The sequence below is a fragment of the Neorhizobium sp. USDA 3394 genome, from assembly GCF_056280385.1.
This window is the reverse complement of the sequence record NZ_JBWCDU010000002.1, coordinates 1,021,869-1,077,401: the sequence shown is the minus strand read 5'-3', so window position 1 is coordinate 1,077,401 and position 55,533 is coordinate 1,021,869. Positions and strand designations below refer to the sequence as shown.

At 59.6% G+C, this 55,533-nt stretch carries 52 protein-coding genes and 4 pseudogenes (2 of these 56 running past the window's edge); 18 read left to right on the top strand and 38 right to left on the bottom strand.

The features are described 5' to 3' along the window. Window positions 1–170, top strand: partial view of a hypothetical protein gene (locus ACZ9EJ_RS26685; RefSeq protein WP_046641885.1) — the 3' portion only. The gene continues 376 nt to the left of window position 1, outside the view; 170 of the gene's 546 nt are visible here — the last part of the coding sequence; its start codon lies off the left edge, out of view; it ends in the stop codon at window positions 168–170. A gap of 31 nt (window positions 171–201) precedes the next feature. On the opposite strand, the gene ACZ9EJ_RS26680 is transcribed toward ACZ9EJ_RS26685, so the two are convergent. After that, window positions 202–543 (bottom strand): helix-turn-helix domain-containing protein, encoded by a 342-nt coding sequence (locus ACZ9EJ_RS26680; protein ID WP_046641886.1) that lies wholly within the window; start codon window positions 541–543, stop codon window positions 202–204. Between the two features lie 309 nt (window positions 544–852). Between ACZ9EJ_RS26680 and ACZ9EJ_RS26675 the strand changes: the two genes are divergently transcribed. Next, a complete protein-coding gene (locus ACZ9EJ_RS26675; protein WP_046641887.1) occupies window positions 853–2,199 on the top strand; it encodes a hypothetical protein in 1,347 nt (448 codons plus the stop codon). A gap of 245 nt (window positions 2,200–2,444) precedes the next feature. Here ACZ9EJ_RS26675 and ACZ9EJ_RS26670 read toward each other — a convergent pair whose 3' ends face one another. From ACZ9EJ_RS26670 to ACZ9EJ_RS26660, 3 genes are all read right to left on the bottom strand, one after another. After that, a complete protein-coding gene (locus ACZ9EJ_RS26670; protein ID WP_255736658.1) occupies window positions 2,445–3,950 on the bottom strand; it encodes a Fic family protein in 1,506 nt (501 codons plus the stop codon). A 384-nt stretch (window positions 3,951–4,334) separates the two neighbouring features. Next, a complete protein-coding gene (locus ACZ9EJ_RS26665) occupies window positions 4,335–4,511 on the bottom strand; it encodes a hypothetical protein (protein WP_255736657.1) in 177 nt (58 codons plus the stop codon). A 52-nt stretch (window positions 4,512–4,563) separates the two neighbouring features. Next, a complete protein-coding gene (locus ACZ9EJ_RS26660) occupies window positions 4,564–5,757 on the bottom strand; it encodes an SMP-30/gluconolactonase/LRE family protein (protein ID WP_080955828.1) in 1,194 nt (397 codons plus the stop codon). Between the two features lie 31 nt (window positions 5,758–5,788). On the opposite strand from ACZ9EJ_RS26660, the gene ACZ9EJ_RS26655 reads away from it, so the two are divergent. Further along, window positions 5,789–6,718, top strand: coding sequence for a LysR family transcriptional regulator (locus ACZ9EJ_RS26655; protein ID WP_046641888.1), 930 nt, complete (start codon window positions 5,789–5,791; stop codon window positions 6,716–6,718). Window positions 6,719–7,626: 908 nt separating this feature from the next. Here ACZ9EJ_RS26655 and ACZ9EJ_RS26650 read toward each other — a convergent pair. The 14 genes from ACZ9EJ_RS26650 to ACZ9EJ_RS26585 all read right to left on the bottom strand — a co-directional run bounded on the left by ACZ9EJ_RS26650 (window position 7,627) and on the right by ACZ9EJ_RS26585 (window position 23,487). Further along, a complete protein-coding gene (locus tag ACZ9EJ_RS26650) occupies window positions 7,627–10,428 on the bottom strand; it encodes a type IV secretory system conjugative DNA transfer family protein (RefSeq protein ID WP_046641889.1) in 2,802 nt (933 codons plus the stop codon). Next, window positions 10,397–11,446 (bottom strand): P-type DNA transfer ATPase VirB11, encoded by a 1,050-nt coding sequence (gene virB11, locus ACZ9EJ_RS26645; protein WP_046641890.1) that lies wholly within the window; start codon window positions 11,444–11,446, stop codon window positions 10,397–10,399. The genes ACZ9EJ_RS26650 and virB11 overlap by 32 nt, the downstream gene beginning before the upstream one ends. Next, complete coding sequence (gene virB10 / locus ACZ9EJ_RS26640) at window positions 11,443–12,780, bottom strand: type IV secretion system protein VirB10 (RefSeq protein ID WP_046641891.1); 1,338 nt, start codon at window positions 12,778–12,780, stop codon at window positions 11,443–11,445. The genes virB11 and virB10 overlap by 4 nt, the downstream gene beginning before the upstream one ends. Window positions 12,781–12,796: 16 nt before the next feature. After that, window positions 12,797–13,612: a TrbG/VirB9 family P-type conjugative transfer protein gene (locus tag ACZ9EJ_RS26635; RefSeq protein WP_476100142.1), complete on the bottom strand. Its 816-nt coding sequence runs from the start codon at window positions 13,610–13,612 to the stop codon at window positions 12,797–12,799. 8 nt (window positions 13,613–13,620) lie between these two features. Next, entirely contained in the window at window positions 13,621–14,355 is a 735-nt protein-coding gene (locus ACZ9EJ_RS26630; RefSeq protein WP_046641893.1) for a VirB8 family type IV secretion system protein, read from the bottom strand. A gap of 60 nt (window positions 14,356–14,415) precedes the next feature. After that, a complete protein-coding gene (locus ACZ9EJ_RS26625; protein WP_046626899.1) occupies window positions 14,416–15,489 on the bottom strand; it encodes a TrbL/VirB6 family protein in 1,074 nt (357 codons plus the stop codon). An 8-nt stretch (window positions 15,490–15,497) separates the two neighbouring features. After that, window positions 15,498–15,701 (bottom strand): hypothetical protein, encoded by a 204-nt coding sequence (locus ACZ9EJ_RS26620; RefSeq protein ID WP_046626897.1) that lies wholly within the window; start codon window positions 15,699–15,701, stop codon window positions 15,498–15,500. After that, the gene (locus ACZ9EJ_RS26615) at window positions 15,698–16,489 is read right to left on the bottom strand and encodes a hypothetical protein (protein WP_046641894.1); all 792 of its coding nucleotides are present in this window, start codon (window positions 16,487–16,489) and stop codon (window positions 15,698–15,700) included. Before ACZ9EJ_RS26615 ends, ACZ9EJ_RS26620 begins: the two co-directional genes overlap by 4 nt. Before the next feature lie 23 nt (window positions 16,490–16,512). Further along, on the bottom strand, window positions 16,513–17,685 hold the full coding sequence (locus ACZ9EJ_RS26610) for a lytic transglycosylase domain-containing protein (RefSeq protein ID WP_046641895.1): 1,173 nt from the start codon (window positions 17,683–17,685) through the stop codon (window positions 16,513–16,515). Then, on the bottom strand, window positions 17,663–20,182 hold the full coding sequence (locus tag ACZ9EJ_RS26605) for a VirB4 family type IV secretion/conjugal transfer ATPase (RefSeq protein ID WP_046641896.1): 2,520 nt from the start codon (window positions 20,180–20,182) through the stop codon (window positions 17,663–17,665). The genes ACZ9EJ_RS26610 and ACZ9EJ_RS26605 overlap by 23 nt, the downstream gene beginning before the upstream one ends. 3 nt (window positions 20,183–20,185) lie before the next feature. After that, window positions 20,186–20,509, bottom strand: coding sequence for a VirB3 family type IV secretion system protein (locus ACZ9EJ_RS26600; RefSeq protein ID WP_046627623.1), 324 nt, complete (start codon window positions 20,507–20,509; stop codon window positions 20,186–20,188). Between the two features lie 2 nt (window positions 20,510–20,511). Then, window positions 20,512–20,871 carry a TrbC/VirB2 family protein gene (locus ACZ9EJ_RS26595; RefSeq protein ID WP_046641897.1) on the bottom strand — a complete coding sequence of 120 codons (360 nt, stop codon included), beginning with the start codon at window positions 20,869–20,871 and terminating at the stop codon, window positions 20,512–20,514. Next, window positions 20,868–21,902, bottom strand: coding sequence for a lytic transglycosylase domain-containing protein (locus ACZ9EJ_RS26590; protein ID WP_255736654.1), 1,035 nt, complete (start codon window positions 21,900–21,902; stop codon window positions 20,868–20,870). Before ACZ9EJ_RS26590 ends, ACZ9EJ_RS26595 begins: the two co-directional genes overlap by 4 nt. A 676-nt stretch (window positions 21,903–22,578) precedes the next feature. Continuing rightward, window positions 22,579–23,487 (bottom strand): hypothetical protein, encoded by a 909-nt coding sequence (locus tag ACZ9EJ_RS26585; protein WP_476100137.1) that lies wholly within the window; start codon window positions 23,485–23,487, stop codon window positions 22,579–22,581. 795 nt (window positions 23,488–24,282) lie between these two features. Between ACZ9EJ_RS26585 and ACZ9EJ_RS26580 the strand changes: the two are divergent. Beyond that, a pseudogene (locus ACZ9EJ_RS26580) lies at window positions 24,283–24,530 on the top strand (WGR domain-containing protein); the annotation flags it as partial. Window positions 24,531–24,752: 222 nt separating this feature from the next. Here the strand turns inward: ACZ9EJ_RS26580 and ACZ9EJ_RS26575 are convergent. Next, window positions 24,753–24,917: a hypothetical protein gene (locus ACZ9EJ_RS26575; RefSeq protein ID WP_255736653.1), complete on the bottom strand. Its 165-nt coding sequence runs from the start codon at window positions 24,915–24,917 to the stop codon at window positions 24,753–24,755. 338 nt (window positions 24,918–25,255) lie between these two features. Between ACZ9EJ_RS26575 and ACZ9EJ_RS26570 the strand changes: the two genes are divergently transcribed. Next, the gene (locus ACZ9EJ_RS26570) at window positions 25,256–25,594 is read left to right on the top strand and encodes an HU family DNA-binding protein (protein WP_476100134.1); all 339 of its coding nucleotides are present in this window, start codon (window positions 25,256–25,258) and stop codon (window positions 25,592–25,594) included. 59 nt (window positions 25,595–25,653) lie between these two features. On the opposite strand, the gene ACZ9EJ_RS26565 is transcribed toward ACZ9EJ_RS26570, so the two are convergent. The 11 genes and pseudogenes from ACZ9EJ_RS26565 to ACZ9EJ_RS26515 all read right to left on the bottom strand — a co-directional run bounded on the left by ACZ9EJ_RS26565 (window position 25,654) and on the right by ACZ9EJ_RS26515 (window position 36,521). Then, the gene (locus ACZ9EJ_RS26565) at window positions 25,654–25,986 is read right to left on the bottom strand and encodes a hypothetical protein (protein ID WP_046641900.1); all 333 of its coding nucleotides are present in this window, start codon (window positions 25,984–25,986) and stop codon (window positions 25,654–25,656) included. 55 nt (window positions 25,987–26,041) lie between these two features. Continuing rightward, complete coding sequence (locus ACZ9EJ_RS26560; protein WP_037115718.1) at window positions 26,042–26,365, bottom strand: DUF736 domain-containing protein; 324 nt, start codon at window positions 26,363–26,365, stop codon at window positions 26,042–26,044. Between the two features lie 582 nt (window positions 26,366–26,947). Beyond that, on the bottom strand, window positions 26,948–27,367 hold the full coding sequence (locus ACZ9EJ_RS26555) for a hypothetical protein (RefSeq protein WP_046626879.1): 420 nt from the start codon (window positions 27,365–27,367) through the stop codon (window positions 26,948–26,950). After that, on the bottom strand, window positions 27,357–27,617 hold the full coding sequence (locus ACZ9EJ_RS26550) for a type II toxin-antitoxin system Phd/YefM family antitoxin (protein ID WP_046627619.1): 261 nt from the start codon (window positions 27,615–27,617) through the stop codon (window positions 27,357–27,359). Before ACZ9EJ_RS26550 ends, ACZ9EJ_RS26555 begins: the two co-directional genes overlap by 11 nt. A gap of 81 nt (window positions 27,618–27,698) precedes the next feature. After that, entirely contained in the window at window positions 27,699–28,640 is a 942-nt protein-coding gene (locus ACZ9EJ_RS26545; protein WP_046641901.1) for a DUF2493 domain-containing protein, read from the bottom strand. Between the two features lie 376 nt (window positions 28,641–29,016). Next, window positions 29,017–30,066 carry a DUF7146 domain-containing protein gene (locus tag ACZ9EJ_RS26540; RefSeq protein WP_046641902.1) on the bottom strand — a complete coding sequence of 350 codons (1,050 nt, stop codon included), beginning with the start codon at window positions 30,064–30,066 and terminating at the stop codon, window positions 29,017–29,019. A gap of 12 nt (window positions 30,067–30,078) precedes the next feature. Then, window positions 30,079–31,689: pseudogene (locus ACZ9EJ_RS26535) on the bottom strand (strawberry notch C-terminal domain-containing protein); the annotation flags it as partial. Window positions 31,690–32,043: 354 nt separating this feature from the next. Next, window positions 32,044–32,298, bottom strand: a complete 255-nt coding sequence (locus ACZ9EJ_RS26530; protein WP_046641903.1) for a DUF6117 family protein — start codon at window positions 32,296–32,298, stop codon at window positions 32,044–32,046. 92 nt (window positions 32,299–32,390) lie between these two features. After that, window positions 32,391–33,581 carry a hypothetical protein gene (locus ACZ9EJ_RS26525; RefSeq protein ID WP_046641904.1) on the bottom strand — a complete coding sequence of 397 codons (1,191 nt, stop codon included), beginning with the start codon at window positions 33,579–33,581 and terminating at the stop codon, window positions 32,391–32,393. A gap of 75 nt (window positions 33,582–33,656) precedes the next feature. Next, on the bottom strand, window positions 33,657–34,313 hold the full coding sequence (locus ACZ9EJ_RS26520) for a hypothetical protein (protein ID WP_046626868.1): 657 nt from the start codon (window positions 34,311–34,313) through the stop codon (window positions 33,657–33,659). A 72-nt stretch (window positions 34,314–34,385) separates the two neighbouring features. Then, window positions 34,386–36,521, bottom strand: coding sequence for a ParB/RepB/Spo0J family partition protein (locus ACZ9EJ_RS26515; protein ID WP_046641905.1), 2,136 nt, complete (start codon window positions 36,519–36,521; stop codon window positions 34,386–34,388). Between the two features lie 172 nt (window positions 36,522–36,693). Between ACZ9EJ_RS26515 and ACZ9EJ_RS26510 the strand changes: the two genes are divergently transcribed. Next, window positions 36,694–36,909 carry a hypothetical protein gene (locus tag ACZ9EJ_RS26510; protein WP_046641906.1) on the top strand — a complete coding sequence of 72 codons (216 nt, stop codon included), beginning with the start codon at window positions 36,694–36,696 and terminating at the stop codon, window positions 36,907–36,909. A 238-nt stretch (window positions 36,910–37,147) separates the two neighbouring features. Here ACZ9EJ_RS26510 and ACZ9EJ_RS26505 read toward each other — a convergent pair whose 3' ends face one another. The 4 genes from ACZ9EJ_RS26505 to ACZ9EJ_RS26490 all read right to left on the bottom strand — a co-directional run bounded on the left by ACZ9EJ_RS26505 (window position 37,148) and on the right by ACZ9EJ_RS26490 (window position 42,334). After that, entirely contained in the window at window positions 37,148–37,705 is a 558-nt protein-coding gene (locus ACZ9EJ_RS26505) for a hypothetical protein (protein WP_255736651.1), read from the bottom strand. A 130-nt stretch (window positions 37,706–37,835) separates the two neighbouring features. Further along, window positions 37,836–38,498 (bottom strand): transcriptional regulator, encoded by a 663-nt coding sequence (locus tag ACZ9EJ_RS26500; protein ID WP_046642740.1) that lies wholly within the window; start codon window positions 38,496–38,498, stop codon window positions 37,836–37,838. A 461-nt stretch (window positions 38,499–38,959) separates the two neighbouring features. After that, window positions 38,960–40,024 (bottom strand): sensor histidine kinase, encoded by a 1,065-nt coding sequence (locus ACZ9EJ_RS26495; RefSeq protein ID WP_046641042.1) that lies wholly within the window; start codon window positions 40,022–40,024, stop codon window positions 38,960–38,962. Between the two features lie 2,163 nt (window positions 40,025–42,187). Next, window positions 42,188–42,334, bottom strand: a complete 147-nt coding sequence (locus ACZ9EJ_RS26490; protein WP_251090540.1) for a hypothetical protein — start codon at window positions 42,332–42,334, stop codon at window positions 42,188–42,190. A gap of 137 nt (window positions 42,335–42,471) precedes the next feature. Between ACZ9EJ_RS26490 and ACZ9EJ_RS26485 the strand changes: the two genes are divergently transcribed. From ACZ9EJ_RS26485 to ACZ9EJ_RS26470, 4 genes are all read left to right on the top strand, one after another. After that, complete coding sequence (locus tag ACZ9EJ_RS26485) at window positions 42,472–42,714, top strand: DUF982 domain-containing protein (RefSeq protein ID WP_311523885.1); 243 nt, start codon at window positions 42,472–42,474, stop codon at window positions 42,712–42,714. 296 nt (window positions 42,715–43,010) lie between these two features. Then, a complete protein-coding gene (locus ACZ9EJ_RS26480; RefSeq protein ID WP_046630396.1) occupies window positions 43,011–43,415 on the top strand; it encodes a host attachment family protein in 405 nt (134 codons plus the stop codon). 1,270 nt (window positions 43,416–44,685) lie between these two features. Continuing rightward, window positions 44,686–45,003 carry a hypothetical protein gene (locus tag ACZ9EJ_RS26475; protein ID WP_251090539.1) on the top strand — a complete coding sequence of 106 codons (318 nt, stop codon included), beginning with the start codon at window positions 44,686–44,688 and terminating at the stop codon, window positions 45,001–45,003. A 614-nt stretch (window positions 45,004–45,617) separates the two neighbouring features. Beyond that, window positions 45,618–47,921 carry a sensor domain-containing protein gene (locus ACZ9EJ_RS26470; protein ID WP_046641041.1) on the top strand — a complete coding sequence of 768 codons (2,304 nt, stop codon included), beginning with the start codon at window positions 45,618–45,620 and terminating at the stop codon, window positions 47,919–47,921. Between the two features lie 593 nt (window positions 47,922–48,514). Here ACZ9EJ_RS26470 and ACZ9EJ_RS26465 read toward each other — a convergent pair. Next, a complete protein-coding gene (locus tag ACZ9EJ_RS26465) occupies window positions 48,515–48,838 on the bottom strand; it encodes a hypothetical protein (protein ID WP_255737779.1) in 324 nt (107 codons plus the stop codon). 250 nt (window positions 48,839–49,088) lie between these two features. Here ACZ9EJ_RS26465 and ACZ9EJ_RS26460 point away from each other — a divergent pair, with 250 nt between their 5' ends. Genes ACZ9EJ_RS26460 through ACZ9EJ_RS26445 form a run of 4 tightly spaced genes read left to right on the top strand, consistent with a single transcriptional unit; the run spans window position 49,089 to window position 51,186 of the window. Beyond that, window positions 49,089–49,346, top strand: coding sequence for a type II toxin-antitoxin system VapB family antitoxin (locus ACZ9EJ_RS26460; RefSeq protein ID WP_046630387.1), 258 nt, complete (start codon window positions 49,089–49,091; stop codon window positions 49,344–49,346). Then, window positions 49,343–49,744 (top strand): type II toxin-antitoxin system VapC family toxin, encoded by a 402-nt coding sequence (locus ACZ9EJ_RS26455; RefSeq protein WP_046641039.1) that lies wholly within the window; start codon window positions 49,343–49,345, stop codon window positions 49,742–49,744. The genes ACZ9EJ_RS26460 and ACZ9EJ_RS26455 overlap by 4 nt, the downstream gene beginning before the upstream one ends. 12 nt (window positions 49,745–49,756) lie before the next feature. Next, window positions 49,757–50,044, top strand: coding sequence for a DUF7673 family protein (locus ACZ9EJ_RS26450; protein ID WP_046641038.1), 288 nt, complete (start codon window positions 49,757–49,759; stop codon window positions 50,042–50,044). Continuing rightward, window positions 50,044–51,186 carry a site-specific integrase gene (locus tag ACZ9EJ_RS26445; protein ID WP_046641037.1) on the top strand — a complete coding sequence of 381 codons (1,143 nt, stop codon included), beginning with the start codon at window positions 50,044–50,046 and terminating at the stop codon, window positions 51,184–51,186. Before ACZ9EJ_RS26450 ends, ACZ9EJ_RS26445 begins: the two co-directional genes overlap by 1 nt. A 91-nt stretch (window positions 51,187–51,277) precedes the next feature. Here ACZ9EJ_RS26445 and ACZ9EJ_RS26440 read toward each other — a convergent pair. Continuing rightward, window positions 51,278–52,094, bottom strand: a pseudogene (locus ACZ9EJ_RS26440) (ATP-binding cassette domain-containing protein). Further along, window positions 52,091–52,465 (bottom strand): annotated as a pseudogene (locus ACZ9EJ_RS26435) (cyclic peptide transporter); the annotation flags it as partial. The pseudogenes ACZ9EJ_RS26440 and ACZ9EJ_RS26435, both read right to left, overlap by 4 nt. A gap of 333 nt (window positions 52,466–52,798) precedes the next feature. Here ACZ9EJ_RS26435 and ACZ9EJ_RS26430 point away from each other — a divergent pair. From ACZ9EJ_RS26430 to ACZ9EJ_RS26415, 4 genes are read left to right on the top strand one after another with little or no spacing between them, the layout of a single operon-like run. Continuing rightward, entirely contained in the window at window positions 52,799–53,443 is a 645-nt protein-coding gene (locus ACZ9EJ_RS26430; RefSeq protein WP_046641035.1) for a lysophospholipid acyltransferase family protein, read from the top strand. Further along, entirely contained in the window at window positions 53,440–54,387 is a 948-nt protein-coding gene (locus tag ACZ9EJ_RS26425) for a phosphatidate cytidylyltransferase (protein ID WP_046630381.1), read from the top strand. The genes ACZ9EJ_RS26430 and ACZ9EJ_RS26425 overlap by 4 nt, the downstream gene beginning before the upstream one ends. Further along, entirely contained in the window at window positions 54,387–54,782 is a 396-nt protein-coding gene (locus ACZ9EJ_RS26420; RefSeq protein ID WP_046630379.1) for a hypothetical protein, read from the top strand. Before ACZ9EJ_RS26425 ends, ACZ9EJ_RS26420 begins: the two co-directional genes overlap by 1 nt. Next, a complete protein-coding gene (locus tag ACZ9EJ_RS26415) occupies window positions 54,779–55,420 on the top strand; it encodes a CDP-alcohol phosphatidyltransferase family protein (protein ID WP_046630377.1) in 642 nt (213 codons plus the stop codon). Before ACZ9EJ_RS26420 ends, ACZ9EJ_RS26415 begins: the two co-directional genes overlap by 4 nt. Before the next feature lie 98 nt (window positions 55,421–55,518). On the opposite strand, the gene ACZ9EJ_RS26410 is transcribed toward ACZ9EJ_RS26415, so the two are convergent. Further along, a protein-coding gene (locus ACZ9EJ_RS26410) for an amino acid ABC transporter permease (RefSeq protein ID WP_046630376.1) crosses the window boundary here: on the bottom strand, window positions 55,519–55,533 show its 3' end. It continues 708 nt past the right edge of the window; the window shows 15 of its 723 coding nt (coding positions 709–723); its start codon lies off the right edge, out of view; it ends in the stop codon at window positions 55,519–55,521.

Genomic DNA, 55,533 nt, shown 5'->3' with positions numbered 1-55,533 from the left:
CGAATGTCGCGTCAACAGGTTTGACGATAAACCGGCGCTACGATCGGGAAGCTGAGAGCTGCATTCAGGAGATCGCAACTCCCCGGCCGCGGCGCGCGGATCCCTGGTTCTTCGATATTCCGAATGACACAGGCGTGAAGGAGAGGTTCTGGTTCAATCTGAACCACTAGCGCGCACTGAGACCTGCCGCAGCGGCGAAGATCAGGGCGATGTTTCGTTCGATTTCTTTGGTCTGCGTCGCGCTTTCCAGACCGCTATCCGAGGGAGGTCGGCTTCGGTGACCTTGAGCAAATCCTCGATAACGACTTTCCACTCGCGTTGCATCTTGTCGAGGGTCGACAGTTTGACGTCACGCATCGCCCGGGCCACTTGCGATATGTATGCTTCGTCCACGCCCAGCTGTTCGGCCAGCACCCTGTTCGTTACGCCACGCTCAGCCTTCAATCGCTCAATGCCGATCGCGAGCCGTTCCTGGAATGTCAGTATCTCCAATGAAGAGATGTCGATGGGTTCGACCGGAATGTCGCGTTTCACTCGAGGCATCGAACGTCTTCCTTGGTCGCAGATCCTGTTGATCGACGACGGCTGGATACTCCAACAAAGTGAAGACAGAGCCCGCCACGCCTGTGGAGTCGCACTATCCGAGATAGACTCTTGCTCATCCAATACCCGATATCGACTGGCAACCTACACCACCATGCGTAAGCCGGTTGTTGTTCATCCATGTTGCTGGATAGTTCACACCTTCGTTACGCCTCTTACACCTACACCGCTAAGATCAGCTGGTGCAAGCGGACTAGTGAGGGATTGCCGTCCACATAGCGGCCAGCATAGAGCGGGGCCCTAGATCGCATGCGTATAGTCGTCCGAAACAGTCCGGCCTATGCACTGGCCGAAATCACCGAAAACGAGGCCGCCGCACTCCGCGCCTGGTACGGCAATGCAGCGTCGAGCGAGGACGAAGCCATCGCTCTTTCGGTAATCAGGCGCGTCAAGGTGATGAACGGCTGGATCGAATGCGACTGCCTCGCCGGTAAGTGCCAGCCATTGCTCGCCCCGATCCGGCAGGAGCGCACATTCACACTGCGGCGGCTGACGCCGAAGGATGACGATCCTCTTCGACACGAGGAAAGACCTAACCATGCGCGCGCCTGCCCCTTTCATGTCGACAAGGACGCCATTCCGGCGCTCGTCGATCGAAGCTATCACATCCGGCCAGTCAGAAAATCCGATCGCAGCTACATTGACGCACTGCCGGCCATTCCCGACCGCCTTGCGGATATCGCGGACCCGGATCCCGCCCGATCGCCCGATCGAAACGATCGGCCATCCAGGCTTGGAGGTATCCTGTGGCAGTTGCTCGATAAGGCCGGCACGAACGTTATCCAGCCGCTGCAGGACGATCCCGATCTTGCGCTGCAAGATCAGCTTTCAAGGCTCCGTGCCGCCGCGAAGGGGCTCAGGGTCCTACGGACCTGGACGCTTAGCGCGTTGATGTCGACCTGGGCGGCCGACTACTGGGAACCTGAGAGCCGCTGGCAACGACTGCTCGAAAGCTCGCGCTCGGATTGGCCAGCAACGCTTCGCCGCACCGGCTTTATGCTGCTGTTTGCGACAAGCGTATCCACCCAGACGATCATGCCGGCGTCGTCGTCGCGGGCGATCGACGTGCTTGGAAGAGTGCGGCAACCGTTGCGCGGCCATCCAGCGTGTCGCGGCCCCTTCCTGACGTTGCTGAATGTCGACTTCCACGATGACGACGAAGGGCCGGTGCGGGCAGTCCAGGCCTATGCACAGCCGGTCTATAACGGTGACACCCTGTTTCCGGTGGAATCCGGTTTTGAAAGGGAGGTTTCGCATCTGTTATTCTGGCTTCAGAGGTCACTATTCGAGGCCGCCCCGGAACTCCGCGTCAAGGTCACCAAGCCGCTTTTCGCGTCAGAAACGCCGTTCGGACCATGCCGACCGGACTTCGTAATAGAAGCGACTTACAATGAGCGTAAGCCCGTAACGCTCATCGTCGAGGCTTTCGGCATGGAGACCGAAGAATATAGAGAGGCCAAGGAGAGGACCGTTTCGCGAATGAAGCATCTCGGACCGAACTTCGGCATCTCTGCCGAGGATCTCGCTGAGGGGAAAGCGTCAGTCACTGCCAAACGCCTGCAAGACTGGGTGATCGATCGGATTCGTAATGCGTAAGGCAACCCAAATAGGATCGGAAGCTCTCCCGAGCGATTTTTGCCCGAAGGCGCGCGTCGGCCTCTCTTGTGCAGAGGGTGATGCAAACCGCCGGCACCCTGCTCCTCTTCGAGACCGTCCTGCGCATGCTCGAGGCGTGAGACGGCTCCGCAGCGTCTAGGTGAAGGCAGAGCTCGATCGCTCCTGGTGCAGGAAATATCCTGACAACCGGCTCGCGGCGTCCAGGCGCGCCGGGACAGTCCTGATCAGGTGTGTTGAAGATCGGCGTAGATAGCCTCGATGCGCGTGGCCTCCTCGTCCGTCAGGGCGGCGAATTCCCTTTCACGCGCCCGCTTCGACAGTTTGCCGTCGTTCCGGCGCAGGAAACGGAACAGGAGATCGAACAGCCTGTCCGGCATGTCGATCATCCGAGCGATTTCAGCTCTGAAGCTATCGTAAGTTTTCAGGAAGGCGGTCTCTGCGGGCAGATCGACGTCAATTGTCCGCGCCACGCATTCGAACAGGAACTCCGCGTGCGGCGTTGCATCGAAATAACGGTAGAAATCGCCCGTCTCATTCAGCACGTCGACATTGCCGCGATCGGTTGAGCGCCAACGGATATGGGGTAACAGACGGCGCGAATAGGTCTCCAGCGTGCGCCGGTAATCGTCGATGCGATCGAGAATGACAGCCGAGACGGGAAACACCAGCCCTGGCGGATTGAAACCGCGCTCAGCCAGCACATGATGGATGAGGTAGCGGTGCAGACGTCCGTTTCCGTCCTCGAACGGATGGATATAGACGAAGCCGAAGGCGAGCGCAGCGGCCGCAAGGACCGGATCGAGCCGCCGCGCCGCGCCGCGGTCGAAGGCGGTCAACCCGTCGATCAATGCCGGCAGGTCCTCATGTCTTGCGCTGACATGATCTGGAATGGGCGCGCCGCTCAAGCGATCATGCTCGCCGACAAAGCCGCTATCAGTGCGCAAACCGAGGTGCACGAAACGCGCGTCACCGATGACAACTCGCTGCAATCGCTCCAGTTCGGCGCGGTCGATGGGATGGCGGCCGGCCTCCCCGATCACCTGCCCCCATCGCTGGATGCGATCTTGTGGTGGGTCTTCGCCCTCGATCTGGAAACTCGACCGCGAATCCTTCAGGAGCAGGAAGGCTGCGGTGCGGGCGAGCAGGTCGGCCGGCACCTCGGCAATCAGGCGCCGCGCCTCCTCGCCGAGATTGCGGGCGACGAAAGCGTCCAGCACAGGTGTGCGGAAGATCATCGGGCAGAAATCGGGTGTGCCCGGCAGGTTGTTTTTCACCCGATGGCGCGGGGATGTCGTTCCATCCACCGCCCATTGGAGATCGGGATCGACGATAGGGGCATAAGTGCCCTGGACCGCGTCATCGAGATCTAGCCTGGCATCGAGCAGCCACTCATAGAGAAACCAGAGACGCCGCGCATATGCGCCGGTCGGTGCAGCCCGGACGATCTCGGTAACGGGCTCCGGCCCTGTCACCTGAAACAGAGCTTTGAGTACGGCCAGATCCAGTCCTTCGTAACGCAACGCGAAGGTCAGATGACCCATGAGGCTGGTTTCAGGTTGGTGGCGAGGCGTGTAGAGCTTCCAGCCGTCAGCCTGATAGATCTTGTGGCGCGGACCAATGGCGGCAAGGTTGATCGGCGCAGGGACGGGCAGTTCGAAGGCGTCGATCAGGGCGGCGTAGCCGACAGGGAGCGCTCGCTCCGGTAACCAGCGCCCGTGAAAAACGCTCATTGCGTCTGAGAATGGCTTCTTTTGCCCAAGCGTCATGAATTTCGATACTCGCTCGCGAAAAACGATCGTCAGACGATGAATGTCATGAAAATCAATCTCAGACAATGAAAATCGATACAATCAGGCCACGATGCATGAAATTCAATTCAATGCCGGATCGGGACTAGGGCCAATTGGTGAGTCACAAGGAAGAATGCCGCGGCGCACCGAGTTCCGCGCAAGGTCAGGCCGTTATACAGTCGCAGTCGTCTAGGCGAGTCCAACAGTAATCTCCAGGTCATGAGGACCCACATGAAAAAAGGCCGCATTCACTGCAGCCTTTTTGTTCGACGCAACGGCGACAGTTGCCGCTCGACTGTCATCGATCGTGTTCGGCTGGGTTGTTTATGACATCCATGTGCCGGATATTCCACCGGCAAGAAGATCGTGCGGGCTTCGCTGCTGGCTCTGACCGATCTCGACGTGAAAGACCGGATGGTGTTGACCATCGACGCTCTCGCGATCGAGCATCGAATGGATGAGGTGGGTGCTGACGAGGATCAGGACGATGACGACGATCATCGCATGCCCGCCCCGTCGGTAGCGACCGTGCGAGCAGTGGCGCCAGACAATGTTATCGCGCCCGTCCAAGTATCTTTGTCTCGATGCGGTAGAGTCCCTTGGTCGCGGTAATGTAGAGCCAGGTCCGACCACCCTGTGAGGCCAGTGCAATATTCGTCACCGCGTTTACATCTGGCACAGGAACAAATGCAATCTCCTTTCCATCCGGGCTGTAAATTCTAACGCCCAGCCGACTGGCTGCGGAGACCGCAGCGTAGATGTTGCCAGCCGAATCCACCGCAATGCCGTCAGGGCCGGTCTCTTTCCCGTAGTCGACGAGAACTCTCTGATTGCTGGCGGCACCGCCGGCTGCGAGGTCGTAAGCCAGCAGTCGCATTGCTCCGCTCGCCTGCGGGACCTTATCGATGCGCCAATCACTCAGCAGGGGATCGAGTTCGGCCACGTAAAGGGTCTTCTGATCCGGCGAGAGTGCAATACCGTTTGGTCGAGCTATATCAGCGAGAATAAGATGAACGGAGCCATCGGGGTCGATGCGATATACGCCCGATACGGGCTGCTCGATTGTCTCATAACCGAAATAGCGCGGGTCGGTGAAGTAGATGCGCCCCTTGTCGTCGATGTCCAAATCATTGGGAGCGTTGAAGGGACGGCCTTTGTAAAGGCCGGCAAGAATGGTCGAGCGACCGGTTTTCGCGTCGGTCCGGATAACGCTTCGACCGCCAAAATCGGCACCCTCAGTGACAACCATGTTACCGTCATGGTCGAACTTGATTCCGGCTGCCATACCGCTCGGCGAGCGGTACAGAGAGGTCTGACCTTTGGCAGGATCATAGACCCAGATGTTGCCGGCCTCCATACCTGTGGCAAAAGTCATGGTTAAGTCGCAGAAATAGATCCTGCCATCTGGACCGACTGCTGGGCCCTCTGTCCAGTAACCGCCATCGAAGAGCTTCTCAAGCTTGGCTCCGGAGGCGACAATGGGGCCTGCGACAAGCGCAGCGGTCTTTGTCTCGGCTGCGGGCGACAACGTCGCGGTCGTTCCAATGATGACGGCGGCAGCAGCCATGGCACGCCATTTTGGCTTTAGACCCCAAACGCTTTTTAGGTAGATCACTTGATCACTCCAAGGTTCACGAGGATAGATTGGCCCTCGAAACAGGCCGGAATTATCCGATATCCCTCTTTCTTCAGCCGAAAAACCACGTGCAGCGCCGCACATAACTGCATAGGATGCAGCAATAGACATGGCATAGCGGGACTGAGAAGACAGTTATCATATGGAGTTGGATCAAGGTCGCGCGGACGAATACTCGGCTTTGCTGGCCGTGGCTCGAACAGGCTCGTTCAACGCAGCAGGTATAGCTCTTGCACGTCATCCAACGATCGTTTCGAAGCGCATCGCCGCACTCGAGCGTCGGCTGGGGGTGCGTCTCATCGAGAGGACGACGAGACGGGTGCGCCTGACGGACGTGGGTGCACGCCTCACTGAGCGGCTGGAAAACGCCGCCGCCGCCATGTTCGAAGCCGAGCAGGAGGCTGTGGCCGGTGGATCAGAATTGCGTGGGCGGTTGCGTCTTGCTTTCCCGGCTGCCATGGGGCGGCTATGGCTGGCGCCTGCGCTGCCGGATTTTGCCCACCAGTACCCCGGGCTCGATATCGAGGTCGACTACGCCGAGCGCTTCGTCGACCTCGTTGGTGAGGGCTTCGACGCGGCGCTCCGTCTCGGAACGCTTGGCGATAGCCGGTTGATCGCACGCAAACTCGCGGATCATCACATTGTTCTTGGCGCGTCACCAAGCTATCTGGAGCGGCGCGGAACTCCCCGCCACCCCAAGGACCTCGCAGCTCACAATCTGCTGCGATACACGGGGCCAGTATCATCCCCGGAATGGAAGCTGCGGAAAGGTAGCCTTCGCGAGACAGTCCTACCTGACGGAAACTATCGCTCGAACGACATCGGTGCGTTGCTCGAAGCAGCAAGGCAGGGCATCGGCATCGTCGCATTCGGAGACTGGTCGATGTCACGCGATTTCGAGAAAGGCACATTAGTTCAGGCGCTGCCAGATTGGCGGTTTCTTGCAAACGAGGGAATCTATCTTGTCCGGCCGTCCAAGGAGTTCGCGCCGGCGCGAACTGAAGCATTCATCCGGTGGGTGACGGCTATGTTCGAGAACGGCGTGCCATGGCACCGCTTAGAATCGGAATGATTTTGGCAGTCAATCGTGAAACCATGCCTGCAACCATTTCAAGGAGATAGCACGGCACATTATTTGAGATTTAGCAGTTAATTTGAGATGTCAGTTACTCCGCACGTCTCTCTTAAACTACCCGAGATCGGCGTTGTCCGCCGACGCCACCACGATGACGGTGAAGCTGCGCGAGGGGCTGAAGTGGCACGGGTCGCCGGGCGGCTCGGTTAAGCGGTCACCGTCTCTTGCGGGCTTTTGACACAGTCTGCAGAGTTTCGCGACCGAGTTTCGCGATATTGCCGAGGCCCTGTTAATTGTCGGTCAGACCTCATCGAGAAATCAGCTTTTGCCCAATTACTACGCCGAGAGAACTTCCTGCTGCGGCTGCCGCAGGCCCAATAGGATTTATCAAGAGTCTGCGCGCCCCATACACACAGTCCAGCGGCTATTCCCCCAACAAGAGCGGGATAAAATTCCGTCATGTCCACCTCTTGACGTGTCGTGATTATCCACCTTTGAGCGGTCGAATAGGTTTACCACCCGGCAGGTAAGCCACTATCGGGCATCGTGCTCCCTGCACGCCTCCAGCTCTCGTTTCGCGGTATCAAGCAGGGCTTCCTGAACGGGGCCCAGCATTTCGGGAGGGCAGCTTGCGAAGATGCGCGACACGAGTTCCTCGACAAGCTCCGCTAGCCGCGGCGTCAGCCTGGTCGGAAACAGGTGGTCGAGGTCGCTCGGGTCCGCATCGAGGCGCTGGAACTCGCCGCTTAGCGCGCATTTCCATTTCGCGTTCTTTTACCATCAGCCAGAGGCCAGGATCGGCCCTGGCGGCGGCAACGATCCGGTCGAGACTTTGCTCGCCCGCAAGATGACGACCCGAGAGGTGTCTGATCTTGACCATATTGTTCTCCTGTTCGTCGGGCGCGCTATCCGTCACGCCGCTCGGCTTCGGATTGCTCCTCATCTTCGCGCAGCGGATCGCGCGCTAGGTCAGCGAATTCGCGCAGATAGGCTCTTGAACCGTCCCCCCTCAGGCGGCCCGAGAGGGCGTCTATCAGGAGTTCGACGTCTGTATTTAGTTCCGCTGGCTCCATTACACTCTCCTCTGCCTGCCGGAAGATCGCTTCATTCAAGGCCTGAAGATCCCCTCCGAATGCCTCTCTGACTTCCTGACGTCGAAGCACCGGCGTATCCGATCTCCGGTTGAGGTTTGGATCTGCGGCGACAGATGAATCGCTCCGTTGCTTGCTCCGTTTTACAGCAGGAGCCGCGTAGACACTTCGATTGAGCTTCTCCTCGTCGATATCGAGATCGACATCATCGGCAGGCTTGGCGCGAGGTCCATTCCTGCCGCGGTGCTTATCTTTCCAGGCAGCAGCGCCAGATGCCTGCTTCTGTCCCGGCTGCTGTTCCTCATTTCGAAGATCTTCTTCGGCCACACCTACTACTCGTTTCTCATCGAGACCCAGGCGACGGCGCAGTTCATCGAGCGAGGAAATGTAGACATGGCGAACTCCTTCCTTGACGATGAAGCGTACATCGTGGGCCTGTCGAGGGCGTTCGACAGCAGTAAAATCGATGTCAGCCGCCGCACCTCGCGAGCCTGTCTGATCCGTTCGCTTCGGCGCTTTCGTCGCCAACGGGACGGCCGGTTTGAAGTTGTCACTGTCGGCAATCGTCCATTCGACAGGCTTCAGACAGGGCCTTGTCACCATCTTGAATCTCCGCACCTTCGCAAACATTCTCTCTCCGCCGGAATCCAGTTTCATGATGCGCATCAGCGGCATGCCGGTGACCTGCAGGATCGCCTCTTCGGGCTTCATCATCATCAGCGTGTTGACCGGAAGAAGATCCACGGCAACCGGCATTTTCGACACCGAGCGCTGCCTACGGCCATGACGATGGGAATAGGATGATTGCTCGACCCACTCTGTCGTCTTGCCAGCGGCCAACGAGACAGCGGTCGCATCGTCCTGGTTCTGGAAATTCATGAATATCTTGATCGTTGAAGCGCCCATCAGGATCTTCTGGCCGGCGCGCTGGTACAATCGCTCAAGCTGAGCGCCGTCCTGAAGGATGAAGACGAAGCGCACCCCGTTCTTGCGGATCAGAGGGGCGAGTGTCAGGACCGTGTCGATGCGACCGCCATTGCCGAACTCGTCGAGCATCATCAGAACTTCGTGCTCGCCATTGCGTAATTCGCCCATCTGCACGAGCTTGTCGGCCATCTGCTGGATGAAGATCGAGATCAGCCGCTCGTAGATCTGCATCGCATTCCAGTCGGCCTGGACGTAGATCACGAGCCTACGCTTTCGGATGGCGTCGATCGGGATAGTGGTGATCGAGGTCAGCGCCTCGACCAGCGGGTTCTGCAGGAAATTGAGCTTGGCGACGATCTCTGCCGCGATTCCTTCGCCGAGCTTTTCGTGACGACCGGCGAATTTGGTGAGTTGCATGCGGGTCTGGTCGGAGAGCACCGGCTCGTAATTTTCCAGCAATTGGATGATCGCCTTGCGCTCATCCGACATTGAGTTGAGAATCCGGTAGAGTTCGCTGAGCGATTTGCGCGTGTCTGGGCACTCAAGAACAAAACCCAGCATCGCGGTGAGCAGAATTCTCGCGCTCTCCTCCCAAAAGTCGGAGGAGTTCGACCGAAGCCGCTCCGGCAACAGCATCTGCGTCATTTTCTGCAGATCGGTAATCCTCTGGTTCGGATCAGTGCTGATCAGGTCGAGCGGATTGTAGCCGTCTGTGAACCTCGATCCCGGCGCCAGCAGGAAAATCTCGTATCCCTTGTCCTTCAGATATCCCGATGTCTCCGCGAACAATTCGCCGCTCATGTCGAGCACGACCTGCGACCCTTGAAAACTCATCATCGTCGGAATGACGAAGCCACGCGACTTGCCCTGCCCTGGCGAGCCGATGACCATGACGTGTTGGTCGCCATCATTGCGCAGCAGAAGTCCCTGCTTCAGTCCGAGCACGATGCCATGCTTGTCGCGCAGCCGAAAGTCAGAGGCATCTTTCAGGGTCGCCAGGCGTGCCTTGCCCATGATCATCCGGTGACGCTTTTGGATTGTCGCGCCGATTGGAAATCCTATCAGAGCGCCGGCGGCGGCCAGACCACCAAGCGTGGCGAGCACCGTCTGCCGGGAGGGCTTTTGATACGCGCCGGCTGCGTCGGTGGCCCCGAACGGCGCCTGATACATGGCAGCGAGATGATTGCCGAAATACTTGGCAATCTCGGCATATTCACCAGCCTTGGTTGCGACGAGATAGAAGCCGACGCCGTAGGCAATGACGCCGGCATAGGCGGCTGCGAAGATGAGAGCCGTGTGAGTGATCAGGCTGAACATCGACCGGACATGCAAAAGGTAGAGGATCTTGCGCGACAGCGCCCGTCCTCCTTTCAGCATCCAGAGGGAAAGGAGAAAAAACAGAAACGGCGAGGAAAGGGCAAACGCCAGGAGGGATAATCCGATCGTGTTGCGGGTGTAGATGATCGACAACGTGTAGCGAATTGCATCGACGAAGCGCACCTGTGTGACATAGCCGAAGTAGGAGGCCGAACCAAAAGAGGATATATAAGCGTCGTAGATCAGCGTGAAAAAGGCCAGCCAGAGCATGCCGATGCTGAAAAACACGAGCGGCAACGTGAACAGCGAGGCTCTCTGCAGACCGGTCCATCTTGGCCGGTCAGTCTCGGTGTGCGTGGATACGCTTGCCATCTTCGTCCACCTCATCGGCAAAGTAGATTTCGCTGACACCGCGGCCGCCGGCGGCATCGTTCTTCTTCAACTGGACCACGATCGGGATGATCGAGCGGATGTATCGAATGATATCGTCACGCTCCATGCGCACACTGCTGTTCAGCACGAGCGTCGAAAGACGGTTGAAGGCATGGTGGGGCGAGTTCGCATGGATCGTCGACATTGATCCAGGATGCCCGGTGTTGATGGCATTCAGGAAGTCGAACGCCTCGTCGCCGCGCAGCTCGCCCATGAAGATACGGTCGGGCCGAAGACGGAGTGCCGTGGCCAGCAAATCGGTCATCGAAACCTTCGCTTTACCCTGCCCGCCCTTTGACACCAGCAGCGACACGACATTCTGCTGCAACGGCTCCAGCTCGGCGGTGTCCTCCATCAGGATGAACCGCTCATGGTTCGGAATGGCCGTCAGCATGGTGTTGAGGAATGTCGTCTTGCCGGTCGACGTCCCGCCGGAGATCAGCATGCTGCGGCGGTTGATCGCCGCAAGTTCCAGGAAATCCCGAACCCTGCCAGCCCGCAGCAACCCCGACAGCTCGATATCGACATCATCGATATAGTCGTCGCCCGTAACCTTGGTGAAACGGAACGCGCCGGCCTTTTCATAGTCGTTGAGATCGAAGCAGCGGATGAACTGTTTGCGGATCGAAAAGGCGTGGCCTGTTGCCGAGGTCGGGTGCAGCACGAACTGGACGCGCTCGCCGCCGGTGAGTGTCGCCGACAACAGCGGGCTCTCGGCATTGACGGTTTGCTTGGTAAACGACGCCGCCCGTGAGGCCATGTGCCGAATTGCGTCCTGGTCGAGACCGTCAATCCGTTGCATGAACATGCTGAGCTGGCCGATCTTCTCGAGCCAGATTTCGTTGCTGCGCTGGCAGGAGATCTCGACGACGGTGGGATCGTCAAGGAAGGCCCGGATCGGCTCGAGCGCCTCGGCCAGAAAATGCTGTTCGGCGGAGATTGCGGGGCGCGCGTTCATTTGCCGTATCTCTGCTTGCGCAAGCGGTCGAACCGCTCGCGAACCGGATCGGGATAGAGCTCGGCGAAATCGAGATCGCGGGTGACGAAGACGTTGATGTCGGAGCCTTGCGGGATGTGGATGGTCGGCCGGATGTTTCGGCTATCCTGAAACGCTTCCGTGCCCAGTTGCTGGATGCCAGACGCAATGGTTTCGGCTGCGATTTCGCGGGCGCGATCCTGCGATGTCCCGCCATTGTCCTGCGGGATGCGGGTGATGCTGCCATTGTCGTTGACGATGGTGATGTCGCGGTCTTGCCTCTGGCCCAATTGGGCGATGTATTGCGTGGCGCCGCCGATTAGCGTCATCAATACCGGCGGCCCAAACCGCTCCCAGTTTTTTCGGTCGATGACACCCGTCATGCCCGAACGCCCAAGCCGGTCGGTGCCATAAGAACCAAGCTGCACCGAAACGCCGTCGCCACGGATCATCCGCGTCCAGACGATCAGGATGCGCTCCTGTCCGCGTTCGACGCCGGACTTGTAGTCGCCGATCAGCGACGAACCAGCCGGGATGAGAATGCGACGGCCGTCGAAGGAATAGACGTCCTCGCGCACGATCCCCTTCACCATGCCGGCAAGATCGGAATTGATGGCCGTCTCCAGCGTTCCGCGGATCATCGTGCCCTGCGGGATCCAGGCATCGGTGCGGTGGTTCTCGGAGGCGACCGAGACTTCCACCCCCTGTCCGCCCATCGCCTTCAGGAATGCGCGATCGTTATCAACCGCACCGCCGCCCTCCAAGGCAGGTGCCCGCTGCGCGCCCGACCCCGCTCCTGAGCCAAATGGCCCCGCCGCCGAGGCACCAGCGGATGCGTGCGCCGCTCCGTTCGTCTGGTCCGATTGATCAAAAACCATGGCCGAGGAGCGCACGCGTTCCAGAACCTTGGCCTGTCGCGCGAGCTCGATGCACTTGGGGTTGTCCGGATTCTTGCCTCTCGAACAATCAACCTCCGTCGGAGGCGCAACCGGGGCGGCTGCCGGGACGACCGGGGCCGGTGGCGGGGGCGGAGGCGGCGGAGGAGCCTCGGGGACTTCCACCGTGGGCAGCGGCGGGGGCGCCGGTGTTCGAAAGCCTTCGTTGCGAGGGGTCTGCACCGGGCGAAACTCTTCGCGCGGCGTCGTGTCGATTGCCGGCTCCTGCTCGCCGCCGGCAACAAGAAAATAGAGGACGACACCAACACCGGCGATACCCGCGACAACCGCGATTGGACGCATCAGTCCTATTCCCGCTCGCCTGGCCTCTCCCCCGATGGAGGTGTCGCTATCGATCGAATGGTAGTTGGGATCCGACATGACGTCCCTCCTATCGTTATTGCGATTGGTGATAAGTGGCCCCGCCGCCGATCCGCTTGGGCCCAACCGCACCCTCGATTGGGGCCGGCACGTCAGCGGGCGCAGTCCTCAGGTTGAAGAGGCAGGTCTCGGCCTCGGTGCCAAACCGCAGTGTCCACTGCCGCGAAGCCTTATCGATGACAATGTAATCGGCCTCGCGACGATAGTTGACGAGGCTCTCCCGCCGCTTGCCGTCTACGATGAAGATCGCCGGAACGTCGCCGGTAAACTTCATGAAGGTCTTCAGCCCGTCGTCGAACACCCACAGCGGCTTGGCCGCATCGCTCCCTTTGAAGCCATAGTCGTAATTGACATTGTCGCGGCGAATGTTCTTGATGTTCGGATTGCGCTCGGCCTCCTGCGCCTGCTTCCAAAGCTCTGCCGTGCCTTTCAAGCCGGCATCCTCGGGATAGATGAACCGCAGCTTGAAGGTCTGGTTCTGCATCGCCTTGCTGTCGTTGACGCGCAGATCGAACGAGTAGGTCCGTTTCGAGGTCACGACCGAAAGATTGGTCGCTGCGTCCTTTTCCATCGGTTTCAAGGTCAGGGAGCGCCGGTCGGCCGAGGTGAGAATTTGCCACGAAATGGTGTCGCCGGCCACCACCTGGGTGATCTCCTCGTCCGCGCCGAACAGGATGGTTGTCACCAATCCATAGGTGCCCGTCACCAGGAACACCTGCTCCGCCGAATAGGGAAATGACCGAATCCTCGGGTCGAGTCGTCCCGGTCGCGCGACCAGTTCGGCATGGGCAAACGTTGGCGCCAGCAGCATCAAGAGGGAAATGACCGCCATCCGCCTCATCATTCAGCGATCCCCGACGGCATGGTTTCGGGAACCTTCGCATATTCAGTCACGACAAAACCGAGAGGGTTATAGAGACGAACCCGGTTGCTGGCGGGAAGATTGATCTGCCGGTAGCGCACGGTCGCCGACCAGCGATTGACGACGTCGCCGCCGCGCCGGCGCTCCCGCGTCTCGAAGCGGACAGCCATGGTGGAGGCGTTGAGGGGATTGACCGACAGGATTTCCGGACGGATTTCGCCGGTCGCCCCGAACGTCTTGACCGGCCCTCTCGGATTGGAGGGATTCATCCATGTCTCATAAGCCTTGAAGGCTTCAGAGCCCGGTTCCGACCAAAGGGCGATCATGTCGAAATTGTCCGACAGATAGCGGGGATCGTAAGTCTCTCGCCGGATGACGTAGTTGCCGGCAAAGGCTGCGCGGACTGCCTGGTTCTCCGAGACGGTCGTCCGGTCCTTCTCCAGCGTCGTGACGGTTTCCATGTAGCCGGTGTTCTTATCGACGATCAGAGGCACGACCTCTGTGCGGACAAGGGGAAATAGCTGCGCCACCGAAAAAGAAAGCACACCTGCGACGGCCCAGCCGGCCGCGGCAAATATCATGAGAATGAGACCGATCAGGGTTCGAAGCGAGCGGTTCTTTTTCCCCCAGGAGAGATGCTGATCGTAGATATCCTGCGGACCGGCAACCTGGTCATTTCGCGCGGCTTGCGACTGCTTTCTCAACAATGTCAAAGTTCAAACCTCAAAGTCGTGGACGTCAAAATCCCGAAAACATTTGCGCCATCGCGTTGATCACTCAGCGTTACGGCGGCGATTTGTGAGCATTCGGCTGAGCGCTCCAGCGCCCGCCACCGTGCCGCGCGCAGCGAGAGCACTCGCTGCCAGCGCGCCTTTCGGCCCGACGAGCATGCCAAGCACCACAGCAGCAGCTTGCCCGGCGCTCGAATTGCTGGATGCAAGCCTTGAACGGCCGGCGCCATAGATCGCGGTGACGCCACCGCCTCCTTGAGCACCCGACGTCATCGTGCCGTAGGCGAAGGTGCGGGCGAAGTCCGGAACCTGGAAAATGAAATAGGAGATCAGTGCGAGATAGAGCACCATGGCCAGCACAATCGCCAGCGCGTTCTCCTTCGTCGCCATGTCGCCATTGATCGTGTCCATCATCCCGATCAGGAACCCGAACGACAGGCCCGCCATGATGTAGGTGAAGAGCAGCATGAACATGCCATAGGCGATGCCCCTAACCCAGGCGTCGAAGACAAAGCGTGAGATGCCGAAGAAATAGGAAAGAATGGCGATCGGCCCGATCGCCAGCATGACGGCGGTGATCATCTTGGCAAACAGCGTCACGCCGGTGAGAATGAGCAGCATCGGAAGCAGGCCGAAGACCAGGACAATGAAGACCACCACGGCGCCAGTGACGTTCGGCAGCCAGCCGGATTCATAGGAATTGAAGAGCTGCATGGTGAAGTCGTAGACCTTACGCGCCATCGAGGCGACTTGGCTGGCGAGATCGGACCCGGCGGATTGCCCGCCCATCGCCGAGGAAATGGCCGCACCGAGATCCTGCGGCGACGACAGCACGAATTGCCCGATGTTGTCGTAGAAGGTGGCCCAGGACATGATCAGCGCATAGGCGAGCGCCAGCTTGGATGCGGTGATCGCCATGTCCTGCAGGGACACACTCGAGAGGCCCAGCGCAGCCCAGAGAAAATAGAGGATGAGAAACAGCGCAAGGAAACTCGAGATCAGATTGCCGTTTTCGGCAAAGAGCCCCCAGGCTCTTTCCATGGACGCTTCGTTGATCTTGTCGAAATACCTGAGCGCATCGCCATAGAAATTGATCGCGTAGCTGACCGGATCCATTTCGCCCCCTAGGATCGATTGGCAGGCCGCATCGGACCGCAGTCGTCACTGATGGCTTGAGCCAGCGCCCGTTCCGGCGCCGTCGGCTTCTGCTGCTTCTCGAAGGCAAGGGCAGGCACGGGATTTTCGTCCGCCGAGCATTTCGCAAGCTGTTCGAACTTGCCGCCGCAGCCGCATAGGGTTGCAATGACGAATATCAGCGCGAGCTTCACTGGTTCTGCTCCTCGAATGCCCGTAACCTGTCGCGGACGGAAACGCTTTGCCAGCCAGCGTCTCCATCGCGCATCACACTGTCGGGAAGCGTTGCGAACGTCTTGAGGTTCTGGGACGAGGTCGCGAGCGCTGCCTTGTATTGCTGGTTCAGAAGCATGACCTGATTGTTGAGCGAGCCGACGGCCTCGTTGGCGGTCTGGTTGCCCTGCAGCACCATCTGGGTGTTCTGTTCGAGCGCACCCTTCAGGTCCTGTGCCGTGCCGATCTGCTGCGTTGCCTGCATGAAGGAGTTCTGCCGGTCCTTCGTGGCGCTGTTCATTGCATCGGTCAGCGCCGTCAGTGTCGTTAGCGCGTTGATGCCTTGCGAATAGGCCTGGTTTGCGCCGGACAGTTCGCCGCCCTTGACGGTATCGACCACCATCTTCACCAGATTGAGCCCATTGATCAGCTTGGCCGCCGTGTTCTGGAACTCACCGCCGATACCACCGAACACAGCCTGGTTGCCCGACAGGATGCTGTTGAAGCTTGGAGCCTGCCCCATGCTGAACCCGTTGCCGGTCGCAAGCCTGGCGAACTGGCTGGCGTCCTGCGTGCGATCACCGGTGACCGCCTGCAGGGTCTTCGTCGTGTTGTCCTTGACGACCGATGTGTCTTCCTGGATTTGCTTCGAAAGCCGTTCGATCTCCTGACTTATCGAGATATTGGCCGAGTCCTTGACCGGCACCTGCGCAAAGGCGTGCGATATGGTAGTGGTGCTGAGTGCTGTCGCGATAAAGAGTTTTCTCATCTGCCTGTCCTCTCCTTGCCTGCTCAATTCGCGACCGGTCTGGCGTCGACGACCGTCACCAGCCCAAGCGCCGGATCCGCCATCGCCGAAAAGGTCGCCACAGTGCCATTGGCGCGTGCCTGCTCCTGGAGATCCTCGAGCCAGCGCTGAATTTGTTTCGTGGTGGCGGTGGACGGCACCGCAAAGCAGCGGGTGCTGCCGGTATCAATGATCGTCGACGGGCATTGGACCTGGGCCATGACAAGCGAACCGTCATGGTCTTTCGCATTGCCGCCGCCCGAGCCTCGCAGGTTCGCCGAGGAAGACCGCAGGCCGGCCTGAAGACGCTGCAGATATTGCTGGTTCGCCTCGGTCGATTTTTGGACGAACTCATTCCACACCTTGCCGCGCTCGATCTGAGCCTCGGTATTGCGATCGACGGCCTTCTTCAGCTGTTCGCCGCATCCCTCGCTGTCGCTCACGGTTTCGAACTCGGCTTCAGTTCCGGGCGACGGGGTGCGGTCGCCATTCTGCGCCTTGTTACGGTTATAGTAGGCGGAGACCTTTTTGACATAGTCTAGGGTCTCCGGGATGTTAGGAATCTGCCCGTTTTGGAGTGATTGGCGATAAGGGCCGGCATTGTACCCGGCGGCGATCAGGTCATAGCGATTGCCGAACATCCCTTGCAGCTGCTTGATGTATTTGATGCCGCCGCGGATGTTGTCCCGACTGTCGTATGGATTGACGCCAAGCCCTGCTGCCGTTCCCGGCATAAGTTGCATGACGCCGGTGGCGCCGACGGCCGATCGTGCGGATTGCCGAAAGCGCGATTCCTGCTCGGCGATGGCGAGCGCAAAATTCGGATCGACACCCTGGCGGATCGCCTCGTCTTCGACCATCCGCGCGACTTGCTGCTGGCTCGGCGTCCGTTTCGTTGGTCCTGCCGGAGCGGTGTCGCCGGCCATTCCTTCTGCCGAGCAATCGGCGGGTGCACCGGAGCCTTCGCCGGGCGCTACGCTGTCCGTCGTTCCGCCCGAGGCACCTTTCAATGCCTGCATATCGGCCTGGTAGGTCTTGTACCAGTTCTCGGTCGCCTGCTGGATGTTCCGGCGGGCATTGTCGATCACCGGCACCTGCGCACGGGCGGCCGAGGCCACCACGGTCGCCAGCACCAGAACACTGACTGTGGTCAGTTCAGGAAGCCCTGCGTTCTTCATCGGACGCGTCCTCTTCCAAGTTGCAGAATTTCGACAGCCAGTGCTTCGGATCGTCTCCATATTCATCGAGCAGCATCTCGACCTCGCGCACCGTTTCTTCCCGGCCGGACAGCACCTTGATGAGTTCAGGCATGTGGGACATGTCGACCCGCGCGATCACGCTGCTCTTGGCCTGCTTGATCAGCATGTAGCGCGAACTGGGGTCGCCGTTCTTGACCCATTCGAACTCGGCTTTGGAGAGACCGAAATGCTCCATGTAAGAGGTCTCATCAGCCTTCGGATTGGCGAAGAAGATGTTGGTCGACGTCTGCTCGATGATCGTCCGGCTGACACTCGATCGCACCACGTCATCGGCCGACTGCGTGCCAAAAATCACCAGACCATTCCGTTTCCGGATGGTCTTGAAGTAGTCCTTCATCGTACGCTTGAACTCGTCGTCGTCGAGCAGCTTCCAGGCTTCGTCCATCAGGTTGATGATCGGCGCCTTGCCGTCATAGATCGCATCAAGCCGATGGAACATGTAGAGAAGGGCCGCGGTCCGGACCGTAGGATCGTCGAGGATGGATGTCATGTCGAAGCCGATCATCGGCCTGGAGATGTCGAGATTGTCGTCGGCATTGTCGAAGAGCCAAGCATAGGGGCCGCGATCGACCCATTTGTCGAGCCTGGCGATCAGGCTGCCCTCGGTCCTCTCGCTGCCGGCAAGCAGGGCGCGGAGCGACGACAGACGGCGATAGGAGCGATCCTTGGTCTTGAGGACGGACTTGATCGCATTGCGGATGATCGCCTCTTCCTGCGGCGTCAGGCTTTCGCCTTCCTTCGTAGGCTTCAGCATGAAGCTCAAGAGCCCATACAGGAAGATACGATTATCCTCGGCATCGTCGAGAAGCAGCGGATTCCATCCTGACGGTTGGCCAGGTTCGAGCGTCATGTAGGTGCCGCCCGCAGCGCGCACCATGATGTCGAGGCCACGATCCTTGTCGAAGACGATCGTCTTCAGGCGCGGGCTGACCCGATATGCCTGCAGGATAAGGAAGGCCATGATCACTGTCTTGCCCGAGCCCGTCGGCCCGAACACTGTCGTGTGCCCGACATCGCCCTGATGGAAATTGAAGAAGAACGGCGTGCCTGATGTCGTCTCGAAGATGGTGATCGCCGGCCCCCAATGATTGCCGTCCGGCCTACCATAGGGATAGGCATGGAAGCTGCTAAGGCCCGCGCAGTTGAGCGTCGAAATCAAAGCCCGACGCGCGATATAGGCCTGATTGCCGGGCAGCTGCGCCCAGTAGGCGGGCTCCGCGTTCAGATCCTCCCGGACATAGGAGGCACCGAGCGCGCCCAGTTCATTGCCGACCAAGGCGACCGCGTCATCGAGCTGAGCTTTCGACTTGGCGACTGGCATGACGGTCAGATGGTGCTCGGCGAAAGCGACGCGCTTGCGGGCGAGTTCGTCGCGGGCAATGTCGAGATTGGCCTGGACGCTGGAGCCGCCTTCGTCGGCTTTAGACATCTGCCGGTCGAGCCGTTCGATCCGGCTGCGGGCTGCCATGTCGTCGATGAATGACATCGATTGGGTCAGCACCATTTCGAACGGCTGCTTGAGGATATAATCGAGCATGCCAGCGCCGGTCTCCGGCGGATATTCCCTCAGCGACACTATCGCTGCATAACGATCCTCGTCCTGGGTATCGCCCTGGAGATGGATGATCCGATTGCCGATCGACGTTCGGCGCGCCGGCAGCATCTCGTCGATCGGAACTCTCCCGAGACGGATCGGTCTGACCCTGCCTCCGTTCAGGAGCGTGTAGAAGAACTCGCATTGTTCGGAGAACCAAACCTTCGGTGTCCCATCCTCGCCCACCATATCCGTGGAGACGTCGCGATAGGACGTTTTTCCGCTACCAAGATCGGCCGCCACACGCTGCACGTCGCGCAGGACCTTCGGGCCATAGGGGGCAAGCGACTTTTCCAACGCCTTTGTCGCCTCGACCAGCTTGTCGCGCATCGCCCGGAACTGCTCCTTGCGCACGACGTTGCCGCCCACGCCCATGACGCGGGAGAGAACCGATCCCTTTTTGAAAAGCGGACGCACCACCAGCGAGACATAGGTGTCGTTGACGAACATCTCGTTTCTGGAAATCCTCGACTGATAGACGTCATCGAGGCGCCGCATAAAGGGATCGGCGAAGCTCGAGGGCAGCGATGGCGCCACCTTGCGACGGACGACATGGGTGTAGAGCGCGAAATTGCCGATGGACGAAATCGCCCGAAACGCCGAGTTGCGTTGGCGCTGCAACATGTTGATCGTCTCGATATCGGCTGTCTCAAACGAGAATCCCGTCAATTTGATGGTCGAGATCAGGCAGTCGTTCTTCAGCCGGATGATGCCGTTTTCGATCGGCACGTAGAACGGGACATGGGTCGAGATGCTGCGGTCGGCAAAAATCTCCCATCCCTTCGCCAAGCTTCCTTTCAGTGATCTTGCCATCGTGCTCATGGATCAAGCTCCGTAGGTTCTGATGCCGCCGCCCAGCCTGCGCCCGAGCGGGTTGATGCCGCACATGCTGAGCCTGCCGACTATGTCGAAGAACCAGAGGTCGAGCCTGACTGTCAGCACATAGAGAATGGTGTGCAGGATGACGAAGGAGACCGGGAACCAGAGGATCGATCCGAGGATCATGAACACCATTAGCGAGACGAAGCATTCCGCCAGGAAATAGGTGTAGGGTATGCCCATGACCGTCGGCGGACGTGTCAGGGCGAGAATGACAGGATAGGATTCGATATAGTCGTCACCGTCAGGCTTGCTGCTAAAGCTCGTCATGATCACGATCCGCTTCCGGCGAGGAAGTCGACGAGCTCGGCGGCGGCAAACATGCCGGCCAGGCTGCCGCCGACGCGGAGAAGCGCACCCCACGACCAGTAGCCGAAGGCCGCAGCCAGGAACATGCCGATGAAAGCGATGGCTCCAACAGACCGTCCGAACGGGCCTGTAAAGAACTGTACGAGCCGATCGGCGGCGTTCTGCAAAGCATTGAGGTTTTGCGCCGCGGCGGGCTCGTATTGGCTGACGACCAGGATCATGGCCGCAACGAACACCGTTACGGTATGACCGACCCACCTGCGCTTGATCATGGAACGGCAGGCGACGCTCCCGTAAAGCACTGCCACTGCGAGCATGTTCATTGATGCACCTCTTCCTTGACGATTTTCAGCGGACCGCCGAACTGGTTCGCCTCCTCCACCTTGTGAAGTCGCGTTTCCGGTGCGCGTGGATCCGCAACTGAGAAAATAAGCATTGGGGATCGTGCCCGGTCGGCGGTCCTAATCCGGCGAGGCGGACCCGGCTCGGCTCGAGAGAGCTTGCCAGCCTGCGGAGTCGGGGCAGGCGCCGCTGCGCCGGTGTAGTAGCCGACGACCCGCGTCACATAGTCCGCCGTTTCGCGGATCAGCGGCAGAGACTGATGGATGTCGACACGAGGCTCGCCGGCATTGTAGGCCGAGGCGATAAGCACTGGGTTACGATACTTGTCGATGAGAACACGCAGGAACCGGGTGGCGGCGCGGATATTCTGTGGCGGATCCGTGAGATCATGTGCGCCGAAAGCCTCGCCGATTTTCGGCATCACCTGCATCAAACCGATCGCGCCGGCCGAACTGACCAATCGGGGATCGAACCCGGCGTTTTCGGCCCGCATGATCGACAGCACCCAGTTGGGATCAACCCCCTCCTCGACTGCGATTGTCAGTGCAAGCTCGGCATAGGCGTCGGGGATTCCGGAAAGCAGGTCGGGCCGCGGTTGCATCGACGCCAGGTCGGTATCGGCGTGCGGGCGAGTTGTGCCTGGGTCAAAAGAGAAGGCGCTGATTGGTGAGAGCACGGCGCGTTCGCGCCGTGCTCTCACGCTACCTGCCGCTTCTCCTGATAGCTCTGGATCGCGGTCACCGAAATCAACGCCGGCTTGATCAACGCGAAGCGGGTTCGCCGCGAGCGTGTCGGTGTCGGAGTTTCCCGCAAAGCGCTGGTTGAAGCTGGCCAGATCGATTGATGGCGGTAGGAGGTGGTTTTCTACAACGGCGGCATACGATGCGGCAATCGGTGTCGGGAGCGCCCCAGCCTCACTTGAACGGATAACGAGCGCTTGGTCGGGGTTTTCGATATTCCGTTGCGGTCCATTATCCGAGGAACTGGAAACTAATCCGGGAAGAAAAAACACGGATGTCACGGCAGGCCAGAAGGCGCTGCGTCCCCAACGGACTAGCGGTTCCCTCACGGAAGAATGCGAGCTGTGATCCATTGCCGAACCGGTCCAGACTTGTACTTCGGTACAAGTTTTGAACTGCATTATCGGACGGAAATCAACACAAAAATTGCACTGCAGTACAATTTTTGAGAAGGACAGTATCCCTTACAAGTCAGATACTCAAAGAATTCAATCGTGTAGGCGCGCCCATCGATCGGGCTTCCAACGATGCAAGATCTGCTCTCGATCGCCCAAAATACGCGCCAAGCGCACGGCGGTGCCGCCTTTGACCAAAACCGATCCGGCATCGGCTCCGGACTGGCTACGATAGGTTCTGCATGTGAAATTCGGCAATTCGCGCTGAACCCTCGATGCCGGCCAGCAGTCAAGCACCCGATAGCGGTAACCATGGAGGCCCCTCGCCAGATTGCGTGAGACCTGCTGCACGGGACCGAGACGGTGGCGCCCGAAATCGGTGCCATATTCCAACTGGCACTCGACGATGTCGCCTGGATAGTTTCTGCAGGCCGTGAGAGTGAGATATGCAAACGGCTGTGGCGGTCGCGGGGCCTGTGTCAGTTGTCCACAGGCAACCAAGGGGATTGCAACGACCATCGGCCAAAACAAAGCTGATGAGGTTCGCATGGCTTCATCTCTTGGTTTCCTGCCGATAGCCGGCACGTTCAAGGGCTTCGAGAAAGAGATCGCGGGCAAGCCCGCAAAAGGGCGACGAGGCTTGGGCCATGTGCAGTTCGGTCAGCACCAGCCCGAGACTGGAGATGGTTGCGACGACTTCTGCCAGGTCGTCATTGAGACCGTCGCGAAACATCTCGCGACCCTGATGTCCCTTGACGACGATGGCGTAGTCGTTGCGTGCGATGCTATGCCACAATTCGAGGGTACCGGTTTCACAGCCGTGGCTCTCAGTGTCGCAGATGAGCATTAAGGCGTAGTCCGGATGCGGCAGGTCGCACTCTTCGATCGACGTGCCGCCGTGAAATTCCGTCAGCGCTGCGCCCGACGAGAACAGAAGCAAGCGCTCATTGACCAGCAGCCGCCGCCGTCCCAGATGCACGAACCCGTTCATGACGGCCGGCCGTAGGAGGCTTGGCCTAAGACTTTCCGCACAGTGCTCGCAGAGCGACACCAACTGATCACTCCTCAAAGCAAATGCTCTGTGAAAACGGCCGACAAGGAAGCGTTCTATATTCTGGGTGCGGCCACCGATCGACTCGACGAACGCAAAGGCGCCAAGCAGCGCCCACGCGTTCTTCAGGTCATCACTTTCAGCCGACAACCCGGCGTCGCTCACCAGGCTTGACGATCCGACGACGATTCCGGCAGACCGGGTTTGCGCGCCGCAATCCGGGCAGTCGACGCAGACCGGAACCTTGTACCATTCCTTCGTCAGTAAGGACCGATGGCTTGTCAGAAGAAAATCCGTCTTGCTGATGGAAAGTGTCGCGAATGCAAGCTCTGATCCGACGCTCGCCACCTTGCAGCAGACAAGAAATGGCACCGGCAAGGTTTGGTTTCCAGAGTTCAAACTTGCACTCAAGTACAATTTTGTAGCAGTCCGAAACCAATTGCTCAAGATTTAAAATTTGGGCTTGGTAAAAATGGCTACTCGCCCACACGGTCGGCTCGCACGAGTTTGGCCTCGTCAATTCACACCATCGGCGATGCTCATATCCACTGAATCGCTCCTTCGCGAACTCGCTGATGCACGCACGCACTGGTTCGCAAATTTGGTGATTGGCTCAAGCGCTCTTTCACCGATACGCTGGTCCGCTCAATCGGTGAAGCGCCTATTCGCCTATTCGGGCGAACGCGGATTCACCGCGTTGCACATCGACGCAATCGCTAGTTCGAACATTCACCTAATCCCCGATTGCCCTAAACGCTGATCATCGCAATCCCGCATTCAACGAGCTGCCAGCTTCAACCGATAACGTGCCGCCCGCCTAAAGACCCCGATCCTTCCGGCCCGACGCCCGTACGTCCACGTCGATGCGTGCCGGTCAGATCGCAGTTTTTCGGCAAGCTTTGCTCGCCTTGCGACCATCGCCCCGCGGGCGAGACGGCTATTGGTATACCAATAGCCTATCCTGCCATCTCTTACCAAACCGGCCTGGCCACCGAACCCGACGTGCCAATGCTTTCGCGAGTCGCCAGACAGAGCAACAGCGATCACAGGCCATGGCCTGTGATCCGCGCCCGAGGAACAGCACGATGGCCAGGCCGGTTTGGTAAGAGATGCTGAAGCGAGCCGTCGTCGTGAGCTGCCGGGATGTCCGTGACTGGAGGGAGCGGGCATCGATGGCATGCGAACGATGAGACGATTCTCCGTTTGATGATTGCGCAACGCTACCAGCTTTATGTCGAACGCATTGATGCCCAAAAAACAGGGCCCGGTCCTATGCCATGTCGATCGAGCCCAACCTGTTCGGCGAGGTCTGTCTCATCCGCCGATGGGGTCGGATCGGCGCCACCGGCCAAAGGCGGGAGCATCATTTCGCGCGGCAGGAAGAGGCGGTCAGGCTGTTCCTACAGCTTCTGCGAAAGAGACGGTCGCGCGGATACAGGCCGAAACCGCATGTCCGCCAGATAGACCTGCTGATCCTTAGCAAAGGAGCGCCGCGAAGGCCGACGCCATCCTCATGTCGATTGCATGGGATCGAAAATGGAGTGGTATCCAATGGCGGCGGCCTTTCCAAAGGAAACACCGCAGGTTCTGACACCAGCCAATGGCCAAGCGAAGCTTCGGGCGTGAAGCGTCGGTCGACCCGGCGCGTCAGGCCAGGCGACATGGTGAAAGCCGCCTCAGAAGGGCGGCTCGGCGTCGATTACACCCTCCTGTTCGGCCATGATCACCGCCAACTCGGCACAGGCGAGTTCCAGCTCGACCTCGATCTCGCGGCGTTCGGCGGGGTACACGGCATTTCGCAATTCGGCCCGCAGCTCTTCAATGTGTTGTTCCAGAAGCATCGTCGTCTCCTCGACGTTTGTGAAAGACGACGCGCGCGGTCATGGGGACGTGGCGGGGTCAGGGATCGCGGAACGCGACCGCCAGCGGCGGCGAGTGGGGGTGCCGATTTTGCCGGAGTGCAGGGAACCGGAGCGGAGGCAAAATTGGGGGCACCGCTCGTCCTTGAGGCCGTCATGCCCCCATGACATCATCGGACCGACTGAGCAGACATTACCTCTCCGTACCGCACCCGAACCCGAAGACGGGCTCGATGCCTGTCTTCGGGTTTATCGACACGCAACCACCTGATTAACTGTGGAAATCCGGGGCTTTTCGCGGCAATTGCCGCAGTTTGTCGATGACAGCGTGCGGCGGTGGTGGCAGGGATTCCGTATCGATCACGGTCCGGAGACAGGAAATGACCACCACCAACGAAATTGCCGACAAGATTGCAGGCGAGCACGGCCTCACCAAGGTACAGGGGAAAGCCATCGTCGAGGCGGTGATCGCCTCCATCACGGCGGCAGCCGTCGCGGGCAACGAGACGTCGCTTCCGGGTTTTGGCAAGTTCAAGGTCAAGGCAACGCCGGAGCGCGAGGCTCGCAACCCGTCGACTGGCGCAACGATCAAGGTTGGCGCCGCCAAGAAGCTGGCCTTTACGCCGGCGAAGGCACTGAAAGACGCACTGAACAAGTAATTTTGTCAGCATAAAAATAGCCCGGCGCCGTGCCGGGCTATTTTCTTTTTGGGCCTGCGTCAGCGGGCGGATGTCCGCTCAAGAACATCCTGGATGATCGAGTCGCTGACCGCGTGATGGGCTTCGCGGGCATGGTCGTCCAGCAGCTTGTGAAGAATGCCGGATGCCAAAGGGATGAAGTCGAAACCGAGCGCGATTGCTGCGGTCCGCAGTTGCGAAAGTGTTTCGAGTTCCCTGAAGTTCGTACCAAGCCAGAGTTCAAGATTGTCGCCATCGGCGTCCGGAAATGCCTGGAGGAAGAACGTCTGGAGCGGACGGTCGTAGCCGATAATGGCATCCGGGTCTGAGTGGCGGGATGCAGTCCTGATGACGGTAATTGTGTAGCGGCTCATGGCGGCCTCCTTTGGAATGAGGCGCCGGCCCCGATTGCGGGGCCGGCGGTGCGGTTCAGGCCGGGCTGTTCCAGAGGATGACCTTCTTGCCGGGCTCGCCGCCGGGTGCGGGGGCGACGTTGCCGAAGATCACGCCGATCTCAGGCGCTTCGAGCTTCGTGGAGATGTATTCCTCGCCGGTCTGGCGGGAAATGCGGTTCCAGCCGGCGCCGATCTCGAAGCCGGTCTTGCGATGGATGATGCGGTAGTCGGGGGCTTCTTCGCTCGCCTTGCTGGCGTTCGGGATGAGGGCGATCGGGGCGTTGACCCGGATGGTGGCGAAGACGCCTTCGAGAGTGCCGTCGGTCTTTTCGGTGAGGGTTGCGATCGTGGTAGCCATGGGATTGTCTCCTTCGTTGCATCGGGACCATTCCCGATGGCGCCCGAAGAAGGGACTGCGCCGCAGGCGTCACCGAAGCTTAAGCGGAGGGGAACCCCCTTGCGGGGTTGACGCTGATGGCGGCCGGTCCCTTAGAAAGGCGACATTAAGAACGGGAATGGTCCTTGATTGAGACGTCAGCAGGAGACCTCGCCCCGGCTGCCCTTTGCGGACCCGCCGAGTGCCGCGCTTGCGACATGCGTCGGTGGTGTTCGGGTCAACGGGCGGTGGCCGTCAACCAGTCGCGACGCGATAGATCAGCACCGATCCCAGCCTCATCATCAAAGATGACCAAGCCGGCGCGCTCGAATTGTCGGATTCCCTGACGCGACTGCAGCTCTGCAGCCCAGGACCGCGTAACAGGGGTGATTACAAGGGATGTCGCCGCCGACTGCAGCGGTGGCGGGGCATCCAGATCAATCGAGAAGAGCCCGCGAACAGCCAGCCAACCACGCAATCGTCGCGGAGTGGATTGGATAGCGCCACGGATCCGCCACTGCGACGACGCGGCGTGGATCAAAGCGGAAGAAGCAGCGCCAAGCCTCAATCAAGCCGGTTGACCCGGCCAGTTCGGCCGCGCGCCTCGGCAAACAGTCTGGCGATCTTCACCGTAAAGGATTTGCTGAAGCGGCCGAGGATGTCCTGATCGGGCTCGATGTACCAGGAGCCCTCGACGATATCGTAATTGTACTCGTCGGCCATGATCCAGCACCGCTTCAGATCACTTAGGCCCGCACGCTTGCGCTCGATTTCGGGGATCTCCAGAGCGATCCGGCCCGCCTGCGGCGGCTGCGTAATGATGGCGAGAAGGGCCAGATGCGTGCTTCCATCGGTGGCACTTCGGATGGCGATGACGACGCAGACAGGGCGCTGCTTTCGGCCCTCGGTTTCGCCGCGCTGCTGCTGCCAGCCCCACAGGTAGGGATAGGAGATGACCTCGCCAGGGCGGAATTCACGGCTCATCGTCGTAGCCTTCACCGCGCGCCAGTCGATCGAGCGCCTCGTCGAACAGTTCTGCATGCTCGGCGGGCATCTCCGAGATATGATAGGCACGGCGGGGGTTGCCGCCGCTGCGCATGCGCTCATAGTGCTCGTAGCTCATCAGCACGAAACGCGGCTTCTTGTGCCGGGTGAGCATCACCGGCTCGCGGCTCGCCGCGTCGGTGATATCGCCGATTTGTTTGTTCAAGTCGCCTGTCGTGAACTGCTTCATGGCTATAATCTCCAGTACGGTTTCCATATAAGCCATTTTTCCCATGTTTTCCATATTTTCCATCTTTCGAGGAAACGGCGCTCACGCGTCGTCTCCTGAAGCTTGCCAGACCGGGATGCCGAGACGACGCGCCTTGTCGGCAAGATTGCCGGTGATGCCGTTTCCGGGAAAGACGATCAATCCAGCGGGCATGACAGAGAGCATGTCGTCGTTGCGCCGGAACGGGGCCGCTTTGGCGTGTTTGGTCCAGTTGGGTTTGAAGGTGATCTGCGTCACCTTGCGGGCTTCAGCCCAGCAGGCAGCGATCCGTTCGGCGCCTTTTGGCGAGCCGCCATGGAGCAGCACCATGTCGGGATGCTTGGCATGAGCCTGATCGAGCTTGGCCCAGATCCGCTCATGATCGTTGTAGTCCATACCGCCGGAGAAGGCGATCTTGGTGCCGGCCGAGATCAGCACCTCGGTTTCGGCGCGGCGTCGAGCGGAGAGGAAGTCCCGGCTATCGATCATCGCCGCCGTCATGTTGGCGTGATTGACCTTGGAGCCGGTGCGTGGCCGCCAGGACGAACCGGTCTGCGCCTCAAAGAGGTCGGCCGCGCAGTCGCGCATGAACTCGAAGGCGTTGCGGCGCTCCAGGAGTGTGATGCCTTCCGCGATGAGCCGTTCGAGTTCGACACTTTTCACCTCGGAGCCGTCCTGCTCGCGCTGACCGGTGCGCTGCGCTTCCTCGTTGCGGTCGAGCTCGCGCTGGATGCGCTCGCCGGCGCGATGGAAGAGATTGGGGATCGACCAGAAGAGGTCTTCGAGATCGGGCTCCAGGCGGGTGTCACCGAGCATTTCGGCGAAGGCACCGAAGATCGCGGTGATCGATGACTGGACCTGCGGTTCTTCCGGCAATGGCCGGGGATCGGGCTCGTCCTGGAAGGGACGATAGCCGAAGATCTGCATCTCATAGATGAAGCGGTCGGTCGGGGAGGACGCGTGGTGGGGCTCGACGCCGTCGTCGGGGTGAAGGATCAGGTCCATGGTAGTTCTCCGTTCGTGGGCCGCGCCTCTCGCGGCCTGACGGCGAACCCGGTCACGCGGGCCGAGGCCGGAACCGCAAGCGGAGCGCAGCGGCCCAGCGAAGCGCCGGGCGGGGACAAGAGGGTTTGTTGATCCGCGAGGAATGACGGGCCATCGCATCGGCCCGGAAACTGGGAACCGGTTTCCGAAAGAGCCGATGTGCGAAAATGGCCCGGCAGGGGAAGAACCCCGAGTGACCCGCTGAAGGCCCGGAGGCCCGCGTGGTAAGGGTCGCCTCTTGGCAGGCCCGCGGGCGGGCGCCCTCCGAAAGGCGTCCTCGGATCCCGCTTCACCAAAGCCGCCGCCGGCCCGGCCTGCCTGCCCCTTTCGGCCGGTCTCATCCGGGCAGATAAGCCATCGCGTCTTCCGGAACCATTTGAGCTCGCAGGCTGGCGGTCAGCCGGTCCGGACCCAGCCAGCGCAGATCCTCGTTGAAATCGCCGAGCTCGGGCGACAGCACCAGCGGCAGGATCCCGCACTCTTGCGCTCGCCGGCTCAATCCCTCGATCCCGTGCCGGCCGGCGGCATCCGCGTCGGCTGCAATATAGATGCGCAGGCATCCGACCGGGAAGTGGAAGGCAGCGAGATGATTGGCCGTGAGCGCCGCCACCATCGGCATGCCAGGCATCATATCCGACAGCGACAGCATGGTTTCGAGGCCTTCGCCCACCGCCAGGACCGGCACAGGCGCACTCACCGGAAAGCGGAAGCGAACGCCATAGCCGAGCAGCCCGCCTAGCGCGCGGCGGGGATCCTCTACCTTGGCCTTGCCGACGCCATCCGGGTCGAGCCCCGACGACAAATAGGTGCGGTGGACGCCGGTGATTGCTCCGGCGGCGTCGGTCACGGCTGCGATCAGAGCCGGATAACTGGTCGTCTGGCCGGTGACGAGATCGCGGTAGTAGCAGGACAGATGAAAGCGCAGCGCTGCATGCGTCGATGCCCGCAGAATGCCGCGCTCGCGCAGATAGATGTCGGCCAGCGTGCCCACCAACGGCCGCGTCATCCGAAACAGCCTTCGTGCTCGTTCGGCCGCCGGCCGCTCGATCAGTGGGGCATCACCGCCGCGGCTACTGCAGCCCGACACCGGTTCGGGTTGGGGCAGGCTGAGAAAATGACGCGCTTCCTCGGCAGCGTCGCGGAAGTCCACGAGGCCGCAGGTCTCGCGGACGAGATCGAGCAGGTCACCGAACTGGCCGGTCGCTGCATCCGTCCACCGACCGGCCCGCCGGCCGATCAGATGCACATAGAGTGACTGGCCCTTGTTGTTGGCGACGTCGCCGACGAGCCAATAGTTGCCGGCACGGCGGCCGGCGGAGAGATAGTGACGGCAGACCGCTTCCGCGTTTTCCGCGAGACGGCCCGCAAGATCCGCGGCGGAGAGCATGGCGGATCTCCTTCACGAGCGGCGGGCGATATCACTGAGGCGAGGACGTTGCATCAGCTTCGACAGAACCGCCGCACCCTCGTCTGTGACAGGCACGAAGAAACGCAGCTTCCAATTGATCATCTCCGAGAACAGTCCGATCGACCGCAGCCAGTCGCGCATCCCGTCGGTGAAGCCGATGAGCTCGACGCGGTAGTCGTTCATCACCCGCACGCGGCGCAGCGTCATGCCACCGGCAAGCCCGACGATGGAGGATCCGTCGACCAGCGATGCCCAGGCCTGGTCCGGCGCGATCACGACAGTCTGGTCGATCCCGAAGTTGCGGCAAAGGCCGGCGAGCCGATCCGGAGCAATGACACGGCCGACGATCCACTCGCCGTCATCCGTCTGCAGACGCCGCACCTGGCAAAAGTCCTGGGGCAGCAATTTCCAGATCGGCAGCAACAACCCGCTGACGACATGCATTGTCGACGTCGAGAATTCCAGCACTGCCGCGACTTCGGCCTCCCAGGCGTCTGCGAAAGTCCGTTCGTCGGTTTCCTCCCAGTTGGTTTCTTGGAGTTGCCGGACTTCGATGCGGAGCTCATCCATTGGCCGGATCAGCGACACGTGCGGCTGAACGGAGCCGTCGTCCAGCATCATCGATCGAGTCGGGACCATCGCAGCGTGCCTGCCCGACCTACCATTGATCATCAGCCTGGCGCGCGGGTCCTGCCTGACGAGCGCGAACACATCATGGAGCAACATTGGCGCATTGCGATCCCGGCGTTCGATCGTCAGCAAATGCGACTGCGCGCCGGTGACCGGGTGCGTATAAATCAGCCGGCGCTCAGTGACCGTCATGCTGTCGGCGGTGATCGTCTCCAGGCCCTTGTCATAGATGCCGGTGGCAACCGCTCCCCCGATGCGGGCGGCCAGCAACTGCTCGAAGGCCTCGAACAGCACATTCTGCATGGCAATTGTCAGCGCCAGCATGCGATTGAGAAAGGTCTGAATCGGGGGCAACTCATCCTTCAGTCCGCCCTCCTCCGAGGTGAGCGACAGGCCGGTGATACTTTCGAACTTGTCGAGCGAGCAGCCATCGATCCTGCCGGCATGCAACAGGCCATAGAACTGACGCAGCGCGTCGCGGGCATATTGGGATTCGAGATTGTCCTCGCTGCGAAACATGCCCTGCCCGCCGGTCTGGCGCTGGCCGCGCGTGATGGCGCCAAGCGTGTCGAGACGCCGGGCGATGGTCGAGAGGAAACCCCTCTCCGCCTTGACATTGGTGGCGATCATCCGAAACCGGGGCGGCTGTTTCTGGTTGGTGCGATGGCTGCGCCCGAGCCCCTGGATCGCCACGTCGGCACGCCAGCCCACTTCCAGAAGGTTGTGAAGACGCAGGCGCTGATTTTTTGCGGCAAGATCCGCGTGGTAGGATCTGCCGGTCCCACCGGCATCGCTGAAGACGAGAATGCCTCTTTCGTCGTCCATGAAGACGCGGGCGTCGTCGAGATTGGCGCTGCCCGGCCGGTTCTGCACGGCATAGCGGGCAATAGAGCTGCTGTCCTCGCAGCGGACGATGCGGCGAGAGCGACCGGTGATCTCGACAACTTTGCTCGCTCCGAAGTGGTTCATCAGCACCACGGTCGGCTGAATGGAACGGTCGATGTGATCGTCGATATGCGCGTCGCTGCCGTCGAAAGCATCGGTCATGATCTGCCGCAAGTCAGTGGTGGAAACGGCTTTGCCCTGTTCCAGAAACGACATGATCCGACCGCCAGCATCCATAAGCGCTTCGGCGCCAGCTTTGATATCAGGACGTGGAGAGGTGGAAACAGTTTGAGGATGCGCGATGACATTCATCGAAGGATGCTCCAAGAGTGAGGAAAGAACAACGGAGCCCAGCGTCCTGCCGAAGTTCGCAGCAGTGATATTGGGGCAGCCACGGAAGGTTCGGGGATCGCCAGCTTGAACTGCCGGCGATCGTCAGCGTCAGGTCGTCGGGCTTACGATGACGCCAATCGGATCGTCAGGATCGGGTGGCAGGCAGGCGTCGTCGGGAATGCCTTCGCTAAGATGGCCAAATGGCGTGAGGACGAATTCGCTGTCACTGCGGCCGACGGCGCAGATTACGTAGCGCGGCTCGCGTGTAGCGGCATCGAGGCATTCCATGAGAGCAAGATTGCCCTCGGACGCGGCGCGCAGCAGCGTGTCGAAGTTCGTGCGGGCGTAATCGGGTATAGCCATTGCAGTGTTCCATGAACGAAAATGCCCGGTACGGCGGCCGGGCTGATGGTGATGTTGGGTGCTGAGGTTCTATTGATCTCCTCGAAGCCGGATCAGGAGGCGCGCTCCAGCAGCTTCTTTGCCTTGCCTTCGAGTTCGAGACGCGTGTCCTGATTGGTCTTGTCGCGGGCAAGCGCTGTGATGCCCTGCACGAAATCGAAGATCGATTCCGGCGGCCGGCCTTCCTCGGAAAGAACCGTGTCGATGATCTTGCCGGTCTCGGATTTCGAGAAGCCGCGCCGACGAAGGAACGTCCCGCGATCCTCGTCATCGTGCGCAACAATGCGCTCGCGGGCCGCCTTAATGCCGGCAACGAAGGATGCGGGAGAGGAATTGGCGAAACTCGTCAACGCGGGTGCGGCTTCATGGGCGAAGCGGTCGGCGGCGAACTTCGAGTGCCGGATGGTGATCTCCTCAAAATTTTCGCTGCCCCAGATGTTCCTGTTGGCGCACACGGCACGCAGGTAGAACGAGGCGATGCCGAGCGTCTTCGATCCGACTTCGGAGTTCCAGGCATAAAAGCCCCTGAAATACAAATCAGGCTCACCATTCGGAAGTCGGCCGGCTTCAATGGGATGGGTGTCGTCAACGAGAAACACGAACACGTCGCGGTCCGAAGCATAGAGGGTGGTCGTGTCCTTGGTGATGTCGACGAAGGGATTGTGCGTCATCGTCACCCAGTCGAGCACCCCCGGGACTTTCCATATGGTGTCACCCGTGCCATTGCCGGCGATCTTCATCACCGCCGAGACCAGCTCGTGATCCCAGATGCGGCCATATTCCGGCCCGGTGACGGCCCTGAGTTCGAGCCGGCCGTCATCCATCTCGAGCGTCTTGACGAGTTCGGCACGGTGATTGAGCAGACCGTGCTGCAGATTGATGGCGGCCAGCGGCGCCGGCAGCTGACGCATATAGGTCGAAGGTGCGCCGACCAGGCTGCAGAGCTGGCCATAGCTCCAATGGGTCGGTGCGATCGGCTGACGCTGACCGGGTACGAGAAGCTCGAGCCGCTCGGCATTGTCGCGCGTTGCCTCGACGCGGATCGCAGCACTTTCGATCGTTCGCGCATGGGCGCGGTCGGCCCGGGAACGAACGGTATCGTAGAGCTCGGTCAGCGACAGGAACCGCTCGTCGTCGGGACGCGAGAACCATTCGGACGAGACACGGCCGATACGTTCGCCGCGGGAGATGTCGACCTTGAAGCCCGAGGACACGGACCGGGCGTCGGGTGTTAGAGTGTTCATTGGAGTCTCCTGAAAAATAAGCGCCCGGCGCAGTGGCCGGGCTGGGTTGGGGGAAGTGAAATGGCTGATGGTCAGTCAGGCTGACTGGAGGCGCTGATGCGCTGCCCGGATCGCTGCAAGCGCGGCCTGGAACTCGGCGTTGCCGACGACGTCCGAGACATCCATCGTCGTCGCGACGGTGAGGCACGCCGCATGGATGTCATCATCAGTCACCGCGGCCGGCGAGAGCCCGCCGAAACTGTCGTCGACCTCCAGTACGGCTGCGATCGCATTGCGAACCTGATCTTCCTGTAGTCGTGCCAGGATGTGGTTCGCCTTTGGCGGATCCACAGGCTCATCGGGATCCGGAGCGTTGCCGAGGATGGCCTCACCACGGGCAATCTCCCAGGCTGAGCGGGCAAGCCAGTCGGGCGACGGAGGCCGTGCTGCGTGTGCGTCGTCGAAGAATATCTTCAACAGGCCGAGCAGGATCTCGAAATGATGTGCACGCCGCTGAACAGCTTCATCGAATTGCGAGGGAACCGGGATTGACGGTCCGGTATAGGCGCTATGGACGCCTTCCCAGACGCCGGTGATATTAACCTCGCCGGAGGAATCGAAGTCTTTCTCGGCGATGTCCCAATTGTCGTCTTCGACCGCTGCTCGGCAGGCGGCCTCAAGCGACTCTGCGGCATAAGTGCGACGCCGGAAAACCGGCCGGTGATAGGTGGTTTCAATCGTAAAGTCGGGCATTGAAATGCTCCTGAAAATGGAAGCGGCCCGGTCTCCTTTCGGAGCCAGGCCGCAGATTGATCCGAGAAATGGTTACTCGGCCGCGTCGACGTGCTGCTGTTCGGCGAGCTCCGTCGGCGCGGACACATTGTCAGCATCGTCGGCCAGGAGCGCCGGAAGATTGGGATTGCCGCTACCGCTGGCATCTCCGTTGGGAATCCCGGCGTTTTCGCACGTCGAGTCGTCGACGGAAGAGACATCTGCCGCGAGACGGAGAGGCTCCGGAAGCCAACCACTACCGGCCATTATCCGCTCGGCCTCGCGGGCCATATCGGACTTCTTGAGATGGCCGATCAGCTCCGCTGATTGGTCACCCTTCGCCTCACGGACCGCCTGGAGAATGTGCGACTTGGTGACACGGCCGAGATAGGAATCCACCGTCGGCGCCCAGCCCGCCGCGACCATGTCGAAACCGATCGACCGGGCGACCTGGTCCGCATGAGCAATCGCACGTGCGCGCTTGTTCCACGGCTCGGTGACCGCATTGAGCGACAACGAGGCGCAATGGGCAAACAGGGCTTGTCGGCCGACCTCATCGAGCGCGATCAGGAAGGTCCAGAGGTCGTCCGGCGATTTCGGCAGATCCTGGCCCCAGGCTTCGTGCCGCCGATCGATTTCCTTGGCCCAGACGGTGTCTCCGAGTCCTGGTGTCTGGGCGAACCTGGCGCTCTGGAGCGTTAGCTCCAGGCATGAGTCGGAGCCGTAGAGGTAGAAGGTCTTCAGGACGAAGGCGTGCAGCACCGCGATAAAGGCGATGACCGGATCGTTGCCAAGCGCATTGCGCAGCGCCACGGTTCGCGTCGCCGTCAGATCCAGGACAAGTCGATCGGATAATGGCCTGACGACGTCGTCGTCATCCTCGGCGGTCTCGCCGGAGATCGCCTGACCATTCACGGAAATCCCGCGGGCGGACGAAGAGGCTGGCATCGGGCCGTCGTCGTTGCCCTCCGGCTCCGCTCCGGCGGCATCGATCGTTCCGACCGGAGGCTCATCCTCGGCTCTGACGAAGCCGCGTTCGATCTTCAGTCCGCCATTGGCAGCAAGCGAGATGAAGGCCCCCCCACGGGCAACCTCTTGGGGATCGAAGACGTAGGGCCGATCATTCAGCTCATCGAGTTCGGCCCCGAGTTCCTCCAGGACGCGCTCGGTCTCCTCGGAATAGTCCTCGGCTTCGGCATAGTCCGCATCGAGTTTTTCGTATTCGGCCCTCAATATGTCACGACGATCGAGTTCCGCCTGGGTCATCTCGGCCTGCTCGCCGTAGAAATGGCGCAGCCCGGACGTATGGCCATATGGGAAATCGAAGGCGGCCTCGACCCACTTCCAGCCTTCCTCGGCCTTGAGTGTCTCGGCATCGCGCTTCAGCTTCTCGATCACCAATTGCTCAAGCAGCGCCGGATCCTGGAGCCATCCGCCGTTGTCCTCGTCGAACAGGTCGCGCACGACCACGCCGTCGGCAGCTTCATAAGCCTCGAGGCCGACATAGGCCGCGCGGCGGTCGGTCGCCCGGATTGTCGTCTCGGTCAGAAGCCTGCGGATATAGTAAGGCTCCTGGGCATGAGACCGCAAAACGGTATCCCAGACCTGCTCCTGACGAACGTGATCGTTGGTGATCGAGAACGCCATCACCTGCTGCAGGGTCATCTCGTCGGCCGCGTAAAGATCGAGCAGCCGCGGCGAGACGGACGCCAGTCGCAATCTCTGGCGCACCGTCGCGACCGAGACGAAAAAGCGGGCGGCGATGTCTTCTTCGCTCTGCCCCTGTTCGCGCAAGTTCTGGAATGCCCTGAACTGGTCGAGAGGATGAAGGTCGACACGCTGCACGTTCTCAGCGAGCGAATCTTCGATCTCCGGCGTTTCGCCGCTGCTGACGATGCAGGGCACGCCGGCGGTTTTCAAAAGCCGTTTCTGGGAAACGAGCAATTCGAGCGCACGGTAGCGCCGGCCGCCGGCAGGAATGCGGTAGATGCCTGTCTCGTTGCCATCGCCATCGAGTTCGGGCCGGACATTGAGACTGGTCAGAAGTCCCCGGCGTGCGATATCCTCCGCGAGATCCTCGATTGAAATGCCCGCCTTGATCTTGCGGACATTCTGCTGGCTCAAGACGAGCTTGTTGAAGGGAATGTCACGTCCACTGCTGAGCGTGATTTTCTGGATGGCCTGTGCCATGTCAGTTTCTCCGTGACGGACCGGCCGGAGCCTCTCTCCAACCCTCTCAATCCGTCACAGCTCCCCTTCCCTCCTCTTCCATTCTGCAACCGCTCCGCATGGGAATCCGCCCTTGATCCGCGCCGATCCCTCCCCACATTGCGGCCGTCACTTGTGAAGGGGTCATTCGAGCATGCATCAGTTTCTGGAGACGACCTTTGGGCCGGACGAACTGGAAATCCCGGACATTGTGCTGGAGGAATGGCGGGCGCGGCGCGGTTTGCCTAAGGACAATCCGGATGTCGAGCTTGCGGCAGCGGTGATGCTCAACCTGTTTCGCGAAGGAAACCGAACGATCGAAACGCTGAAGGCAGCCGCGGCCGAGCACAGGGCGTTGTCTGAGCTGTGACGGCGATCAGGCTGGTGAGCTAAACAGACCCGACGTGTCGGGGGAATCCAACCCCAGCATTTGTTTTCTCAGTTGCCTTCAGCCGACAGATTTCGGCACGGTTCATCCTTCGATGCCGAGCCACAGCCGTGGCCATTCCGGCGAGGATCAATGTCAGCAGGTGAGCGCTTCCGTCATCGCAAACACATTGCCCACTCAAGACAGATTGGCCCGATTGGTGCGATGGATAATGATACGCTCAGCGTTCGAACCGCTCCAGCATCCTCTTCAGCTGTGCATTTTGCAGCCGAAGCTTGCGCGCCAATTGCTCCCGGAGCAACCTGATCTCTTCGTCAAGGCTGATCGCATCGTCAGAAACGGCGTGAACGCCTGGAGAGGGTGGCAGAACGGCTTCAATCGTTTCCGTTGCCTTACCCCGCCTGCTGCGTTTTCGCGTTGCGCCTTCGCCAGCCTGCGAGGTTGTTCGTGTTTCGCGTGCGACCGCCGCCGCGTCATCGGATAAGGCCGGATCAGCCGCCTCCGCAGACCCGGCGTTTTCGCTATCCGCCTTGCCATGGAGAGTTCTTGCCGTTTGGGAATGATCCGGGTCCGCTGACATCGCCTCCGATTGTTCGTCGGCGACGGGCTTTTCGTCGACCGGAGGCGCCGCGGTGTTCAATCCGTTATCGGCAGCCGTTTCAGTCGGCTTGGCGATGGCCAACAGCTCCGGCTTCACATCATCGGTCGAGCCGTGTTCCTGTGTCTGTTGACGTCGCGGCGACACCAGCCGAGCCAGAAGTTTCCATGGAGACGCCATTTTTTCGACCTCGTATTCTACCCCGCATGCAGGCAGCGGGCAAAGGCGTTGGCGGCAGGACTAGCCGCCGCCAATATGTTCGTTTCAATAATCATGAGAATGCGGCCAGCGCTTGACCGGCTGCTAACGATCAACCGAGGTTGAGCCGCTTTCGCAGATCGACATTTTCAGCACGGAGCTTCTCGGCCAGCAGCTTGCGCAGTTTTTGGTTTTCCTCTTCCAGCTGTAGAAGATCCGCAAACTCATCGACTGCCGCCGTCGAAGGAATAGCCGCTGCCTGCACGGCCTTCGGAGCCCGCTTGACAGGCGCACGCTTGGCGCTTGTCGCACCTTCGTCGGACTTTGCCTTGCGTCCTCTCTTCGGCTTTCCAACTGCGGCATTCGAAGCCGCTGCCGGTTGCGCCGAAACCGCTGCCGAGACGGTTTCAGGTACCGCCTTCCTGGCGCGAGGTTTGCGCTCCTTCTTGGGTACAGCGGGCGCCGCTACGGCCGGCGTATCAACATCAGTCATCGTATTGTTTTCGTCGGCCATTCTGGTCTCCTGTAAAGCCGGTACATTTGTCTGCTGCTCCATCGGCAGTGTCAACAACGCCGAGGCCTGTTCTTCGCCGGTGAAAACCCTCTCGCTGCTGATGACCTCAGACGTTCCGGTCAACAACGGCGTTGCCTCGTCCTGCAGATCCTGCGCAACGGACCTGAGATCCATGTCCCCCCAGATCGAATTCGGATTGGAGTTCACTTTTCGCCGACCAGATCTGTATTCGACGGCAAAGCTGCGCTGGACTTTTTTCACTTTGAGAGGCCTTGGGTGTCTGCGGTGATGTTTCGGCGATGTTTCAGCATCGCAACAAGTCCTGCAGATAACCGCTATCGCCCCGGCGGTCCAGGCTTTTCGACATATTCGGAGCCTTGTAGGTCCTACGAAATCTCACATCTGCTGCTGACTACACCATCGCGCCTAGCATTAAATCACCCGTGCTGCCTCATTTATGAAATCCCGGAATCGAAGCGGCCGATGCCATCGCCATCAGTACGACCAGGCTTTCCAAGTAAGGTGGTTATGTTGACGGCATCACGCCAGGTCCTTCGACTGGCGTTCAAGTTTCCGGCAATCGCATTCAGAATCATGAAACGGCGCTCCAACAAATCGGAGCGCCGTTTCACCATCCAAATCTCAAATCCGCGTTAACAGAAAACTTCGCGACACGCCCCGATGGCGGCTGGATCATTCGGGAGAACATCACATCCACCTCGTCAGACCGCATCGTGTTGCAATGACAATGGCGGGTCATCGCCGTCGCTTTGATGCCGGTGGGACAGCGAGACACGCGTGCCCGGAGCGCAGTTGGTGACCTCTATATCCGCGTCTAGTTGCGCGGCGAGCGCTTGTACGATGTTGGTTCCCAAGCCCGCCTTGGGCTTCGGGTGATCATCAGCCATGCCGATGCCATCATCACTTACGGAGAGTGACCAACCAGACCCGGCCGCCTTGTAACTGACAACGATATTGCCGTGACCCTGACTGGTGAACGCGTGTTTCAGCGCATTTATTACCAGCTCGGTGACCACCAGACCAATGCTGATCGAGATATCGGCTTTCACGATTGTCTCATCCACGGCGACCTCCAACGATACGAGATTCCGATCTTGTATCATCGAAGCACCAATGCTTCGGCACAGGTCCGTCAGATAGGGGCGTAGGGAAACCTCATCCGATGCGGACGCGGCCAATTGTTTCTGGAGTGTCGCGATCGACATCACCCGATTATGGGCATCATAGAGATGCGTTCGCGATTCCTCCGATTGAACTTTTCTGGCGCTTTGCATCAAGACGCTTGCGATGATCTGCAGGCTGTTTGCGACGCGGTGCTGAAGCTCCAGCAATAGGATAGCTTTGTCGCGCAGGAGGTCGTCTTTCAGCTTCTCGTTAAGTCGCGCTTCCGTGATATCGGCCACCGAGACAAGGACGCGCACATGAGAGCCATCAGGGTTTGCAACCTTATGGGCGTTCACCAGAAGGTCGCGCGTGGGTCGACCCGATCGCTTCAGTTTCAGCTCATAGTCGGTTATTTCAGCAAAGCCATTCGCTGTCGCCCGCAATAGTGAATCAAGCTGCGGAATATCCCATTCGCCGGAACCTAGGCCCGCCATGGGGTTGCCGTTGACGGCTGCCGGATCGATCTGGAACGCGCCACAGAACGACTTGCTGCCCGCAAGGATCACAAGGTTTCCGTCGAGCATCAACAGGGGGGTGGCAGACGCCATGATCATGGCGAGAGCAAAGTCGAATGGCTCGGGAGGCGGAATCGTTACGGTCATATCAGCCCTTCATGGGCCTGGAGGCTCTCGGAGCGAAAGCGTTACCCGCAGATAATTCTGCAAGTCGAACGGATCTAATCGTGATCCACAGCTCCTCGTTGATTTCTTATAGCATGAGCTTACTGAAAGATGTGGACTATTTATCGTATGTCTGTCCCAGTAAAGGCGCCCGACCAACCAGGCTGTAGATCGCAAGGCTAAGGCCGCTGAGTTCGGCAGTTTGCGCACGCGAGGCCAAGCCCGCGTTTGAACGGATGACCAAATCGGCCTTCGGAACGCATGCTCGATCACGGCAACTGGCGCACCCGGTCCTCAATGAGGATGGCAACGGCCAGCGCTGCAAAGTCGTCAGCACGGAGCAGGCTTGCGCAATTCTCATGTCCTCCTGGCCTGTGAGGGCTTGCGAAATCTTCCTCGTGTGATGAGCGGCAGATAGCGGAATTCCGCGCTGCCTGGGTGCGACGACACAGGAAGTCGGCCCCGACATTGGAGGATCGAGCCCATTCCGGGGGATAGAACTCAGCATGTGCGCCGCAGCAAAGACCTCTGTCGCGAAACCACGACCGGAAGACCGGCTTCGATGGACGACGAAGGGATCGGGGTCGCGCCCTCACGATCTGCGATCACGCCGGTACCTCCAATTGAGCTAGAGTTATGAATTTCACCGGCATTCACAAGCACAGGTAGATAGGAACATGTGTCGCATCCCTGCGTTACACCCATAATGCAAACGCGGAGAATAAAATGACTGATCGTGGACCTACAGTGATTAACACCGGCCGAAGCAGCAGCGCGGGTTGGGCTGTAGCTGTTATTATCGCGGTGGTGGCCGTCGGAGGGCTCTTATTGTTTTCCGGCATCATTGACATCGATGGTGGCGGCACCGACGTGAACATCAATGTCCCGGCGGGCACATCAGCGCCAGCCACAGGCGCAGCGCCGCCAGCCGCTGCGCCGGCGTCAGGTACCCCGGCACCACGCACGGCCGCCCCGAGCAAGTAAGCGGCGTCGCTTTAAGCACGTTGTCAGGCCGTCGGCTCACAGCTGGCGGCTTTTTACGCGACGATGGCGCCATCGGTGCATCTTGGCCGGGTCTTCCGCAATGCTTTTTTCGACGCCATGGAGGATGCGGGTGACGTTCCAGGCGACAAGCCTTTGAGGTTGCTTGATCTTTCGCTTGGCACTACTCTCAGGCGCTCTCCTATGCGCGGCTTTGGGGCGGAAGCTGTTATTTCTATGGGGTCGCCAGATCCCTCGGGAATACAGGCAGTTCTACGGCAAGCCCCAAGGGCTTGCACGTCCAGTATCCCGACCCGGGAATGGTATGTGGTTCTGCCTGCAGACTGCGGCCAATGTTGTGCCGGAGAGGCCAAATTCGAGAGCGCTGCAAACCCGTTCGTAAAGCTCAAGACGTGCCAGTCGGCCGGTTTCGACCGTATCGCGGCGTTCCCTTCTTCGGGGCGTTGACACCAAGCTCCCATACCGGCAACGACCACGCCGGCGAGCAGAGCCGAGATCATCTTGATCACGTCCGCGCGGCGTGTTCGCCGTCTCTCCCACTGATAAACCATCACACCCCCCGCACCTTTCAATGCTTCGGTCGGAGTTTTGGTCGTTCGTTCTTGTTCCAGTCCCGTTGACCATCTGACCCGTGACTCCATGTTCCGGTGCGAACGGAGGCGCTTGGATGCGACAATGCAAAACATGTCAGGATACGGGCTGGGTCTGCGAGGCTCATCCAACCCGAGTTTGGAGTGGAACGCGTTGTTGCGGCTGCGGTGCCGCCGGCATGCCCTGTCCCCGTTGCTCACCCGAGCACGGATGGGATCGGCCCCCGGACTATTCTAGGATCTTGCAATCCGCCAGCCACCTCCCCGGGAAAAAGATGAACTGACTGCCGGGCATTCAGGAAAAAGGCCGCGGGACTAAATGCAGGGAACGACGATATGACCAATGGCGCAACACCGAGTTTACTGCGACGCTGGCCGCCCAGCGCCGTGAGCGGGCAACCAATCTCCGGCCGCCGGCAGTCCGACCCAGGGAGCGACGCGATCGGGCTTTAATCAGGAATCTTCGATGGACGCCACGTCGTCGACAAGCTCCTTGCCACACGTTCATCCGGTGGGCACGTTCCCATTGACCTACTACGTATGATCCGAGAGTTCACTTCGGCGGTTCAGTGACGCTACTCTTGGTATCGACTTTGCCCGCGTCGTCCGTCATCCACCAGTGGGTGGCGTAAACTGCGGAGAAGATTACGAACGAAAAGACGGCGGTCACGGCAAGGGCGTATCGGTCTGTGGGTTTCATCAGCCGAACATAGTGCGGCCGGCCCAAAGGCCCAATGGCAACCGCAGGCGCGGCTGAACCCTATTCGCTCATGCTGTGGTTCGTTGAAAAGTTGGGAACGTTCTCGTGCCGTCAGAATTGAGTCTGAAGCTCAATCCATGGAGGGCTGGAACATGCTGGTAAATCGCTGGGGAAAGCCGCTCGTTTTAGAGCGTGACGGCCTGCGGGTCACAATTACTAGTGCCGAAGAAGGCGTGAACTGGCTTGCTCATGAGCCAGGCCAAGCGAATCAAGCCTGGAAGCACGCTTGGCAGACATGTAGGGCGGTGCATGAGGGACGATTGCCCGCGGAAGAAGCCAGATCGGCAGTATTACTGGCGGCGGCCAACAGCCGACATTAGGCGCGGGTCACCTGGGCGCCCGCGGCATTTCTTTGAATTGACTTGATCAGGAATTGCGAGCTCCCACCTTTGGCGGATGCATTGGTTCTGCAGCACGGCGTCGACGAGCTGCGCCGAAATGGGCTTCGCAATGAAACGCGCGGGGTGAGCATGGCGGCAGGAAAGGTCCGGCAACACCCGGTCGTTTCTTACGCCGCGGAACAAATCTCCTACCCATCCGGTTACCGTAGCCCCTGAATCGAGCGTCGGTCCCACCCTGATGGTGGAACACGCATTGGACAGGATGGAGATGTAATATGGAGCTTCCCCATAACACGATTATAGCTGTTGCCGATGGCGAGAAACTTAGCCTGTTTCAGAACGAGGGCGATGCTGCGAATGTAAAGCTGAAGGCAATGCCTTCCGCAGAGATCGATAGCTCGAAAATCTCGTCAGGCGGCCGCCATTCCAGCAGTTCGGCGAACCCGGACGACAGCCAGCAGAACGAAGACGGCTTCAGCAGCGGCGTGGCCGACTTGTTGAACAAGCAAGTCCTCGGAGGGACCATCAGGAGCCTCGTTGTTGTGGCCGCGCCGCGCACGTTAGGAGAAATGCGCAAGAACTACCACAAATCGCTGTCGGACATTCTGATCGGCGAGTTGGACAAAGATCTGACAGGCCATACGCTACAGGATATCGAAAAGGCGCTTGCGGCAGCTTAAACTCTACCTCAGATGCGTATCGTGGTTAACCACACGATAGGTCACCGTATCTATGAGGAACGTAGAGTTTCGACAGGCCCTGTCCGACATGACGGGGCCTTCTCCTACTACGCAGCCGGATGGCCCTATAGGAGCACCACGGAATTCGAGAGCGCTCCTAGTCGTCTGCTGCAAATCGTCGAGGGAAAAGGTTTGCCACGCACAGGAGATCCTGCGAATTCCAATGGAAGTCCGCTCTCGCCATAACCGGTGCTGAATATGAACGGCACCACCAGGTCGCGCAGGGTTTCGGCAATGGTGGCCCTGGGCTGCAACGCCAAAATAATGTCCAGCACCGCCACGTCGATCTTTGCAGTTGCGGCAATCCCACGGTCAGCCGCGGCACGGACGCTACGATTTCGCAGCCAGGCTGACCCATTTCCTCGAACATCAGGGCCACGCCGAACTGGGAATAATGTTCCAAGCGGCGAGCTAGCCTGGCAACGTGTAAATTGGGCTGCGCCGACAGGCTTTGATTCCCTCCGTGCAACGCCCTGATCTTTGGTCCGGTTGACGTGGATCAATCTGTGCCGAAACAGTCCATGCGACTTTCGATAGAGAATCGGAGTGCAAGATGGAACGTTTGGTATTTGAGCGAAACATCGGCGGAACAAGGTACCGAATCTGTATTCGATCGAGGCCGTTCGGGGCCGCGGTGATTACCTATCAGGTCTCGCGCGCACTCAACGGTCGCGATATGTGGCAGGGCGTGCCAGCGTCATGGGACGGTGTCAGATCGGTCATGGATGAAGCATTTGCTAGGGATTTGGCACCATTCCGTACGGAATCACCTACCACCGGAATTGCCGCGTAGGGCTCTCATCCGGAACCAATCGAGGCGCCGGGCATTCCTATGATGTCGCGAGGGCGATTTCCCGTCCCCTCAGGAATTGTTCGTTACCCCCCGAACAGGCTCTCGCGCCACTTCCCTCACCGCCAGCCCGCCAAGTCAAATCAGGTTGCATCAGAAAGACCGGCATCTATATCAACGGCGGCCGCATCGATGAACCTGTCCTATCGGCCTGCGTGCCGCCCGGCGCAACGATCACGCGAGCTTGCGTCGGACTTTTCTGGGATCGCAATGACCCGGCCGATCTCATTGAGACAGGCGATGATCTCGTCCTCAAGATGGTCCCGCTCTCCGCGTGCATCCGAGGCCAGTTCGATGCAGCGGTAACTTCCTCGTCTGCATGAATTCCGCGAGCATGGTATTTGATATGGAGACCCGACATTGAGTTCGATGGTAGACTTTGGCGCCGAATTGGTACGGGCAGCGAACCGGATTGACCAACTGGATTCGAAGGACACGCGCCGTTTACTGAATCAAGCAATGAGAAATATCCGCTCCATGAGAGAGCAGATTGGCATAACCGAAAGCCAGACGGCGGCGGAGGTCGTGATTGAGCTTCAAACGATTGCAGTGGCATTTGGCTGGGGAAAGCGGACAGATGCGGATATAGCATCGGCATTGCTCAAGGCCGCCGATATGATTCGGGATCTTGATACAGTGCTGGATACGGGCACGGTAAGCGGGAGTCCAGGGCTTTAAAGTAATCGCGTTGCCCGAACAATGTCTCTAAACTTGCGCGACAGCCAGTCGCCGAACAAAGTGAGCTGATCGGCCGCTCGGTTCTTGGCAACATGATCGAGCAATGACTTCGACTTGTTTACTGGGGCGTTGATCAAGCCGATCTTTGAAGCCGATCCAGCGTTGGCCAGTCGAAAGCCTTCCGGGCAACGTTCGTCACCAAAATCCCGCGGCCCGGCTCGGATGCATACGACAGGTGAGCATGTGACCTCATAGCACGGGGCATACGAATTCAGACGGCACGCGGACGTTTGATAATCTGATCCGCAGAATAACTAAAAGAAACCCAGTGATATCGCGGGTAGAGAGGCATTGTTGCTTTGCTGAGCTTGCCATCCCCCTTTTCGGAAAGCGACGTTCTCATAGGCGGACACGCCCTTCTATGTGGCTATGGAACTGGCATCACTCGAGATTATCACGGGATGCCACAGGCGCTCTAAGTTTCGCCATCAAAAGATGTATTTGATACCTCTAAATCAAGTTCAGATAGTGTCTTTTTATTGGAAGACTCCCTAGAGAATTTCCGCAGTCGTCGTGGTCCATGCAATCCCAAGTAGTCATACAAAGGGAATTTTATGCCAAGAACAACATTTCCGCATCTGGCCATTCCTATTGGCGGGCGGCCAGGCGACCAACCGCTTGCGATCGTGGAGCGGTTGCAGGCGGAACTTCAAACTCGTCTGGCGGCGCAAGAGGAGTGGGGCGCCGAGCGTGCGCTGTTGCGTGCCATGATTGACCAAGTTCCGGATTATCTGTTCGTCAAGGATCTTGAATGCCGCTTTCTCATCGTCAACTCCGCGGTGGCCCACATCCATGGTTTCGGCGACCCTGATATGCTTATCGGCAAATCCGATTTTGACCTTCATCCGCTTGATCGCGCTTCAGGGTTCTTCGACATTGAGCAGGCGATAATAGATACCGGATGCCCGATGATCGACATGGAGGAGATCGTCCTGGATGCTGAGACCGGCAAAAGAAGATGGCTCTCGACTTCCAAGGTCGCCATGCGCGATGATCAAAACCAGATCATTGGGCTCGTAGGTATATCACGTGATGTAAGCGTGCGAAAACGCGCCGATCTTTTGCGCGACGAACAGGCTCTCGTCCTCGAGATGATTGCGATGAATTCACCGCTGGATGAAGTCCTCGACCGGATCGTAAGGCTGATCGAAGCGCAGCTCGAAGGCGTCCTCGGCTCAATTCTGCTGCTTGATGAAAGTGGAAACCATCTCAGGCATGGCGCGGCTCCAAACCTGCCCCAGGCCTATTGTCGAGCGATCGACGGGGTCGCCGTGGGGCCGAAGGCCGGTTCATGTGGCACCGCCGTCCACCGGCGCACGAATGTCGTCGTCAGCGACATCATGGGCGATCCGCTATGGGCCGATTATCGTGAACTGGCCGCCGAGCACGGGCTACGTTCCTGTTGGTCAACTCCTATCCTCTCGCATCAAGGTGCCGTGCTCGGTACATTTGCTATGTATTCCCACGCGGTGCGTGAACCAGGAACTATTGAGACAGGCCTCACCGATATGGCAACTCGTATTGCTGCCATCGCCATTGAACGCAAGCTGGCCGAAGATCAGATCAGTTTTCTGGCACATCATGATATCTTGACGGGACTTCCCAATCGCAGCCTTCTGAAAGATCGCCTTATCCAGGCAATGCTGCAGACCGAACGCCACAATCCTTGCGTCTCCGTCGTCTTCATCGACCTCGATAACTTCAAATCGGTCAACGACAGCCAGGGCCACTCCGCCGGCGACGATCTATTGAAGATCGTAGCAGGTCGAATGGTGGAGTGCGTCAGGCCGGTCGATGCGGTGGTGCGGCTCGGTGGCGATGAGTTCGTGATCCTCCTCGTCGACCAACCAGAAGGATCCGACGCGATTTCGGTCACACTCGATAGGGTCAGGACGGCGATTTCGGAGCCGATAACGATCGGCGGCCGGGTTTTTCACGTCACCTGCAGTATGGGCGTAGCGACCTTTCCGCATGACGGTGCCGATGCAGAGACTCTGCTGATGAACGCAGATGCCGCCATGTACAAGGTCAAGGAAGCCGGAGGCGACGGATTCCAGTTCTTCACCGTTCAGATGAATATTACGGTGCACGAGCGGCTGGCATTGCAGGATGCCATGCGCGACGGCCTCGCCCGCGCGGAATTTTATCTGCTTTACCAGCCACAGGTTGACTTGAAATCGGGCGAGATCTTTGCGGTGGAAGCACTCGTTCGTTGGAGGCATCCGAAACTTGGGGTGGTTTCTCCTGACAGGTTCATCCCGTTGGCCGAGGAAACCGGGCTTATCGTTCCCCTGGGTGATTGGATTCTGAAGGAAGCCTGTTGCCAGAACAAGGCATGGCAGGACGCCGGCCTTTTGCCTGTCAGCGTCTGCGTCAATGTCTCGGCCCGCCAGTTCCAGGACAAGAACTTGATCAAGAATGTCACCAGCGCCTTAGCGGAAAGCGGACTTTCCGCCGAATATCTCGAACTGGAACTTACCGAGAGCCTGGTTATGCGGGACGTCGAGCAAGCGATCGCGACAATGAAGGAACTGCAGACCCTCGGCGTCCATTTCGCTATTGACGATTTTGGAACGGGTTATTCAAGCCTTTCTGCTTTAAAAAGCTTGCCTGTATCGAGGCTCAAGATCGATCAGTCCTTCGTTCGCAACCTTGCGCAAGATGAGGACGACAGGACCATCACTGCAGCGGTGATCTCGCTTGGACAAAGGCTGAAGATGAAGGTGATTGCGGAAGGGGTGGAGACGGACGAGCAACTGACCTTCTTGCGCGAAAGCCATTGCGACGAGATACAGGGCTACCACTTCAGCCGGCCGGTTGAGGCCGCGGCCATCGCCGCGCTGCTTTCGACAGACTGAAGGAATCGAACCTATGCGATCCTCGCATGAGAAAGAAGCCGAGCGAGGCAGATGCATCCTGGTCAGCTAAAAGATATGCTCAAACCGCTGGTCCCGTGAAAGTACGGGAACTTTGCAGGACGGCCGTCACTGATACGCATGACCAGGAGTTCGACGATGCCGACGCTCGATCAGGAGCGACCATCGACGGTGGGCTTATGTCGCTGTCCGACCGATCCATGTTACCACCGTCGCGAAATTTCTCGGAAGCCTCCCTGTCTGCCTGCGGCACCTGCGCCGCCCCCCCTCGGTCTCTTGATGTTGTTCCTCGGCGCCTCCAATCATCTTCATGAGACCCGTCGATCCTGCCTCCGTCTTCTCGGATCTTATACACGCGCTCGCGCAGTGTCCGCTCTCTGTTTTCCATGTTCGCGTCTCCTATTGGGCAATGGATAACGAAGATCCGCGCAACGGGTTCGGGCTTCGGTTTCGCCCGCGGCAGAAACCGGTTGACGAAGGCCCGATGAAGCCTGACCCGATTGCATGCGGAGCCAGTCTTCGCCCGGTTTAGAGGAGCCCATCAATGTCTAAGGGTGAATGACCCGGAAATCCGGCTATTTTCCCCACTCGGAGGAAAACACCACGAAGGCGCGCTTGGGAACATCGTTCTCGGCCTGCAACTTCTCCACCTTCTTTCGAAGCGTGCGGAGCTCAGCCTCGAGCTGGGCTGAGGTCAGTTCGGCACTCTTGACCTCAGCCTGAACGACGGCGTCCTTGATGGCGGGCGCGCGGCCATTGTGGCCGTCGGCATGATGTTTCTTCACCCAAAGGCGCAGAGACTGTTCGCCAATGCCGAACTCATTGGCAACCTCGCGATAAATCGTCCGGTCGAGCGGATTTTTCAGAAGCCGCAAATCTACGGCTTCTATGGCTTTCAAACGAAAGTCTTCAGGATATCGTCTCGCGGAAAACAAACGAAGTCCTTCTAAGCCAGAACAATCGGAGCAGGCTGGATGTGCATGGCATACACGGCAATCGCATCCGGAGGCTTGCGTACTAACGATTGCCGGTTCGCTTGATAACCATCGATAAATATAGTTTATCGATGGTTAGCCATCTCACGGAAAATTCTTGCCATCTCCATCGTTAATCGCTATGTTTTCCGCACGATTTCGACGAGGTAGCATAATGTCCGAACCGCAGCTCTCCGTGCGCAGTACCAAGGCCAGAGACCTGGCCCACGCGCTGGCGCGCCGTACAGGCCAGCCGATCAACAAGCTTGTCGAAATCGCTCTCGAACGTTACGACCAGGAACTGCGGCAAAAACCGGCACAGACGCCAGCGGACACGCTTTGGGAGTTGATGGCCGAGGGCCGAAAGGCTGTGCCGCCCGGCACGACCTCCGCCCACGATGATCTCTACGACGAAAACGGCTTGCCGAAATGATTGCCGTCGATACATCGGTCATTGTCGCCACGTCGCTGGGCGAGCCTGAAGCTGAACAGTTTCATGCGCTCCTTACCCGTGAGGAGATCGTTATTGGGTGGCCGACCCTGCTTGAAGCGCGCATGGTGCTGGCCGGCAAGAACTTTCCCAACGCCGCGACCATCATTTCACAGCTGGTTGCATTGCCAAACGTCAGCGCGGTGGCTTTTGGCGAGCGGCACTATTATGCCGCTGAGAAAGCTTTCGATTTGTTCGGCAAGGGCCGTCATTCAGCCGGCCTCAATATGGGCGACTGTTATGCATACGCCGTTGCCGCGATCGCCAAGGCGCCCCTTTTGTTCAAGGGCCACGATTTCGGACAGACGGACCTGAAACTTCATCCGTCGTCGTCGCAATAGGGAGGGAAAATCGTGGAGGACCGCGTTAGATTTGCCCTCGAAAAGCTGCTCGGTATCGCCGATCAGGATACCGGCCAGGGCCGGCGAGTGGGGAACTTCCTGCTGGCGTGGTGGAACGCCGAGGCGCATGGCGGCTTCGATCTCACCAGTCTGGCCAATGTCGATCGCGAGGTTTCCGACGATATGGCGACCGTCTGCACCTGGCTCGCCCGCGAAGAGGATGTCGTCTACCCCTACGACTATCGCGGCGAAATCGAGCAGACCATCACAAGCTGGCGGCCTCAGGCGCAGACATCGTGATGGCGAACACCCGGAAACAGCTCGCTCTATCCGGTGTCGAACGGCGATCCGTCGAGCTCGACACGATCGCATCGGTGCTGCCGATCGATCGGCGCCACGAGCTGGCCGAGCTGCTCACCGACGAAGACGTCGAGACGCTGCGCCATCTTGTCAACCAGGGCATGGGCTCCAACACGCTGCGAGCACTGACCTCCGATCTCACCTATCTTGAAGCCTGGGGGATCGCAGTGACAGGAAAGTCGCTATCCTGGCCGGCACCTGAAGCGCTGCTCCTGAAATTCGTCGCGCATCATCTGTGGGACCCGCAACACCGCGAGACCGATCCGGATCACGGCATGCCGGCCGACGTCGACGAAAAGCTTCGGCGCCAAAAATTTCTGAAATCCGTTGGCCCACACGCGCCCGCAACGGTGCGCCGACGGCTGGCGAACTGGTCGACGCTAACCAAATGGCGCGGCCTTGACGGCGCCTTCGCCTCCCCTGCCCTCAAATCGGCCATTCGGGTCGTCCCTCGGATGCGCCGCCGCAAGAGCACCAAGGCCATTACCGGCGACGTGCTGGCAAAACTGCTGGCGACCTGTGCCACCGACAGTCTGCGTGATCTCCGGGACCGGGCGATCCTGATGGTCGCCTTTGCCTCTGGCGGCCGCCGGCGCAGCGAGATCGCCGGGCTGCGCCGCGAACAGCTCACCGTGGAGCCACCGATCGAGATGCCGGACGGCCCTCCCCTCGCCTCTCTCGCCATCCATCTCGGTCGCACCAAAACCAGCAGTGGCGAACAGGACGGCGTGGTCTATCTGACCGGCCGGCCGGTCGAGGCACTGAATGCCTGGATGACGGCAGCCAAGATCGACAGCGGCAGCGTGTTTCGGGCGATCGGGCGTTGGGGCAATGTTTCGCCACAGGCGATTGATCCGCAGTCGGTCAACGCAATTATCAAGCAGCGGGCGGCGATGGCTGGGTTGGATAGGGGGGAGTTTTCGGCGCACGGGTTGCGATCGGGATATCTCACCGAGGCGGCCAACCTTGGCATCCCTCTACCTGAGGCGATGGAGCAGTCGCGTCATCGCTCTGTGCAGCAGGCCTCCAGCTACTATAGCTATGCGACAAGACGGAGCGGGAGAGCTGCTCGCGTGCTTTGATAGGTTAGATAGCCATTCTTGGCCTCTCATGTAAAAATTGGTTGCATCGAAAGCTAACGCGGGGAAAACAACTCTCATAGGAAATGTCTTCTCAAGCTGGCATCGCGACCAGCAATCCGTTTCTCGGGTGGGAGGCTATTGCCATGTTGAGACCGTAAATTTCTTTCAGTGCCTCCGGTGTCATGATTGCTTGTGGGGCTCCTCGAACGATCATTCTCCCGGTGTGAAGCGCGATTATCTCATCACAGAAGCGGGCTGCCATGTTGACGTCATGCAGAACGAGAAGCACACCCAGACCCCTGGAATGACTTAGACGCTGCACCAGCGATAGAACCTCGATCTGGTGTGCTACGTCGAGCGCCGAGATCGGCTCGTCCAGCAACAAGCACTCGGCATCCTGCGCCACGAGCATCGCCAGCCACACCCGTTGGCGCTCACCACCGGAGAGGGTGTCGACGAGGCGGTCCGCCATGCCCGCGACATCCGTCAGGGACATTGCCTCATCGACCTTGTCGCGATCGGTCTTGCCGAAACGGCCGAGCGCTCCATGCCATGGATAGCGCCCAAGCGCTACCAGTTCCTTGACCAGCATCCCGCTTGCCGCCGGCGTTTGTGTTGCAGGTAGGCAAGCTTCCTCGCGAATGGCCGGTCGCCCCATTCGGCGAGCGTCTTCCCTCAAAGCGTACGACTCCGCCAGAGGCCGGCTGCTGTCGTGCCAGGATCTTCAAAAGCGTGGATTTGCCCGAGCCATTGTGACCGATCAGCCCGATCGTTCGCCGGGGCGGAATGGTCATTGTCAACGGCTGCAACAGCACCCTGCCCGGAACTGAGAACGAGACATCCTGCAGTTCGAACAGCGCAGCTTGCTGAGCCTGGGCCTCTTTCTCTGCAAACGCGGCGCTGCTCATACGCTCTCATCCTTCAGGTATTGGTCATGGTGGTCAGACCTTGCACTCCGGTTAGGGGCGGAGCCAGTTTCAACAATACGGCCGTCCCGCATGGTGACAATCCGATCGGCGACATGGAAATATCGATCGTCATGGCTGATGACGATGAGGGTCTTGCCCTGTCGTTTCATCTCAGGCAACAGCTCTTCGTAAATGACGCGGCGGAATTCCGGATCCTGATCTGCGGCCCATTCATCCGTCACGACAACAGGGCGATCTTCCAGCCAGGCCTGTACCAGAGCAAGGCGTTTGCGCTGCCCGGTGGAGAGGTCCGCTGTTGTGAACGTATCGCCGTCAATTTTCACCTTATGGCCAATGCCGAGTCTTTCCAGATGCCCCACCTTGGATTATTGCATCTAGACATTGGGTCGCTTAGCCCGACCATCATCTTCCGAATTCAAATGGCTTCGCGAAATGCGTTCCCGTGCGTTAACGCAGCTGCGTCAATTATACCCCCTGCTTACTCATAAAGTTCGTGCGAGAAGGATTACCGACAAGCAATCCGGTTGGATTTCCGGTGTCCGGATGACCGAGTTTGTTCAACGGGAAAGAGTGCGACGGCATCGGAGCTATTTTTCGTTGGAATGTTCCAAAGTCCCTTTCTTCCGACCGTCACAATGCTAAAGTTTTGATCGGCGTTATCGCTCACGTCGACCGGGGGACGAATGAAGGCTTTTATAACAAAGGCCGCGGCGGCGGCGATCGTCGTATTTGCCCGTGCGGTCACGGCGGTTCGCGCCATCTGGCCCGAGGCGGGCCTGCCGTCCCGCCCTTGCGTTTATTTCGCCAACCATTCCAGCCATGGTGACTTCGTTCTGGTCTGGACGGTGTTGCCGCCAAGGCTGCGTCGTCAGGCTCGCCCGGTTGCCGGTGCCGAATACTGGCTCAAATCGCCGCTCAATCGCTTCATCGGCAGCGACGTCTTCAATGCGGTTCTGATCGCCAGGGAGAAAGACCAGAGGACTGAGGATCCCGTCACGCAAATGGCTGCGGCAATCGACGCCGGTTCATCCCTGATCCTCTTTCCAGAAGGTACGCGCAACCAGTCCGACGCCCCTCTCCTTCCGTTCAAGAGCGGCATCTTTCATCTGGCGGCGGCGCGCCCCGACATAGAATTGGTTCCCGTCTGGATCAACAATCTCAACCGGGTCATGCCAAAGGGAGAGATCGTCCCGATACCGCTGATCTGCACGGTCACCTTCGGAAGCGCCCTGCGCTTGGCACCGGATGAGGCCAAGGACGCTTTCCTTGAACGCATGCAGACGGCTCTTCTCGCTCTGTCCCCCAAGCCTGCAGGGAGTGGTGAATGAGTGCCGCGAGTTCCGATCTGTTGACGCTGGTGGCCGGCATCTTCGGCGTGCTCATTCTCGCCTCGGCCATTGGTTACGTGCTCCAGCAGCGCCTCTCGCCAGACGGTTCGAACGCGGCGATCGAAAACCTCAACGCCCGGATCAAGGCCTGGTGGATCATGGTCATTCTGATCGGCATTGCCTTCGTGGCGGGCCGTATCGGGGTTCTCGTTCTATTCGGTTTTTGCTCCTTTGCCGCGCTCAGGGAATTTGTGACCCTCATCAATACCCGCAGGGCCGACCACTGGGCACTGGCGGCCGCCTTCTTCGTCGTGGTGCCGGTTCAGTATTATCTGCTCTGGGCTGAACAATACGGCATCTTCTCGATCTTCATTCCGGTCTATGCGTTCCTGCTGATGCCGATCATATCGGTGCTCAGGGGCGATACGGAGCGTTTTCTGATCCGCATTGCGGAAGTGCAGTGGGCGTTGATGATCTGTGTGTTCTGCGCCTCGCACGTCCCGGCCCTGCTGACCTTGAACATCCCGGGCTATGACGGCCGCAACGTGCTGCTGATCGCCTTCCTGGTGATCGTCGTCCAACTGAGCGACGTGCTGCAATATGTCTGGGGCAAGCTGTTGGGGCGCACCAAGATCGCACCGAAACTGTCGCCGTCCAAAACGGTCGAAGGCTTTGTCGGCGGCGTCGTCAGCGCCACAATGATCGGTGCCGCCCTCTGGTGGATAACGCCATTCACGCCTGTTCAGGCGGGACTTCTTGCCTTCATCATCACGCTGATGGGCTTCTTCGGCGGCCTGGTGATGTCGGCGATCAAAAGAGATCGCGGCATCAAGGACTGGGGCAATCTCATCGAGGGTCATGGCGGTCTGATCGACCGGCTGGATTCCGTCGTGTTCTCGGCACCGATCTTCTTCCACATCGTGCGCTACTGGTGGTCGCTGTGATGCCGAATGGGCTGAAGCGGCTTGCACGCAGCGGGACGGTGCATGTGCTGTTCGCGTTCTTTGCCATGGGCGGCTGGGCCGTCCTTGCCAATCGCGCCCATCCGATGCCAAGACCGCTATATTCCGGCCTGGTACAGGGCGTGATGTCGGCCTGCCTGACACTTTTCCTGAAGTCGGTGATCGACGGGCTTTCGAAGCGATTTGACGGCCTGGCGCGGTTATGGGCGCCGCCGCTCATTGCCTGCCTCGGCTCGGCCGCTGTTCTTATCGCCATCCATGCCGCGAGCGGCACACCGGAAATCCTCAAAACCGTCGCGGTTCCGCTTCTGGTATCGACCAGCTATGCCGCGATCTACAACTATTCGATCTCCGCAGGACGAGGTGCCGGGACATGACCGAGACAGGCGACAGACGGCCGCTGGCGAGCCGCAACACCCGCTGGGCAGGTTCGATCGCGCGATGGATGGCGTCGAAAACCATCACCCCCAACCAGATATCCCAGGCCAGCATGGTTGCGGCAGCCCTTGCCGGTGGCGCCTTCTATATGGCGGGACAGACGGTCGGTTGGCCCCGCATTGCCTGCCTGCTCGTGGCCGTGCTTTGCTGCCAGGGCCGGCTGCTTTGCAATCTGTTCGACGGCATGGTCGCCGTCGAAGGCGGAAAGGGAGAGCCGGACGGTCCGTTCTGGAACGAATTCCCGGATCGTATCGCCGATCTCCTGATCTTCGCGGGCGTCGGATATGGGATCGGCATGCCCGGCCTCGGCTGGGCCGCCGGCGCGTTTGCCGTCCTGACGGCTTACGTCAGGGAACTCGGCCGGGCCACGGGCAATCCGAGTGATTTCTCCGGCCCGATGGCCAAGCAGCACCGGATGGCAACGATCACCGCAGCAGCATTGATATCCGTGCTTGAGCCGTTGTGGGGGGGCTACAATCAGATCCTGATGATTGGCCTCGGTATCATCGCGCTCGGCGCTGCCTTCACCGCACTCCGCCGCTCAAGGACGTTGATCAGACGCCTCAAAACCCTCTGAAGGGCCTTTGAACAGGCCATCGCGCTGAACGCCCAAGGTCGCTTTCTGGAGGCGAGCCGAAGATTTCGGTCTGCCGATATCAAGAGCGGGATAGCAGTTCAGGTCGTGCTGAT

What these genes read in the sequence shown, in the direction of transcription:
- ACZ9EJ_RS26680 (WP_046641886.1), bottom strand. Translation starts at nt 543, where the DNA reads ATGCCTCGAGTGAAACGCGACATTCCGGTCGAACCCATCGACATCTCT.
- ACZ9EJ_RS26675 (WP_046641887.1), top strand. Translation starts at nt 853, where the DNA reads ATGCGTATAGTCGTCCGAAACAGTCCGGCCTATGCACTGGCCGAAATC.
- ACZ9EJ_RS26670 (WP_255736658.1), bottom strand. Translation starts at nt 3,950, where the DNA reads ATGAGCGTTTTTCACGGGCGCTGGTTACCGGAGCGAGCGCTCCCTGTC.
- ACZ9EJ_RS26665 (WP_255736657.1), bottom strand. Translation starts at nt 4,511, where the DNA reads ATGATCGTCGTCATCGTCCTGATCCTCGTCAGCACCCACCTCATCCAT.
- ACZ9EJ_RS26660 (WP_080955828.1), bottom strand. Translation starts at nt 5,757, where the DNA reads ATGTCTATTGCTGCATCCTATGCAGTTATGTGCGGCGCTGCACGTGGT.
- ACZ9EJ_RS26655 (WP_046641888.1), top strand. Translation starts at nt 5,789, where the DNA reads ATGGAGTTGGATCAAGGTCGCGCGGACGAATACTCGGCTTTGCTGGCC.
- ACZ9EJ_RS26650 (WP_046641889.1), bottom strand. Translation starts at nt 10,428, where the DNA reads ATGGCAAGCGTATCCACGCACACCGAGACTGACCGGCCAAGATGGACC.
- virB11 (WP_046641890.1), bottom strand. Translation starts at nt 11,446, where the DNA reads ATGAACGCGCGCCCCGCAATCTCCGCCGAACAGCATTTTCTGGCCGAG.
- virB10 (WP_046641891.1), bottom strand. Translation starts at nt 12,780, where the DNA reads ATGTCGGATCCCAACTACCATTCGATCGATAGCGACACCTCCATCGGG.
- ACZ9EJ_RS26635 (WP_476100142.1), bottom strand. Translation starts at nt 13,612, where the DNA reads ATGGCGGTCATTTCCCTCTTGATGCTGCTGGCGCCAACGTTTGCCCAT.
- ACZ9EJ_RS26625 (WP_046626899.1), bottom strand. Translation starts at nt 15,489, where the DNA reads ATGGATCCGGTCAGCTACGCGATCAATTTCTATGGCGATGCGCTCAGG.
- ACZ9EJ_RS26615 (WP_046641894.1), bottom strand. Translation starts at nt 16,489, where the DNA reads ATGAGAAAACTCTTTATCGCGACAGCACTCAGCACCACTACCATATCG.
- ACZ9EJ_RS26610 (WP_046641895.1), bottom strand. Translation starts at nt 17,685, where the DNA reads ATGAAGAACGCAGGGCTTCCTGAACTGACCACAGTCAGTGTTCTGGTG.
- ACZ9EJ_RS26605 (WP_046641896.1), bottom strand. Translation starts at nt 20,182, where the DNA reads ATGAGCACGATGGCAAGATCACTGAAAGGAAGCTTGGCGAAGGGATGG.
- ACZ9EJ_RS26600 (WP_046627623.1), bottom strand. Translation starts at nt 20,509, where the DNA reads ATGACGAGCTTTAGCAGCAAGCCTGACGGTGACGACTATATCGAATCC.
- ACZ9EJ_RS26595 (WP_046641897.1), bottom strand. Translation starts at nt 20,871, where the DNA reads ATGAACATGCTCGCAGTGGCAGTGCTTTACGGGAGCGTCGCCTGCCGT.
- ACZ9EJ_RS26575 (WP_255736653.1), bottom strand. Translation starts at nt 24,917, where the DNA reads ATGCTTCTGGAACAACACATTGAAGAGCTGCGGGCCGAATTGCGAAAT.
- ACZ9EJ_RS26570 (WP_476100134.1), top strand. Translation starts at nt 25,256, where the DNA reads ATGACAGCGTGCGGCGGTGGTGGCAGGGATTCCGTATCGATCACGGTC.
- ACZ9EJ_RS26565 (WP_046641900.1), bottom strand. Translation starts at nt 25,986, where the DNA reads ATGAGCCGCTACACAATTACCGTCATCAGGACTGCATCCCGCCACTCA.
- ACZ9EJ_RS26560 (WP_037115718.1), bottom strand. Translation starts at nt 26,365, where the DNA reads ATGGCTACCACGATCGCAACCCTCACCGAAAAGACCGACGGCACTCTC.
- ACZ9EJ_RS26555 (WP_046626879.1), bottom strand. Translation starts at nt 27,367, where the DNA reads ATGAGCCGTGAATTCCGCCCTGGCGAGGTCATCTCCTATCCCTACCTG.
- ACZ9EJ_RS26550 (WP_046627619.1), bottom strand. Translation starts at nt 27,617, where the DNA reads ATGAAGCAGTTCACGACAGGCGACTTGAACAAACAAATCGGCGATATC.
- ACZ9EJ_RS26545 (WP_046641901.1), bottom strand. Translation starts at nt 28,640, where the DNA reads ATGGACCTGATCCTTCACCCCGACGACGGCGTCGAGCCCCACCACGCG.
- ACZ9EJ_RS26540 (WP_046641902.1), bottom strand. Translation starts at nt 30,066, where the DNA reads ATGCTCTCCGCCGCGGATCTTGCGGGCCGTCTCGCGGAAAACGCGGAA.
- ACZ9EJ_RS26530 (WP_046641903.1), bottom strand. Translation starts at nt 32,298, where the DNA reads ATGGCTATACCCGATTACGCCCGCACGAACTTCGACACGCTGCTGCGC.
- ACZ9EJ_RS26525 (WP_046641904.1), bottom strand. Translation starts at nt 33,581, where the DNA reads ATGAACACTCTAACACCCGACGCCCGGTCCGTGTCCTCGGGCTTCAAG.
- ACZ9EJ_RS26520 (WP_046626868.1), bottom strand. Translation starts at nt 34,313, where the DNA reads ATGCCCGACTTTACGATTGAAACCACCTATCACCGGCCGGTTTTCCGG.
- ACZ9EJ_RS26515 (WP_046641905.1), bottom strand. Translation starts at nt 36,521, where the DNA reads ATGGCACAGGCCATCCAGAAAATCACGCTCAGCAGTGGACGTGACATT.
- ACZ9EJ_RS26510 (WP_046641906.1), top strand. Translation starts at nt 36,694, where the DNA reads ATGCATCAGTTTCTGGAGACGACCTTTGGGCCGGACGAACTGGAAATC.
- ACZ9EJ_RS26505 (WP_255736651.1), bottom strand. Translation starts at nt 37,705, where the DNA reads ATGGCGTCTCCATGGAAACTTCTGGCTCGGCTGGTGTCGCCGCGACGT.
- ACZ9EJ_RS26495 (WP_046641042.1), bottom strand. Translation starts at nt 40,024, where the DNA reads ATGACCGTAACGATTCCGCCTCCCGAGCCATTCGACTTTGCTCTCGCC.
- ACZ9EJ_RS26490 (WP_251090540.1), bottom strand. Translation starts at nt 42,334, where the DNA reads ATGAAACCCACAGACCGATACGCCCTTGCCGTGACCGCCGTCTTTTCG.
- ACZ9EJ_RS26485 (WP_311523885.1), top strand. Translation starts at nt 42,472, where the DNA reads ATGGAGGGCTGGAACATGCTGGTAAATCGCTGGGGAAAGCCGCTCGTT.
- ACZ9EJ_RS26480 (WP_046630396.1), top strand. Translation starts at nt 43,011, where the DNA reads ATGGAGCTTCCCCATAACACGATTATAGCTGTTGCCGATGGCGAGAAA.
- ACZ9EJ_RS26470 (WP_046641041.1), top strand. Translation starts at nt 45,618, where the DNA reads ATGCCAAGAACAACATTTCCGCATCTGGCCATTCCTATTGGCGGGCGG.
- ACZ9EJ_RS26460 (WP_046630387.1), top strand. Translation starts at nt 49,089, where the DNA reads ATGTCCGAACCGCAGCTCTCCGTGCGCAGTACCAAGGCCAGAGACCTG.
- ACZ9EJ_RS26455 (WP_046641039.1), top strand. Translation starts at nt 49,343, where the DNA reads ATGATTGCCGTCGATACATCGGTCATTGTCGCCACGTCGCTGGGCGAG.
- ACZ9EJ_RS26445 (WP_046641037.1), top strand. Translation starts at nt 50,044, where the DNA reads ATGGCGAACACCCGGAAACAGCTCGCTCTATCCGGTGTCGAACGGCGA.
- ACZ9EJ_RS26430 (WP_046641035.1), top strand. Translation starts at nt 52,799, where the DNA reads ATGAAGGCTTTTATAACAAAGGCCGCGGCGGCGGCGATCGTCGTATTT.
- ACZ9EJ_RS26425 (WP_046630381.1), top strand. Translation starts at nt 53,440, where the DNA reads ATGAGTGCCGCGAGTTCCGATCTGTTGACGCTGGTGGCCGGCATCTTC.
- ACZ9EJ_RS26420 (WP_046630379.1), top strand. Translation starts at nt 54,387, where the DNA reads ATGCCGAATGGGCTGAAGCGGCTTGCACGCAGCGGGACGGTGCATGTG.
- ACZ9EJ_RS26415 (WP_046630377.1), top strand. Translation starts at nt 54,779, where the DNA reads ATGACCGAGACAGGCGACAGACGGCCGCTGGCGAGCCGCAACACCCGC.